General features: G+C 33.8%; 51 protein-coding genes and 1 riboswitch (2 of these 52 running past the window's edge). Of the genes, 23 read left to right on the top strand and 28 right to left on the bottom strand.

Translation table 11 applies throughout. The annotated features are described in order from the left end of the window. The 4 genes from GAPWK_RS12610 to GAPWK_RS12595 form a co-directional block, all read right to left on the bottom strand. Positions 1–18, bottom strand: partial view of a hypothetical protein gene (locus tag GAPWK_RS12610; protein ID WP_025316580.1) — the start only. The gene continues 396 nt to the left of window position 1, outside the view; 18 of the gene's 414 nt are visible here — the first part of the coding sequence; it begins with the start codon at positions 16–18; its stop codon lies off the left edge, out of view. Positions 19–125: 107 nt separating this feature from the next. Continuing rightward, the gene (locus tag GAPWK_RS12605; protein WP_025316579.1) at positions 126–779 is read right to left on the bottom strand and encodes a hypothetical protein; all 654 of its coding nucleotides are present in this window, start codon (positions 777–779) and stop codon (positions 126–128) included. A 413-nt stretch (positions 780–1192) separates the two neighbouring features. Then, the gene (locus tag GAPWK_RS12600; protein WP_146206953.1) at positions 1193–2212 is read right to left on the bottom strand and encodes a hypothetical protein; all 1020 of its coding nucleotides are present in this window, start codon (positions 2210–2212) and stop codon (positions 1193–1195) included. A gap of 10 nt (positions 2213–2222) precedes the next feature. Further along, entirely contained in the window at positions 2223–5591 is a 3369-nt protein-coding gene (locus GAPWK_RS12595) for a M23 family metallopeptidase (protein ID WP_025316577.1), read from the bottom strand. A gap of 756 nt (positions 5592–6347) precedes the next feature. Here GAPWK_RS12595 and serB point away from each other — a divergent pair. Next, positions 6348–7322, top strand: coding sequence for a phosphoserine phosphatase (gene serB / locus GAPWK_RS12590; protein ID WP_025316576.1), 975 nt, complete (start codon positions 6348–6350; stop codon positions 7320–7322). Between the two features lie 9 nt (positions 7323–7331). Next, a complete protein-coding gene (radA, locus tag GAPWK_RS12585; RefSeq protein WP_025316575.1) occupies positions 7332–8708 on the top strand; it encodes a DNA repair protein RadA in 1377 nt (458 codons plus the stop codon). 76 nt (positions 8709–8784) lie between these two features. On the opposite strand, the gene ppnN is transcribed toward radA, so the two are convergent. Beyond that, positions 8785–10161, bottom strand: a complete 1377-nt coding sequence (gene ppnN / locus GAPWK_RS12580) for a nucleotide 5'-monophosphate nucleosidase PpnN (RefSeq protein WP_025316574.1) — start codon at positions 10159–10161, stop codon at positions 8785–8787. Between the two features lie 740 nt (positions 10162–10901). Between ppnN and GAPWK_RS12575 the strand changes: the two genes are divergently transcribed. The 3 genes from GAPWK_RS12575 (at position 10902) to moaA (ending at position 13323) form a co-directional block, all read left to right on the top strand. Then, positions 10902–11132, top strand: coding sequence for a hypothetical protein (locus tag GAPWK_RS12575; protein WP_025316573.1), 231 nt, complete (start codon positions 10902–10904; stop codon positions 11130–11132). A 29-nt stretch (positions 11133–11161) separates the two neighbouring features. Further along, positions 11162–12151, top strand: a complete 990-nt coding sequence (locus GAPWK_RS12570; protein WP_025316572.1) for a hypothetical protein — start codon at positions 11162–11164, stop codon at positions 12149–12151. Between the two features lie 73 nt (positions 12152–12224). Continuing rightward, positions 12225–12350, top strand: a riboswitch (molybdenum cofactor riboswitch). Beyond that, positions 12349–13323, top strand: a complete 975-nt coding sequence (moaA, locus tag GAPWK_RS12565; protein ID WP_025316571.1) for a GTP 3',8-cyclase MoaA — start codon at positions 12349–12351, stop codon at positions 13321–13323. Its footprint overlaps the riboswitch before it by 2 nt. Here moaA and gluQRS read toward each other — a convergent pair. The 3 genes from gluQRS to folK form a co-directional block, all read right to left on the bottom strand. After that, the gene (gene gluQRS / locus GAPWK_RS12560; protein WP_025316570.1) at positions 13303–14193 is read right to left on the bottom strand and encodes a tRNA glutamyl-Q(34) synthetase GluQRS; all 891 of its coding nucleotides are present in this window, start codon (positions 14191–14193) and stop codon (positions 13303–13305) included. The genes moaA and gluQRS overlap by 21 nt on opposite strands. A gap of 34 nt (positions 14194–14227) precedes the next feature. After that, the gene (dksA, locus tag GAPWK_RS12555) at positions 14228–14683 is read right to left on the bottom strand and encodes an RNA polymerase-binding protein DksA (RefSeq protein WP_025316569.1); all 456 of its coding nucleotides are present in this window, start codon (positions 14681–14683) and stop codon (positions 14228–14230) included. Positions 14684–14819: 136 nt separating this feature from the next. Beyond that, the gene (gene folK, locus GAPWK_RS12550) at positions 14820–15305 is read right to left on the bottom strand and encodes a 2-amino-4-hydroxy-6-hydroxymethyldihydropteridine diphosphokinase (protein ID WP_025316568.1); all 486 of its coding nucleotides are present in this window, start codon (positions 15303–15305) and stop codon (positions 14820–14822) included. A 209-nt stretch (positions 15306–15514) separates the two neighbouring features. Here folK and GAPWK_RS12545 point away from each other — a divergent pair, with 209 nt between their 5' ends. Further along, the gene (locus tag GAPWK_RS12545) at positions 15515–16873 is read left to right on the top strand and encodes an MmgE/PrpD family protein (protein WP_025316567.1); all 1359 of its coding nucleotides are present in this window, start codon (positions 15515–15517) and stop codon (positions 16871–16873) included. A gap of 43 nt (positions 16874–16916) precedes the next feature. On the opposite strand, the gene GAPWK_RS12540 is transcribed toward GAPWK_RS12545, so the two are convergent. The 7 genes from GAPWK_RS12540 to syd form a co-directional block, all read right to left on the bottom strand. Further along, a complete protein-coding gene (locus GAPWK_RS12540) occupies positions 16917–17669 on the bottom strand; it encodes an amino acid ABC transporter ATP-binding protein (protein WP_025316566.1) in 753 nt (250 codons plus the stop codon). A gap of 11 nt (positions 17670–17680) precedes the next feature. Beyond that, a complete protein-coding gene (locus GAPWK_RS12535; RefSeq protein WP_025316565.1) occupies positions 17681–18352 on the bottom strand; it encodes an amino acid ABC transporter permease in 672 nt (223 codons plus the stop codon). Beyond that, a complete protein-coding gene (locus GAPWK_RS12530) occupies positions 18349–19131 on the bottom strand; it encodes an amino acid ABC transporter substrate-binding protein (protein WP_025316564.1) in 783 nt (260 codons plus the stop codon). The genes GAPWK_RS12535 and GAPWK_RS12530 overlap by 4 nt, the downstream gene beginning before the upstream one ends. Beyond that, positions 19128–19652 carry a GNAT family N-acetyltransferase gene (locus tag GAPWK_RS12525; protein WP_025316563.1) on the bottom strand — a complete coding sequence of 175 codons (525 nt, stop codon included), beginning with the start codon at positions 19650–19652 and terminating at the stop codon, positions 19128–19130. Before GAPWK_RS12525 ends, GAPWK_RS12530 begins: the two co-directional genes overlap by 4 nt. Next, positions 19649–21010 (bottom strand): adenylosuccinate lyase, encoded by a 1362-nt coding sequence (gene purB / locus GAPWK_RS12520; RefSeq protein WP_025316562.1) that lies wholly within the window; start codon positions 21008–21010, stop codon positions 19649–19651. Before purB ends, GAPWK_RS12525 begins: the two co-directional genes overlap by 4 nt. A 288-nt stretch (positions 21011–21298) precedes the next feature. After that, positions 21299–22474, bottom strand: a complete 1176-nt coding sequence (locus tag GAPWK_RS12515; RefSeq protein WP_025316561.1) for an amino acid aminotransferase — start codon at positions 22472–22474, stop codon at positions 21299–21301. 138 nt (positions 22475–22612) lie between these two features. After that, positions 22613–23146 (bottom strand): SecY-interacting protein, encoded by a 534-nt coding sequence (gene syd, locus GAPWK_RS12510; RefSeq protein WP_025316560.1) that lies wholly within the window; start codon positions 23144–23146, stop codon positions 22613–22615. Between the two features lie 748 nt (positions 23147–23894). Between syd and rne the strand changes: the two genes are divergently transcribed. The 6 genes from rne (at position 23895) to metA (ending at position 31413) form a co-directional block, all read left to right on the top strand. Then, positions 23895–26573, top strand: a complete 2679-nt coding sequence (gene rne / locus GAPWK_RS12505; RefSeq protein ID WP_025316559.1) for a ribonuclease E — start codon at positions 23895–23897, stop codon at positions 26571–26573. 78 nt (positions 26574–26651) lie between these two features. Next, a complete protein-coding gene (locus tag GAPWK_RS12500; protein WP_025316558.1) occupies positions 26652–27587 on the top strand; it encodes an ABC transporter permease subunit in 936 nt (311 codons plus the stop codon). Further along, positions 27580–28440: an ABC transporter permease subunit gene (locus GAPWK_RS12495; RefSeq protein WP_025316557.1), complete on the top strand. Its 861-nt coding sequence runs from the start codon at positions 27580–27582 to the stop codon at positions 28438–28440. Before GAPWK_RS12500 ends, GAPWK_RS12495 begins: the two co-directional genes overlap by 8 nt. A 2-nt stretch (positions 28441–28442) precedes the next feature. Then, positions 28443–29432, top strand: a complete 990-nt coding sequence (locus GAPWK_RS12490; RefSeq protein ID WP_025316556.1) for a peptide ABC transporter ATP-binding protein — start codon at positions 28443–28445, stop codon at positions 29430–29432. A 16-nt stretch (positions 29433–29448) separates the two neighbouring features. Next, positions 29449–30264, top strand: coding sequence for a peptide ABC transporter ATP-binding protein (locus GAPWK_RS12485; RefSeq protein ID WP_025316555.1), 816 nt, complete (start codon positions 29449–29451; stop codon positions 30262–30264). Between the two features lie 216 nt (positions 30265–30480). Further along, positions 30481–31413 (top strand): homoserine O-acetyltransferase MetA, encoded by a 933-nt coding sequence (gene metA / locus GAPWK_RS12480; RefSeq protein WP_025316554.1) that lies wholly within the window; start codon positions 30481–30483, stop codon positions 31411–31413. A gap of 787 nt (positions 31414–32200) precedes the next feature. On the opposite strand, the gene GAPWK_RS12475 is transcribed toward metA, so the two are convergent. The 3 genes from GAPWK_RS12475 to GAPWK_RS12465 form a co-directional block, all read right to left on the bottom strand. Beyond that, positions 32201–33517 carry an MFS transporter gene (locus tag GAPWK_RS12475; RefSeq protein WP_025316553.1) on the bottom strand — a complete coding sequence of 439 codons (1317 nt, stop codon included), beginning with the start codon at positions 33515–33517 and terminating at the stop codon, positions 32201–32203. Positions 33518–33584: 67 nt separating this feature from the next. Continuing rightward, positions 33585–35105: a UxaA family hydrolase gene (locus tag GAPWK_RS12470; RefSeq protein ID WP_025316552.1), complete on the bottom strand. Its 1521-nt coding sequence runs from the start codon at positions 35103–35105 to the stop codon at positions 33585–33587. Next, complete coding sequence (locus tag GAPWK_RS12465; RefSeq protein ID WP_025316551.1) at positions 35102–36043, bottom strand: dihydrodipicolinate synthase family protein; 942 nt, start codon at positions 36041–36043, stop codon at positions 35102–35104. Before GAPWK_RS12465 ends, GAPWK_RS12470 begins: the two co-directional genes overlap by 4 nt. 223 nt (positions 36044–36266) lie before the next feature. On the opposite strand from GAPWK_RS12465, the gene GAPWK_RS12460 reads away from it, so the two are divergent. Further along, a complete protein-coding gene (locus GAPWK_RS12460; protein ID WP_025316550.1) occupies positions 36267–37409 on the top strand; it encodes an iron-containing alcohol dehydrogenase in 1143 nt (380 codons plus the stop codon). 55 nt (positions 37410–37464) lie between these two features. On the opposite strand, the gene GAPWK_RS12455 is transcribed toward GAPWK_RS12460, so the two are convergent. Continuing rightward, complete coding sequence (locus GAPWK_RS12455; protein ID WP_025316549.1) at positions 37465–38214, bottom strand: IclR family transcriptional regulator; 750 nt, start codon at positions 38212–38214, stop codon at positions 37465–37467. A gap of 253 nt (positions 38215–38467) precedes the next feature. Here GAPWK_RS12455 and pgi point away from each other — a divergent pair, with 253 nt between their 5' ends. Continuing rightward, positions 38468–40117 (top strand): glucose-6-phosphate isomerase, encoded by a 1650-nt coding sequence (gene pgi / locus GAPWK_RS12450; RefSeq protein WP_025316548.1) that lies wholly within the window; start codon positions 38468–38470, stop codon positions 40115–40117. Between the two features lie 88 nt (positions 40118–40205). Here pgi and crr read toward each other — a convergent pair whose 3' ends face one another. From crr to GAPWK_RS12430, 4 genes are all read right to left on the bottom strand, one after another. Beyond that, positions 40206–40709 carry a PTS glucose transporter subunit IIA gene (gene crr, locus GAPWK_RS12445; protein ID WP_025316547.1) on the bottom strand — a complete coding sequence of 168 codons (504 nt, stop codon included), beginning with the start codon at positions 40707–40709 and terminating at the stop codon, positions 40206–40208. Positions 40710–40718: 9 nt separating this feature from the next. Further along, positions 40719–42446, bottom strand: a complete 1728-nt coding sequence (gene ptsI, locus GAPWK_RS12440) for a phosphoenolpyruvate-protein phosphotransferase PtsI (RefSeq protein ID WP_025316546.1) — start codon at positions 42444–42446, stop codon at positions 40719–40721. 51 nt (positions 42447–42497) lie between these two features. Next, complete coding sequence (gene ptsH, locus GAPWK_RS12435) at positions 42498–42755, bottom strand: phosphocarrier protein Hpr (protein WP_025316545.1); 258 nt, start codon at positions 42753–42755, stop codon at positions 42498–42500. 139 nt (positions 42756–42894) lie between these two features. Further along, positions 42895–43248, bottom strand: coding sequence for a hypothetical protein (locus GAPWK_RS12430; RefSeq protein ID WP_025316544.1), 354 nt, complete (start codon positions 43246–43248; stop codon positions 42895–42897). Between the two features lie 123 nt (positions 43249–43371). Between GAPWK_RS12430 and GAPWK_RS12425 the strand changes: the two genes are divergently transcribed. Then, a complete protein-coding gene (locus tag GAPWK_RS12425; protein ID WP_025316543.1) occupies positions 43372–43914 on the top strand; it encodes a UPF0149 family protein in 543 nt (180 codons plus the stop codon). Positions 43915–43953: 39 nt separating this feature from the next. After that, positions 43954–45264, top strand: a complete 1311-nt coding sequence (gene pepP, locus GAPWK_RS12420) for a Xaa-Pro aminopeptidase (protein WP_025316542.1) — start codon at positions 43954–43956, stop codon at positions 45262–45264. 91 nt (positions 45265–45355) lie between these two features. Here pepP and GAPWK_RS14345 read toward each other — a convergent pair whose 3' ends face one another. After that, positions 45356–46147, bottom strand: coding sequence for a TonB family protein (locus GAPWK_RS14345; protein WP_025316541.1), 792 nt, complete (start codon positions 46145–46147; stop codon positions 45356–45358). A 154-nt stretch (positions 46148–46301) separates the two neighbouring features. On the opposite strand from GAPWK_RS14345, the gene ispB reads away from it, so the two are divergent. Together ispB and GAPWK_RS12405 are read left to right on the top strand one after the other, a co-directional pair. Further along, the gene (ispB, locus tag GAPWK_RS12410) at positions 46302–47288 is read left to right on the top strand and encodes an octaprenyl diphosphate synthase (RefSeq protein ID WP_025316540.1); all 987 of its coding nucleotides are present in this window, start codon (positions 46302–46304) and stop codon (positions 47286–47288) included. A gap of 120 nt (positions 47289–47408) precedes the next feature. Further along, complete coding sequence (locus GAPWK_RS12405) at positions 47409–48281, top strand: EamA family transporter (RefSeq protein ID WP_038517561.1); 873 nt, start codon at positions 47409–47411, stop codon at positions 48279–48281. Positions 48282–48367: 86 nt separating this feature from the next. Here the strand turns inward: GAPWK_RS12405 and ffh are convergent, their stop codons facing one another. Further along, positions 48368–49735, bottom strand: a complete 1368-nt coding sequence (ffh, locus tag GAPWK_RS12400; RefSeq protein ID WP_025316538.1) for a signal recognition particle protein — start codon at positions 49733–49735, stop codon at positions 48368–48370. Between the two features lie 190 nt (positions 49736–49925). On the opposite strand from ffh, the gene GAPWK_RS12395 reads away from it, so the two are divergent. The 5 genes from GAPWK_RS12395 to galU all read left to right on the top strand — a co-directional run bounded on the left by GAPWK_RS12395 (position 49926) and on the right by galU (position 53774). Next, entirely contained in the window at positions 49926–50309 is a 384-nt protein-coding gene (locus GAPWK_RS12395; protein ID WP_025316537.1) for a RidA family protein, read from the top strand. A 266-nt stretch (positions 50310–50575) separates the two neighbouring features. After that, a complete protein-coding gene (locus GAPWK_RS12390; protein WP_025316536.1) occupies positions 50576–51769 on the top strand; it encodes an amino acid aminotransferase in 1194 nt (397 codons plus the stop codon). Positions 51770–51794: 25 nt separating this feature from the next. Next, on the top strand, positions 51795–51944 hold the full coding sequence (locus tag GAPWK_RS14655) for an entericidin A/B family lipoprotein (RefSeq protein ID WP_080692505.1): 150 nt from the start codon (positions 51795–51797) through the stop codon (positions 51942–51944). Positions 51945–51983: 39 nt separating this feature from the next. Next, positions 51984–52484, top strand: coding sequence for a hypothetical protein (locus GAPWK_RS12385; RefSeq protein ID WP_025316535.1), 501 nt, complete (start codon positions 51984–51986; stop codon positions 52482–52484). Positions 52485–52859: 375 nt separating this feature from the next. After that, a complete protein-coding gene (gene galU, locus GAPWK_RS12380) occupies positions 52860–53774 on the top strand; it encodes a UTP--glucose-1-phosphate uridylyltransferase GalU (protein WP_025316534.1) in 915 nt (304 codons plus the stop codon). Positions 53775–53845: 71 nt separating this feature from the next. Here galU and GAPWK_RS12375 read toward each other — a convergent pair whose 3' ends face one another. The 3 genes from GAPWK_RS12375 to hemH form a co-directional block, all read right to left on the bottom strand. Then, the gene (locus GAPWK_RS12375) at positions 53846–55267 is read right to left on the bottom strand and encodes a cation:dicarboxylate symporter family transporter (protein WP_038517558.1); all 1422 of its coding nucleotides are present in this window, start codon (positions 55265–55267) and stop codon (positions 53846–53848) included. Positions 55268–55409: 142 nt separating this feature from the next. Next, positions 55410–56741: a CoA-disulfide reductase gene (locus tag GAPWK_RS12370; RefSeq protein ID WP_025316532.1), complete on the bottom strand. Its 1332-nt coding sequence runs from the start codon at positions 56739–56741 to the stop codon at positions 55410–55412. Positions 56742–56918: 177 nt separating this feature from the next. Continuing rightward, positions 56919–57671: the 3' portion of a ferrochelatase gene (gene hemH, locus GAPWK_RS12365; RefSeq protein WP_025316531.1), read on the bottom strand. Its footprint extends 219 nt past the window's final position; only the last 753 of its 972 coding nucleotides appear in the window; the start codon falls outside the window, past its right edge — the gene reads right to left on this strand; it ends in the stop codon at positions 56919–56921.

Here is a 57671-nt window from a genome sequence, read left to right as displayed (position 1 = left end):
TATACAATTAATTTTCATTCAATCTTTACCTTTAAACAACCATCAACTCTATTTAATCAACTCAGGATTGGCAACAAGGTCAATTTTAGTTTCAAATGTTTTTTCGTGCCGTGTATGTTGTTTTATTAATTAGAAACACAAGCATCAATAGCAGAACAGTGAAGCCATTTTTTAATTATCTTATTTTTTTTTGTTGTATAATTAATCTCATAAAAATTATTTTGTGATCGTACTAAATCAACGATATCTCCCTTGATCAAATACATATTTGTCATATTATTTTTATCGGGTTTATCAAATAGGTGGGATTTCATAATAATATTGTAAGAATTTTCGTAATCAACTACTTTATTGCTTACAATACAATTCCCTTTTACTGTACCATCTTCCCATCCATAATAGGTAGGCCGTATTTTATGAAACCAATCATCATCATTTATTAACTCATTTAGCTCTTGATTGATTTGATGGTAACAATAAATAGTGGTAACATCTGTATCCGATGACCACACTTGTGATTCGAAACTTACTTTATTTAGCGTAAATAAATTTCTATTTTTATTAAATCCTATATCATAATATATTTTAAAATGACCTCGATCAGGGAAACGAGTAATTACCCTAAGGATATTATTCTCATCATAGCGGGTTAATATATTCTTGACACGATTTCCACCATCCTCATCAAAACTTGGAATTTTTGTGATTAATTTATTATTTTGATAAAGTTCAATAATATCTCTTTTGTTTTCAGTATCAAATTTTGCGCGGTTAACCACATTATGATCGATATTAAATGTTACTTTTTCAGCATATGAATTTCCAAAAAAATCATCAAAAAGGTAGTTAATATTAATTTAAATTTCATTATTGTATTTGCCTTGATTAAGGTATTTACTAATCCTTTTTTAGTTAAATAGTTATCTAGCTTATTTATTTTAAAAAAATACTTTATACGAATTATTTTCAATTTCTACCATTTAAACAATTCCATATAAGATTATTTTTATCAACAGAACAAAGTTTATTAACTGATTTCAGTTTAGAATGTTTTTTATTACTCCAATGCTATGCAGTTCGTTCATATCTTTCTTTTATCTCTTAAGTATTTACTTAGCTAATAAAGTGAACAATCACAATTTTAATGAAGTTCTTAATAATTTAATTACCTTAAACAAGTTAAATATTTTGTTTAAGGCTCATCTCCAACCTCTACTACAGCTTTTTCACAATCCAGTCTTTCTTTTTTGGTGCATTGCCTTAAATAATAATTAACACCATCTGGAATTGATTCACAATACTTATCTATATAAGTATATTTTTTTTCTTTATTATTAAAATAATATAATTTTTTTAATAAAACATTAGATGAATAAATAACTACATCGCCACATGTTTTTGTACTGGTTGCTATTTTATTTTCTGAATCAAACTGAATCGAATATCCTTCTAAATTCGCTTCAATATATTTATTTTGTGAATCATCATAGATGTAATATATTTGTGGGACATTGACGGCATAAGATTCACTATTATTAAGAGAAAAATCATTTTTATTACCATCAAAATCAAAATCACCGATTCGTATAGCCTGAAATGTATAAAAAATATACCCTTTTGAATTCTTTATGGTTTGTAATAGCTCCCCACTTTTTTTACTGTAAACATTGATACCAGTAATTTTAATATCTTCTTTTTTCTTTTTGGATAATACGACTTTAAAATAAAAATCTTTGGTTGAGCTTCTTTGTAAAAATTCGATATTTTTAAATTCAATATTATCAAATAATTGTTTAGAGTCTTTCCAATTTCTATCATCACCATTTTCCCACTTTACATTATATTCGAATTTTTTTTCTAACTTGAAATCACCAAATATTTGCGATGAGCCTACTAAGTGGTTATCCTCATGATTGTTCTTATTTTCATTAAAATTAAAATTTTTAATAATTATTGAATCTTTTGTATCCAAATTATCATTTATATTGTATCTAAAATGGTAACCATCATCTCTTTTTCTACCTAAACCTAAATAACTAATTGTTTTTGTTTTATTATCAAGATAAATTATATCAAAGTCATTTTTCGATATAGCACTGATATAAAACTCAACTTTTCTGTCCTCTATATTTCCAGCGTAGACTTGATAGATTGCTTCAGTCGCCTGTGGGAGAAGAAAAATAATTATAAATATAGATTTTATAATATTCATATCATTACCTTTAATTTTGTTTATAATATTTATTACCATTTTTTACAGCGTCTTCTTGATCTGTTTCATCTATTGGATTTAGGTTGACAAAGAAAGCTGGATTTATTTTATAACCTAATTTTCTTATTTCTGTATTTGTTTCATTCTCAGTTTTGTTATTGTTAATTTTCATGGCGATTTCTAAATGCAAATGTGTATTTGGAAGGTTTTTTGCATTACCTGTGTCAGATGTATATCCAATATGATCACCTGCTTTAACCTTGCAACCAACTTTTATTCCTGATACTTTTTTAGTATCATGCACATGGCAATATCTAATATAAAAATAATCACTATCAATATCAAAATTATCGGCTTGAACTATTTCATTTTGCTCGTCACCCGAAAACTCTAATGTATAATTATTTTTTGATGCACGTAAATCATCACCTTTGACTTTTAATACAATGACATTGCCATAAGTACCTTCGCTCGCATCTTGAACAATTTCACCATCTAAACAAGCAAAACATGGTGTACCAATACGGGCAAATATATCTAAACCTGCATGGGCCTTTTTACCATTATTTCTAACATATCCAAATGCCCCATTACAAGGTTTGTCATTACTACCAGAATTATAATGAGTCCGTTGTGGATTTTCTAAAGGTTCATGCCAAGGGCTGGTTTTAATTTTAAAATAGTTAATTAACATCATCGGGTGCATAAACCATGCCTGACCATCAAGATTTAAAGTAGCTGGTAGCGTGACATTAGTAGAGGTGGATGTGTTATCTTTTGAAGTATCACTTTCAGTGTTCGTTTTGGATTGTTCTGATTGGTTCTGTTGGTTTTGTTTCGCTAAACCTTTTGCAACATCATCCCACCATAACATTTTCTTTATTTTCTCTTTTTCTTTATCCCATTTTTTAACTATGTTTTCTAACATTTTTAGTTGAATATAAGCATTATGTTCTCTTTGGCTTAAGTTATTTAATATCGGATCAGGAATGGTTTTGAGAGTATTTCTCAAACTGATTAGTCCATTTTTAACATTTTTTTGTTCGCTTTCCTTTAATGTGTTTATGTAAGCATCAAGATTTGCTTTATATCCTTCTTTCAAATAATCAAAGACATTTTTTGCATCTTCATTAAATTCATTGTCTAAGGCATCCCATTTGGGCATTTTGCCTTGTGCATCCATTTCACTATACCATTCACTTTCGCTCTGAATCAGTAAACGTGAAAGTGCCGATGATAATTGTGGTTTATCTTTGATTCCATTGAAACTTTTTGCATCTATCTTAGCATATTTTTTTTGGTCTAAATGATATTGCCTATCTAAAATTGTTAATGTCTCTTTTAGTGTTGGTTTATAGGCCTCAAGAGATGCATTGTCTCTAGATGAGGACTTTTTGACATCTAAATAAAATTCTTTTGTGGTCGCCTTTTCTTCGATCAGCTTAAAATCAAACCAATCCCAACAACTCACTTTTTTTACGCCTTCACTATTTATGGCTAACCAGCCGCGGATAGGAACATTATTTTTATCAAGAGCATGCTCTATAAAAATCCATAATGTTTCATCTTTATCAACAGCCCGATGACTCAAAGTTTTAAATACTCCATTATTAATATTAAGTAATAATGGGGTATCAATAATAGAACTATTATTCGCTACTTCGCTTGCCTGTAATGGATATTCACTCCAGGCTTTTTTATCAGTCGCTAAAGTGATATTACCCTCTGCATTTATGTTTTTTGATATCTCTTCACTATTTTCAATCCATACCGTTTTTTTGTTAGTTGTCGATACAGTGATTTCGACTTGTAACCATTTGACATTGATATCTTCACTGATTACTTTAATCTCAGTATGTTGCCCCACGTCTGTGTCTGCATCTTTCGGTGATTTAAGTAGTTTAGCTTGTTTAGAAATACCTAATAAGGTCTTATCTTTTTCTGGTAGTTGACTGGCTTCTGCACGAGTTTGTGCAATAAAATTAGGCAGGTCATCACAGGTAAAGCATTCCACATGCAAGTTAGTATCGCATTTTATTTCAGTACTGTTCTGGGAAAGTGATATCTTAGGGGTATGGTCATGCCCAATATGCCCAATCAAATCACCTGCTTTTATTGGAAAAGGTGTATCTAATACCACCACTTCATTGTAATTTTTACCTCGGGAAATTCTTTCAAGGCAGTCAAACCAAATTTTTGTCTTTTCATTTGGTAAAGGAATGGTGGGTTTACCATCCCGAATCACTTCAATTAACTCAACAAAATGTTTTGCTTTTTTATTCCCCGATATTTTAACTTGCGTTCCTTCAGGTAGCATTGATAAGATTTTTTTATCATTTCGGACTCTTAACCCTTTAGATTTAACCCAATTAGTCTTAAATTCTTTTTTTAGTATGCTAATTTTTTCAGACTGACCAGAAAGAAGCTTTTCGTGCGCCTTTAGTTCTAAAATCTCAAATTCTAGCGAGGCCATCTCTTTACCAATAAAAATCCAACCTAAAATGTCTGTTTGAGTCACACCTTGAGTGTGTTTGATTGATTTTAACTCCGGAATCGAGGAATAACCTTCCGCTAAGCTTGTAACAGCATACCAGTTATGATTTTCGTCATGTAAATTGAGATTTAAATTCACTTTAGTGCCGACTTGTAAGACCGCTAATATACTGTCATTTTTTGAATTGTCCGCTTTATCGCGAATACATAAACCTTCTACCGTATTCAATTCCTTATGATCAGCTAGAACACGATAAATATCTTGTTCCCAAAATGCAGGTGTTGGAGTTTTAGAATTTTTATCATAAAAAGCAGTATCGGCTAGATGCATATAAAGGCTATAAAAATAGAGTTGATGCGGTGGTAGTTTTTCTTCTTCAGCTTCGTCGGGGGTGTTTTCTGATGTAGTATCAGTTTTATCTGTCGTTGAATTAGTAGAAGTTGCAGTGTCATTTGCCTTAGATGCAGGAGAATTATCTTCAGCAGTTTTTTCTGTTGTCGAACTATTTTCTGTATCAGGCTCTGTTGATTCTGGTTTTTCTTCAACTCGCTCCATTTCGAGTAAGTGACGTACCAAAACAAAACTCGTTGAGTAGAAGGCAATACTATCCCCATAGTTAGTTTTTTGATAGTAATCATTAATTCGATAAGCAACTACTTCACCATCAGCAATACAATGAACCTGTCGTTCGTTTTCATCACCTAATTTTTTAAGTACTGTTTTATCAAAGTGAATACCCATATGCATAAGATTAGTAACAGTAACTGGATAAAATCCTGTTGAAGTTGACATTAATGCTGCATAATAGTTATTGGTAGTGAGAGGTTCTTTTTTACTATTAATGATAACTGGAAATTTCCATTCTTTTACTGCTGACAATGTCATTGCTCATTCCTTAAATTATAGAATTCTTATGATAATTATTTATTAAACGGACTCGGCAATATTAAGAACATTTTTAAATGTTATAGCTATTATTTTCTGATGTCTTAAATGCCATTTTTAAGATTGTTTTTTATTTAAACAAAACATAAATATCACAAAGATAGTTGATAGGTTATAACTCTGTGAAATTAATTTGATATAAAAACGATCTAAATAAGCTCATAAAAATACCTTGTTTAGTGTAATTTGTAATCTTTTTTTGGAAAAAATTTTAATTTGGATTAGATAGATAACTTATTAATATCAGTAATAAATTAAAGAAATACTAGTGAAAAATTGATTTGAGCGATAGCAAAAAAAGTTTGAGTTGAATTTATACTTTATGGATTTTGTATTAATTAATATTTAGTCATTATGTTTGAAAATTAATTTTTTACTGAAACGTATGCATAATCTGAAACTTTTTGACAAAAATAATCATCTATTCGTGATAAAAATAAGGATATGTAAAAAATTATTGAAAGGACGGTTAAAATTTAGATGTGATTGAATCGTCAGGTTTAGATTGCCTCAAAATATAATTATAATAGTTTTTGTAAAAAATATTCAGGAGTCTATATTATTTCAAATTTTTTGTATATTGATATTTGAATTTAATTAAACATTAAATGCAAGATAAGCTAAATCCCAATTTGGACAATCTTTTATAGATATGTTAAATTTTGTCATCGTTTTACGTTATAATGATTTTCTAATATGGCTTATACACTCACCTATAATGATTTACCTGAGAATATTCAAAATTGGCAAGGATTACCACTTTCTTTGAATGGTTGTGAGGTTGTTCCACTTGATTACAATGCAGGTAAAACCGGTTGGATTATTTATGGAAAGAAATTAAATAAAACAATATTATCAACATTCCAAAATAAACTGGCTATGCCAATGGTGATTGTGTCATCTTGGAAAATTAAAACCTATCAAATTGTTCGTATTGCTGGGGTGATGCCTAAAAAAGCTAAACCTATTTCACTTACTTTAGGTATTGATGTTGCACCCATTGATAATTTACCTACGTTGCATTCTCCTGGTTTACTTGTCATGGATATGGACTCAACTGCAATCGGTATTGAATGCATTGATGAATTAGCCAAACTGCATGGGGTTGGGGAGCAAGTTGCCGCCGTTACTGAACAAGCTATGCGCGGAGAGCTTGACTTTTCAACGAGTTTACGTAAAAGAGTTGCGACATTAAAAGGTGCTCATCAAAGCATCTTACAAGAAGTGAAAGATAAGCTACCACTTACGCCAGGTCTAACTTATTTAGTTCGCGAGTTGTACAAAAAAAATTGGCATGTTGCCATTGCCTCTGGGGGCTTTACCTATTTTGCTGATCATCTCAAACAAAAACTAAAATTAGTTGATGTTTATGCAAATCAATTAGAAATTAAAAATGAAAAATTAACCGGTAAAGTGATTGGTGATATTGTTGATGCTAAATACAAAGCAAGAACACTGCAGCAATTAGCTGCCTCGCTTGATATTCCAATCGAGCAAACCGTAGCAATTGGTGATGGGGCAAATGATTTAATGATGATTCGTATTGCAGGTCTTGGTGTGGCTTATCATGGTAAACCCAAAGTTGTTGAAAAGGCGAGAATTAGTATTAATTATGCAGATTTGACTGGTCTATGGTGTATTTTATCCACCAGTTTATTAAGTGAAGGTTAGGAGAATAATTTGGCAAAATCCGTTAAACGTGCTTATGTGTGCAATGATTGTGGTGCAGATTATCCGCGTTGGCAGGGGCAATGTAGTGCGTGTCACGCTTGGAACACGATTACTGAAGTTAGGTTAGCCAGTACTTCATCACGTAATGATAGATTAACAGGTTATGCGGGTGGGGCAGGTCAAGCTAAAATTCAAAAACTATCGGAAATCAGTTTAGAAGCCTTACCAAGATTTTCAACTGGATTTTCTGAATTCGATCGCGTATTAGGTGGCGGAGTTGTACCGGGTAGTGCCATATTAATTGGTGGTAACCCAGGTGCCGGTAAAAGTACTTTATTGCTACAAACCATGAGTAAACTATCAGCCCAAATGAATACCTTGTATGTAACAGGTGAAGAATCACTGCAACAAGTTGCTATGCGAGCACATCGTTTAGGTTTACCAACCGATAATATTAATATGTTATCTGAAACCAGTATTGAACAAATTTGTCTGCTGGCTGAACAGTCACAACCTAAACTTATGGTCATCGACTCTATTCAAGTGATGCACCTTGCCGATATACAATCTTCACCAGGTAGTGTTGCACAAGTGCGAGAAACCGCAGCCTATTTGACACGCTTTGCCAAAACGAAAGGGATTGCCATTATTATGGTTGGACATGTGACTAAAGATGGCTCACTAGCAGGTCCAAAAGTTCTTGAGCACTGTATTGACTGTTCTATTTTATTAGATGGCGATGCCGATTCTCGTTTTAGAACACTACGTAGCCATAAAAACCGTTTTGGTGCAGTAAATGAACTGGGTGTATTTGCCATGACAGAACAAGGTTTAAAAGAGGTCAGTAATCCATCGGCGATATTCTTAAGTCGCGGTGATGAGATGTTGCCTGGCAGTTCTGTTATGGTACTTTGGGAAGGCACGCGCCCACTGTTGGTTGAGATTCAAGCTTTAGTTGATCACTCTATATATGGTAATCCTAGACGTGTTACCGTTGGACTTGACCAAAATAGATTAGCGTTATTATTGGCTGTCTTGCACCGTCATGGTGGGTTACAAATGGCCGATCAAGATATCTTTGTTAATGTTGTCGGAGGTGTAAAAGTTACCGAAACTAGTGCTGATTTAGCCTTGATTGCTGCATTAGTATCAAGTTTTCGTAATCGTCCTTTACCGCAAGATGTCGTGATTTTTGGTGAAATTGGCTTAGGTGGTGAAATTCGCCCAGTACCAAGTGGGCAAGAGAGAATTTCTGAGGCCGCTAAACATGGTTTTAAAAAAGCGATTGTGCCAATTGCCAATATGCCGAAAAAGAAACCTGACAATATGCAGATTTTTGCAGTGAAGAAAGTGTCAGAAGCTTTAGATATCTTGAGTGACTTTTAAAAATACGTTTAATAAAGATTTTTCCGCCGATTCGATTTTCGGCGGAATATTATAAAAGATGTGTTTGGACTTTCTGTTAATAACAAATCTCATAACATGGTTGGTAAGCGGTTCCTCCCGGTAATTTCATACGATCTTGTTTTACAAAGCTTCTTAATAAATTATCGAGTTGTTTCATAATTTCAGGATCACCTTGTAATTTATATCGACCATGTTCGGCAATTTGTTTCATCCCAAATTCTTTTACATTACCAGCAACAATACCCGAGAACGCTCGGCGTAAATCGGCTGCCAGTAATTCGACAGGTTGATTTCTATGCAGATTTAATGCTGCCATGTTTTCATGCAGTGGTTCAAAAGGGCGTTGAAGGGATTCATCAATTTTTAATAGCCAGTTAAAACCATAGGCATCACCCGTTTTTAAGCGCGAAGATTTTACATGTTTTACGCCATCTTTCATAATACGAGCAACTTTTTCAGGTGAGTCGATTACAATTTGATAAAGCTTGGTTGCTTCTTCACCTAATGTATTACGTATAAAATCATCAATGGCAGCAAAATAGCTTTCACACTCTTTAGGGCCAGTTAAAATCAGTGGAAGAGTTTGGTTTTTATTAGCTGGATTCAACATAATACCAAGAATATAGAGTAACTCTTCAGCCGTTCCCGGCCCACCCGGAAATATAATAATACCGTGTGCCATTCTTACAAAAGCTTCAAGACGTTTTTCAATATCCGGCATAATAATTAGTTCATTTACTAAAGCATTTGGTGGCTCAGCGGCAATAATAGAAGGTTCGGTCATACCAATAAATCGACTATCTTTATAACGCTGTTGTGCATGACCAACAGCCGCACCTTTCATTGGTGCTTCCATAATACCAGGACCACAGCCAGTACAAATATTGAGTTCACGTAGCCCAAGTTGCATACCAACTTGGCGAGCGTAATAATATTCACTTTCATTAATTGAATGTCCACCCCAACAAACAATAAGATTCGGTTCTTCACCAACATGGAGTGCATTAGCATTACGTAAAATAGAAAAAACAAGGTTGGTGATGTAATAGGAATGTTCTTTTTCGAGTTTGTCATTTGGAACCAAATGTTTTATTGCAACTATTTGGCTATTTAAAAAAAGAATATCACGTAAAACCGCAAATAGATTAGCTTGAATTGAGCGAATGATTCGTTTATCAACAAATGCACTTTCAGGCGCATCAATAAGCTCTAACTTAACCCCTCGTTCTTTGCTGATAACATTAATTTCAAAAGATTGGAATCTATCTAATAGATCTTTAGTATTATCGGTTTTACTGCCTGCATTGAGTGTTGCTAAAGAACAGTTTCTAAACAACTGATACAGATCACTATTGGCTGATTTTTTTAAAATATCAACTTCTGCTTGAGCAAGTAAGTCCATTGATCCTAATGGGCTAATATGGGTAATCATTACAACCTCCATTTGACGGTTTTATCGGCAAAAAATCATTATATATTCAAACAGAATAAAGAATAAGTAAAGATAATAATAGATTAATTTATAAATAAGTTAATTAATATAACCTGAAAAAACACAGTAGGTCTTTTTTTATCTATATTTTTATATGTTATGTTTAACAATGACTTAAAGGTAAACGTAGTATAAAATTATTTCAATTTTAATTATTAAGTCATTATGTTACCAATGAAAACTGATTTTTGATTATTTAGGTGGATGATCAGTCAGCTAAGAAAGGTAGAAATTGATGAAAAACAACTTTTATTGTTGTCCCTCAATTTTTGCTTTTGTTCTGTTATTTTTTTTGTAAAAGACCTTGTTTAAAAGAGAAATACTTTTGCTGTTTTATCGGTAATCATTTAGTAGACGGACTGTTTAGACAAATTATCTTTAAAAAAGGTGATCATGTTGATAAGAAGTAAAAAACTCTCTAAAAAACGAGATTTATGAGTGTTATGTGGTTCGTATTTTGCAACAACATGCTTTAATAGTTCTTTTATTATTGAAATATCGACGATAATAACTCTCAAACTTAATTTTATTATGACTGTAATATTTATTGTTGCCAGCGTTATCCTATTTTTTATCAGTTGTTTTTTATGATACTTAATTGAATGATTATCTTAATGTCGTTAAATATAGCTGTTGGAGCTGGGTAATTGCGTTTATTTATATATTTTGAGTAATGGGCGGTGAATATTTCTTTTTGGCAATCAGGTTTTAGCTGTTTAGGTTATTGTACCTTGCAACATGATATCGAAAAAGAAGCCAGATGGTTTAAGACATTACATCATATTAATGCTCCTAAAAAGATTAGTGAGCCAAAAGCACCAGATTTTAAAAAATTGAAATTATTTAAAAGTGGGTTTTATTATTATTGCCAAACTCCAATTTTACCTGATCGGCTGAATGTTATTGATTAAATAATAGAAAAATATAAGGAATGTATATAATGCAATCTAACTTAACATCAAATAGTAGATACTATCAAGTCATTACCGGTTATATCACTGATCTTGAACTATATGATAGCTATCAAAATTTTATTCAAGCTCGCACTTTGGCTAATCGCCCAGATTTTAATGTATCTTCAATCGGTCATTTAGATAAGGTTTTTAATGAAAATAGTTATATGAAAGCTATCTTAGCGAGGAGAGATGACAATTCTCCTATTCTAAACATTGAACAATATTTTTGTTTTAAATTGGGTGATAAAGTGATTGAGGGAGTTTTTTGTCGCGCATTTTTCAATATAGGTGACTATGTAGAAGTTGTTGTTGATCAAATTGAAGGAGAAAGCTATTTTGCCTATGCATTACGTCGGCCAGTTGATCATTATTTATGGCTACATCCTTACGCAACGATGGGGACTGAATTGGCTAAAAGAAAAAAGAAAAAATATCTATCGTTAATACCAATTATTATCTTTTCTAGTTTCGGCATAACTGGTGCGTTTATTTTCGTATATATGTTAATTTTAGCATATTCTTACAAGAACGTTGCTCTTCTCTTTGGCGCAGCTGTGGGATTGTTATTTTTTTTACCAGTACATTTTTATTATTCTTCATTTAAACAATTGGAATCAGGATCGCCTGTAGCTGATAAGATTTTTGCAACTTTAGGCTATGTTAATCCTAAAAATTTTGCAATCGAAAGAGAATGTGATTTTTTTATTGATAAATTCAATTTTTTATATGAACAATATAAAGCTAACTATAGTGGTTCATTAACAGATGAAGAAGAATTGTATGAAGAGTTTACCGATTATTATAGAAATCAACAATCGGATAATGATACTGAAGATGATATTTTACTAAAACGATTTTTAAGTGACGAGCCACCAGGAAAAAAATGGGTTTATATTTATCGAACAGCAACTGTTATTCCTAGCTACATAACGGTTATTCATACCGAGGATAATAATGACAAAGTCGAATCTTAGGTAAAAAACAAATTGATTTTTATTATGATGATATTAAATAATTGCTCATAGTCAATAAATTAAGACTGTGCTAGACTTAACCAAACTCTGAAGCTATTTTACCTAAGTGATAATGTTACTCATATGGTCAATTAGCCGCGGTATAGCGCAGAAATGGCTATGCTTCCCGACTTGGATAAGGTGTTTAAAGTATATATATGCAATTAGTTGATAATTATCAACGGCGATTTCAATATTTGCGTTTATCGATTACTGAGCTGTGTAATTTTCAGTGTCAGTATTGTTTACCAAATGGTTATCGACCTAATAAAACTCATACGTTTCTTTCGCTTAATGAAATTGATAATGTTGTATCTACTTTCACTGAACTTGGTGTGCATAAAATTCGTTTAACTGGTGGAGAACCCACATTACGACGTGATTTTGTTGATATTTTGTCAATTATTTCTTCTTATTCTCGTGTTAAAGAGCTGGCAATTACCACCAACGGATCGCGTTTATTAAAAAATATTGCACATTGGCAACAAGCTGGACTGAATGCGATTAATATCAGTATTGATAGCCTATCTCCACACTTATTCAAATTAATTACCGGTCAAGATAAACTCAAAGAGCTAATGCAATGTGTTGAAAAATCATTGGAAGTTGGTATAAAAAAGGTCAAAATTAATACCGTTTTGATGAAAAATATGAATGATAATCTTGATGATTACTTGTTGTGGATTAAACATCGTCCAGTAGAGTTGCGCTTTATTGAGTTGATGGAAACAGGCGATAGTAATGATGTGTTTAAACGATATCATACAGCAGGTAGCATAATTGAATCACAACTCATTGCTCAAGGTTGGCAGTTACAGCCCAAAATGCCATTGTCAGGACCTGCCAAAGTATATGTACATAACGATTACCAAGGTAAAATTGGGCTAATTATGCCGTATTCCAAAGATTTTTGTAAAAGTTGTAATCGATTGCGAGTTTCATCGGTTGGTAAATTACACTATTGCCTGTTTGGTGATGCAGCTGTTGATTTACGTGATTTGTTGGTAAGCCCTGAGCAAAAAACACAATTAAAAACCAGAATTTTTGCTTCATTAATGGTCAAACCAGAAAAGCATTTGCTACATGAGCATCATGTTGGTATCACACCAAATTTATCCTATATTGGTGGCTAATTGGATATTTTGTTTAGGAACATTTGTGAGTTGCCAATGTTGTATTGCCCAATCTAAAAGTTGTTGTTGGGTTGCATCTTGCCAATCTTTTGGCACTTTTTGCCCTAAAAATTGCAAAGCTTGAACCGTTAACGCTTTAAGATTGTTTAAATCGATAGGGCAGGCATGATTTTGTTTTGAAAGCTTATTACCATTCTTATCTAAGACTAATGGTAAATGACAATACGTCGGTGTGCAAAAACCTAATAGCTGATAAAGTGAAATTTGTTTGACTGTGACGGTTAAAAGATCTGCACCGCGTACTATTTCTGTAATGCCTTGCTCATGATCATCAAGTACGACTACTAGATTATAAGCAAATAAACCATTTTTGCGATGAATAATAAAATCTTCTAAGGCATCTGCTAGTTGGGCAGTTTGTTCGCCTCGAATTTTGTCAGTAAAAGTTAAAACTGGATGATTTTGTTTTATACGAATAGCCAATTGATCTTTGTCTTTAACTGACAATAGTCGATTACGGCAAAAACCGTCATAAATTTTATTTGCTAAATTGTGAATTCGTTGCCTTGTGCAATTACAATAATATGCTTGTTGTTTATTGAGTAGCGATTGCAGGACAGCTTGATAACGCTCACTACAGTTTGATTGATATAAAATCTCATCATCCCAATATAAATGAAGAGCTTCGAGCGTTTTTAGAATGAGAGATGATGCCCCTTTAACCTCTCTAGGTGGGTCAATATCTTCAATGCGAACAAGCCACTTACCAAAACATGATTTTGCCTGTAAGTAGCTGCCCAAAGCCGTCACCAACGAACCAAAATGTAATGGTCCTGAAGGTGAGGGGGCAAAACGACCAATATATTGCATGGGCGTATTAAGTAAACCTGTAGATTAAATGGAACTATATACCCATTTGTTTTTCACGAAGTTCAGCTAATGTTTTACAATCGATGCATAAATCAGCCGTTGGTCGTGCTTCTAAACGGCGAATACCAATTTCAACGCCACAAGATTCACAAAAACCAAAATCATCTATTTCGATTTTCTTCAATGTTTTTTCAATTTTCTTAATGAGTCGACGTTCTCTATCGCGAGCACGTAATTCAAGACTGAACTCCTCTTCTTGAGTTGCTCGGTCAGCTGGATCTGGAAAATTTGCAGCCTCATCTTGCATGTGAGAAACAGTTTTACCCATTTCACCTTGTAATTGTGAAAGCCATGCTTCTAAGATAAGTTTAAAATGTTTCAATTGGTTAGGATTCATATACTCCTCACCTTTGACCTCTTTATAAGGCTCAAGTCCTGCAATTGAAAGCAGGCTAAGCGAAGAGGTATTTACTTTTTGTTCCTTTTTCAAAACAATCCCCTTATGTACAGATTATTTGCAGGCGGTAAACTATAGCAATAATTTAGGCTTTGGCAAATTTTTTTTAATTATTTTTTGCGTTAAATAAGGGTAAAATAAAACAACTCCATGTTATTAAACAAAATAATTAATCATTCCATTTTATTAAACCATTGAGTGGACATTTAACCAGTAATTCTTGCAGCTTATCGTTGTCAGGTAAAATTAAATCCGGCGCAATATCAAACAGAGGATAAAGAACAAATTCTCTTTTTTTCATATGATAATGAGGAATTGTTAATCGTTCATTATCAATTATTAAATTATCATACAGTAAAATATCTAAATCTAAGGTTCTTGCTCCCCAGCGATTGTCTTTGCGAACACGCCCTTGCGATTTCTCGATTGCTTGCAGTTCGTCAAGTAAAGCGATTGGTGGCAAATTTGTGGACAGTTTAATAACTGCATTGAGATAGTCATTTTGGTCTTTGGGGCCTAATGGTTTGCTACGGTAAAATGGTGAAACAGCTAAAATATGAGTATCAGGTAACTGTTTTAATGCGCTAATAGCTCGATTGGCTTGTGCAAATGGATCGTCCAAGTTGCTACCTAAAGCGATATAACAAATTGACATAATGGATTTAATTTTTGTGGTGTTAGATGTAATGTTGTGCTCATATTTTAACATATAAATTAAAAGTAAAAAAAGGGATATACAAAGTCTAAAAGTTATGACTAAAAGTTATTAAAATATAACCATATAGTCTTTAACTTATTACTTTTTATACGTTATGGTAATTAAAATCATTTTTTTATATAACGATATATTTTTTGAGATGGAAAATGAATTTAGGTCAGCAATTGAGTTTTTTAATAGCGAATACCCCCATAATTAATGATCCTAAGACCATTGAATGTGCAATCAATGGTGTGATTGATTATTTTGCTAGTAGTTTACAAGCTCGCCATGAAGTTGATGTCCATCGATTGCTCAATTGGATTGATAATGAAGGTGGCACAGCTAAAGCTTGGTTGGTGGGGCAAAAAAAATTAGTGACAGCTCGGCAAGCAGCATTATTTAATGGTTTTCAAGCGCATTGCTTAGATTATGATGATGTACATTCTGATGTTCGTGGACATCCATCTGCCGTTATTTTATCAGCACTATTTGCCAGTGTTCAATTAGATGAGGTTCAATCCCATATTGATGGTAAGCGTTTTTTAACCGCTTATGTTATAGGAATTGAAGTTATGGCACGATTAGGCAAAAGTGTTAATCCTAAACATTATGAGAAAGGATGGCATACTACCCTTACCTTAGGAGGCATCGCTGCCACAGCCGCTATTTGTTATCTTTATAATGAACCTTTTTTGTCACAAGCTTTGACATTGGCGGCTACTCAGGCATCAGGTATGCGTTTGGTTATGGGTACACCCATTAAGTTTTTACATGCAGGGTTAGCCGCTCAGCATGCGATTCAATCGGTTGAATGGTTGCGCGTTGGAATGACTGCTGAGAACGATTTTTTAGATGACAAGTTAGGTTTTTTAGCTGTTTATGGGCAGGGTAATAATAATTTCGATTTAAGTCAGTGGGGCGTTGTTTGGAAAATTGTTGAGCCTGGATTATGGTTTAAAACTTATTGCTTTTGTTCTGCTGCAGCCTATGTTGCTGATGCTGGGCAGTTACTTTATCAACATCTAAAATTAAATGTTGACAGTATTAGCCATATTACTCTATTTTTTTTCCCAGCAAACAGCGATGCCGCATTAATCTATAATCGTCCTTTATTGGCTGAGCATGGTCGTTTTTCAGCCGAATATATTTTAGCGTTAACTCTATTAGGCATCCCTCTTAATTTTGAGCAATTCAGTCCAAATCCTATTCCTGTGCAGATTCAAGTACTGATGCAAAAAATGCAGCGCAGTTATCAAATCAATCTAGCTCCCCATGCTGACGCTTATAATGGTCGTTATGTTGTGATTGAAATTGAACTAGACACAGGGGAAAAAATAAGACAACGCATTGATATTCCAAAAGGATCACCTAAAAATCCTTATAAACAAACAGAGATGTTATTAAAACTAACTGATGCAATTAAAGACCAACAAAAAGCGATGGGTTTATTAAATGATATTAAAGAGTTAGCCTCAGGTTTAACCGTTAACCAATTTCTAGAACGACATGTTTTAACATTGTAAAATAATACAAGCTAAATGAGTTTTATTGATTTACTTGTGCTAACTAAATTTCAAAATCAATTTCATCGGTAATTTGGCGTAAAAAGCGTTGTGTCAGTTCATGTTGTGGATTGTCGATAATTGATTTTGCTGGACCTTCTTCAACAATGACGCCATTTGCCATAAAGATAATACGATCGGCAACGTATTTAGCAAACTCCATTTCGTGCGTCACAATGATCATCGTAATATGTTCTTTAGCTAGCTGTAACATCACTTGCAGCACTTCGTGGACCCGTTCGGGATCGAGAGCCGATGTGGGTTCATCAAATAATAGTACTTTAGGCCTAACTGCGAGTGCTCGAGCAATGGCGATGCGTTGTTGCTGACCGCCTGATAAGGTAATTGGAAATTGATTCGCATAAGGCAACATACCAACTCGCTCAAGTAAAGATAGCCCTTGCTGTTTGGCTTTGTCTTTACCTATTTTTTGTCCAACTATTAGTGGGTAGGTAATATTTTCTAATGCAGTTTTATTTTTAAATAAATTATAGTGTTGAAAAACCATTGCTGATTGTTTGCGCAAATTTATCTCGTCTTTATTATGGTAATGTTCACTATTTAGTGCAACAGAGCCTATTTTAATTGTCCCTGTATTTGGTTTTTCCAGTAAATTTAAACAACGCAACAAGGTCGACTTACCTGAACCCGATGGACCAATAATGGCTACCACTTCGCCTTGTTTAATATTTAAATTAATGTCTTTTAATACTTCATTATCAGCAAAGCGTTTAGATAAATGTGAAACAGAAATCATCACCTTTCTCCTCAACGGTGATAGGGCTTACTGAGCTTGTTCTCAATCTTTTTTTGTATCCAAGAATAGATAACAACAGTAAGCCAATAAACAATACCGACAGCCAAATATGTTTCAAAATAGAGGAACGAATTGGCCGTTAACATTTTCCCTGCGGCCAATAATTCTTGTACGCCAACAAAAAAAGCCACTGATGAATCTTTAAGCAATGAAATAAACATATTGCCTGTATTGGGTAAAGCATTAACCAGTGCTTGTGGCAGGATAATACCACGGTAAACTTGATAGATACTAAGGCCGGAGGTTAAGCCAGCTTCTTTTTGCCCATGATCAACTGATGCCAAACCAGCACGAAAGATTTCGGCTAAATAAGCTGAATATTTTAAACTAAAGCAAATAATGGCTGCTGTCGTTGCGCCCATCTGCTTTAATATCGGAAAAATTTGTGGTAACCCATAGTAAATAATAAACAATAACACGACCGAAGGAATACCACGAAATAATGAAATAAAGAGCGCAAAGGTAGCATCAATAATGATAATTTTATGATTACGTAATAATGCAATCGCTAACCCAAAAACAATGGCAAATAGAATCGACACAATAGCAATAAAGAGTGTGACTGGCAGATAAGGTAAGATCTGCGGGAACACACTAAAGAAATAAGTTACATTAAAATTCATGAGGTAATATCTTCACCAAAATATTTAATTGCAATGTTTTTCAATGTGCCATTAGTGCGTAATTTTTCTAGAGCCTGATTGAATTTTTCACGCAGTGCTTGACCTTTTTCTCCTTTACTAAATGGAAACCCTACCTGCTCAACAGTTATAGGGTCTCCAATCAATTTAAACGGTAAGTTTTTTCGTTTAATTTCAGCAAGTAAGATAGGTTTTGAGTTGATATAACCATCAACACGTTGATATTCAGTATCATACATAGCACCATCTCGCGTTTCATAGGTTTTGATTGTAATATCATTATTTGGAAAAGCGTTTTTTAGATTATTAATATGATTTGATCCAAGCACACCAGCAATAATTTTACCCTTAAAATCAGAAAGTTGAGTGATATTTTTATTGTCTTTATGAGTGACAATTTGACTACCATAAAAGCTATAAGTATTGGAAAAATCATATTTAGCTTCACGTGCTGGGGTAATTGCAACTGCATTGGCAATGGTATCTAAACGTCCTGAATCAAATTGTCCCATTAAACCGCCAAATTCAGCAATGACCCACTCAACTTTATAACCGAGCTCATTGGCAATAGCTTCAGTTATTTCAACATCAAACCCTACTAATTTATCGTTTTGTTTATAACCGTTAGGATAGCTTTGCCCAGTGGAGCCTACTTTTAGAATATTTTGTTCGGTTGCTTGATTGCTGGATTGATTATCACAACCGACTAACGCAAAACCGGTTAATATTGCAGCAGATAATAATGTTATTATTTTATTCATTGTCTATGGCTCCTATTTTTCCATTCGGTATAGCTTTTTTGATTGAAGATTTTTTCAAAATAAACAGTAGTATGATCCGAAGTTAAATTGGCATGACCAATTTTACTAAACCCTTTTTTGGTATACATTTGTGCCAACCAAGGGTGGTTTTGTGCTGTACCTAAAGTGACGGCAGGCAATTTTAATTGATTAATCAGGATTTGTTGTTCTACCCAATCCCATAATTGATTGCCATATCCTTGTCCTTTATATTTGGAATCAGTAGCAAACCAACCTAAATGCGGTAATCCGTAAGGTCCTGGGTTATTTCCCCATGGAAAACGAATGCTTAAGGTGGAAACTAATTGTCCTTCTTTTTCAAATAGATAAACTGCATTAGATTCTATATGATGAGTGATTTGTTCTGTATTTACTGTGGCTGCAGCAAAGTGAATCCCCAAATTTGTTGTCATTTGATAAGCATTGTGCAATAAAGTCTGATATGCGGGAATATCGGACTTTGTAATTAAGCGAAAGCTCATGCTAGCACTCCACTTTGCTCAGCATAATTGATAACTTGCTGCACTTTTTCAGGTGCTGTGCCCAGATAGTTCATTGGTTCAAGCCAGCTATCAAGTTCTGCTATAGTAAACTCTTTATTCAGTAATGGATCATCTAACAATATATCTTTAAAAGCTCTATTTTGTTCGAAGGCATGCATAGCACAGTTATACACCAGATGATGTGCCGTTTGTTTGCCTAAACGCTTACCGATTTCAAACATGACTTTTTCTGATAGCAATAGTCCATTTTGCATTAATAAATTTTCTAGCATGCGATCGCTATTGACCTTCAAACCTTTTAGAATAGTGAGCGCGGTTTGCAATTGAGCAGAGATATATAAATTAATTTCGGGTAAGGCAATCCATTCTGCACGCCAACTCATGGCATCACGCTCGTGTTCTACTTTCATTGATTCGTGGATTAATGCAACACTTTTTAACAGAGGCGCGGTTAAGCTTGCTAAACCTTCTAAAGCTGCTGGATTACGTTTGTGAGGCATAGTAGTTGAACCGATTTTTCCTTCCGAAAACGGCTCTTCGACTTCATTAATTTCAGTACGCATTAGATTATAAAATTCGTTGCCAATTTTGCCTAGTGTGCCACTGATTAAGGCGATGACTGAAGCATATTCCGAAAAACGGTCACGGGCTGCTTGCCAACCGATATTTGGAGTATTAAGACCAAGACTCGATAATGCACGAGCTTCAATTAAAGGACCCAATTTCCCTATTGATGCATAAGTGCAAACAGCACCACTGATGTTTCCAACTAAAACACGTTGTTTTATTTCAGTTAAACGCTGTAAATGACGTACAAACTCATCTAACCAAACCGCTAATTTAAAACCAAAAGTAGTCGGTAGTGCTTGCATACCGTGAGTACGTCCAACCATAGGTAGGTATTGATATTGCTTAGCTAAGCGTTTAAGTTCAATCGCAATAAGTTTGGTATCACGTTCAACAATAGCAAAAGACTGTTTTAATTGTAAGACCGTTGCCGTATCGACTATATCTTGAGTGGTTGCACCGTAATGAATAAATTGTCCAGCTTCGCCTACCTGTTTTTGTAGTGCGTTAATGGTCGACATTAACGAGTGTTTCGCTTTTGCTGCTTCGTCAGCAATTTGTTGTAAAGATAATTTCGATGCATCTGCTTTTTTTACAATTTCATCAGCCACATCAGCTGGGATCACACCTAATTCACCTTCGGCTTTTGCCAAGGCGACTTCTACATCGACTTGCTTTTCTAAACGATTTTGTTCTGACCAAACCGCTCGCATTTCGCTGGTGCTAAAGTTATTCCCTAAAATTAAAAAATCTAAAACATGCGATGCCACAATTGCCCTCAATCAGTTTCTATATTTGATTGTTCAATTATTAATAATTAATGGATTAGCGTCTAATAATCTGTTTGTATATTGATATAACTAAAAGGAATAAAAATAGGGAATTAAAGAAATAGTGGATTATCCAACATCAGTTAAAAATGAAATTGTTTTTTTATGGTGGATGGTGATTTTAGTAGACTAGGATTTTTATTGTTACTCGCAATAACTAAGGAAATTTTATTATTTCCCTAGTTTTTATTCGATATATTAAATTATTATTCAATTAGTTAATATGTTTTATAATACTTCAACAATTGATTCACAAAGTCTGGACATATTATCAATAGTCATTCCTGCGACATTGATTCGTCCTGAATTAACAATGTAGATGCCATAATCACTGCGTAACTTTAGTACTTGCTCTTCACTTAAGCCACTAAATGAGAACATACCATTTTGTTTAGCAATAAAGCTAAAGTCTTGATTTGCGCCTTTATCTTGTAACGTTTTAACAAATAATTGTCGCATACGATGAATGCGTTGACGCATGTTGGTTAATTCATCAATCCACTCTTCTTTTAACTCTTCATTATTTAGAATATAAGAGACAATTTTAGCACCATGAGCAGGAGGATTAGAATAATTCGCGCGAATAATGGTTTTAACTTGACTAAAAGCTCGATTGGCAATTTCGGCATTCGCAGCAATTATTGTAAATGCTCCTACTCGCTCGTTATATAACCCAAAGTTTTTTGAATAGGAGCTTGCAATAAGCAATTCAGGTTGCTGATTAGCAAATAATCTTAATCCATAAACGTCCTCTTCAATACCCTGTCCAAAACCTTGATAAGCTAAATCAAATAGCGGCAACCAACCATTTTTTAAAGCTAAATCAGAAATAGCTTGCCATTGTTCAGGTGTTGGATCGATACCTGTTGGGTTATGACAACAACCATGGAATAGTACTGCTTCACCAGCTGCGACTTGACTTAAACTGCTCATCATGGCATCAAAATCAAGACCATGTGTCTGCGGGTTATAATAGTTGTATTCTCGTACTTCAAGACCAGCGGTTTGAAATACACTACGATGATTAGGCCAAGATGGATTACTTATCCAAATACGTTTTACTTTGGTTCGGCGAGATAAGAAATCAGCCATTATGCGTAGAGCACCCGTTCCTCCTGGTGCTTGGGCTGTTCTTGCACGCTCATTTTTATTACCAAAAAGTAACGTTTGTGTCACATCATTAAATGTACTGGAACCATCAATCGGTAAATAACTTTTAGTGGTTTCGTCCGTTAATAAAAATTGTTCCGCCTTTTTTACACTTTCTAAAATAGGTGTTTTGGTGGTTTCGTCCTTGTAAACACCAACACTTAAATTAATCTTATTGGTGCGTTCATCTTTATTATAAAGATCTGCTAGCCCTAAAATGGGATCGGCTGGCGCTGCTGTTAAATATTCAAACATAATTCACCTATCTAATCTAATGACTTTTAACGCATTATATACACATTATTTTATAAGTTACAATTTAGAAAATATTTACTTTTATGGATTGACATCAGTATTGAGTTATTGCTTGAATTATAGCTTACTAATTGTTATTTAATTAATAACAATTAATTTATTAAAAAAAGACGTTAAATCTTGGGTCAGTGTGGTTAACTCGCCTGTAATCAAATCTTCTTTTACGATTTCGCCAGTTAAATTGTTTAAAGAAATTATTTCAGTACTTTCATCTGTTGTTGCTATAAAAATGGTTGGAATACGTTTTAATTTTTTTTGTTGGGATAAATGAGCAATTAAATTTTGTTCTAAGTTTGAAAAATCATCATCATTCCAAGCTTGGATTAAAGTTAATTTGATATCAGCTAATTTAGCTGTCATATTGCCAGCATATTGTGTGCCGTAAAAAATGTGTGAGGAGGGATGTAAAATAATACCCACAACTTCCTCAACTATGGATAAATCTCTTGGTGGTTGTAAGGTAAACGGTTGCCAAAATACGGTAAGTTGTTCGGTTTTTAAAATACAAGGTGAAGGGATAGCATGCAGTTCTTCGCTTTGTGGTGCGTAATCAAATTGATTCAACCAACGAGTGGTAAATTTAATGAGTGCTGTTTTTTCAGATATGTCCATAAATTGTTTTTGTCTCTTGTTAACAGTTTTCCTTGGTAATTATTATACTGATTAAGATTAGCGTTGCACCATGTAATTCATTGCTTATTTTTAATTATGTGAAATAAGCTCCAAGACAAAATTTTGTAAAGAAGTTTCAGATTAACATGATGTTTTAGTATAAAGTACTCATACCAGAAAGTGAGATTTTCTTTTTTGGTTAAACAAGATTTATGATAAATACAAAATATCTTGATAACTATTTATAAAATAGCAATTTTAATTTACTTGCTATCCTTTGCTGAAACGTTAAAATAAGAAAGGATTTTTTTATCCTTGTAATGCAGCAATGGCGTTAGACATTACAATTTTTTTAGAAAGTAAAATAGCGTAAGTAGGATTATTATAATTAAATAATATGTTTATTTTGAACAATCATATAACGATTTAATTTGGTAACCAAAGTCAAAAAAAACTTTAGTTTATAAGTTAACCATAGAAATAATATCGACAAGTTATATGTTTAGGGATGGTTTATAAAGTGTGTAAAACTTTTGAACATTGATAATGCCTTAAATTTTAAAGAGATATTGTATAAATAATATCGGTTTCACATAATATAATAACAAAAATAACACAAATAAAATAATGAATACCATATTTGAATATTTAGTTAACAACCATTATTTATCATTGTTAAAATAAACGCGTATTATTGATAATAATATTCTACCTATAATTAATTAAGATTAATAAAGAGTGTAGAATAATGAAAAGAATGCTAATCAACGCAACCCAGCAAGAGGAGTTGCGCGTTGCGCTCGTTGATGGACAACGCTTGTATGATTTAGATATTGAAAGTCTTGGGCATGAACAAAAAAAAGCCAATATTTATAAAGGCAAGATCACTAAAATAAACCCAAGTTTAGAAGCTGCTTTTGTCTCTTATGGTGGTGAACGAGATGGATTTTTACCATTAAAAGAGATTGCTGAAAGTTATTTCCCCGCCAATATTTCAGGGCGTCGTAGTATTAAACATCTACAAGAAGGACAAGAAGTTCTAATCCAAATTGAAAAAGAGATCCGTGGTAAAAAAGGCGCAGCATTAACGACTTATATTAGCCTAGCGGGTAGCTATTTGGTATTGATGCCTAACGATCCACGAGCCGGTGGTGTTTCGCGCCGTATTGAAGGTGAAGATCGAGCTGATTTAAGACGGATTATTGATGCGATAGAAAAACCAAGAGGAATGGGCGTTATTGCTCGAACCGCTGGTGTCGGTAAAAGTCAGGAAGAATTACAACAAGATTTAGATGCGTTAGTAAATTATTGGACAGCGATTCAAAATGAGGCCAAAAACTATCCGGCTCCAAGCTTAATTCATAAAGAAAGTGATATTATTACCCGCGCATTTCGTGACTATTTGCGTGATGATGTGGGCGATATTTTAATTGATAACCCTAAAGTAATGGAAGTGGCTAAAAAGCGCCTAGTTGATTTAGGTCGTGTTGAATATGTTAACCGTTTAAAACTTTATGAAGGTGATGTTCCATTATTTAATCATTTCCAGATTGAAGGGCAAATTGAGTCAGCGTTCCAACGTGAAGTCCGCTTACCATCTGGTGGTTCAATCGTGATTGATACCACCGAAGCGTTAACTGCTATTGATATAAACTCTGCTAAGTCAATTCGTGGCAGTGATATTGAAGAAACAGCGTTTAACACGAACCTTGAAGCCGCAGAAGAAATCGCTCGTCAATTACGTTTACGTGATTTAGGTGGTTTGATCGTCATTGATTTTATTGATATGACACCAATTCGCAATCAACGTGAAGTTGAAAACCGCTTAAAAGAAGCGATGAAAACTGACCGTGCACGTATTCAAACCACGCGAATATCGCGTTTTGGTTTGCTTGAAATGTCTCGTCAACGCTTAAGTCCTTCATTGCGTGAAGCGACGCATCATATTTGTCCTCGTTGTCAAGGAACAGGTACCGTCCGTGATAACAATTCATTGTCTCTTTCTATTCTCCGTTTGATTCAAGAAGAAGCCATGAAAGATAATACGGTTCAAATTGATGTGATTGTCCCTGTGCCAATCGCCAGTTATTTACTCAATGAAAAACGTCGAGCAATTACAAATATTGAAAAAATGTATCCTGATGTAAAAATTGTAATTGCGGGCGACGAAGAGATGGAAACCCCTCTTTATAAAGTTATTCGTAAACGTACTGGTGAAGAGACAGATGTATTAAGTTACAATCTTCCTAAACTGATTCGTGAACTAGAAGAAGAGGAAGAAGATCAAACAGCAGACATTATTGTAGAACAAGCTATATTATCAGGGCCTAAAGTTGAAGCTTATGCAATACCAAAAGTTAAAGCTGAATCAAAAATTAAGAAATTAACTACCTTGTGTAATACTATTTTAGGAAAAGTAAATAAATTATTTGCTGCTGAAAAACCTAAACCAGAGCCAGAAGTTAAACAACCATCACAAAAACGACGTGATAATCAACGTTCTAATAATCGACGTCAGCGTAATAATCGTAACAACAATGCTGTTAACAATATTATTGCTATGGTGACACCGGCAACGGAAAACGGTACAAAAGAGACGCCTAATAGAAGCAGCGGACGTCGTACAAGACAAAGCAACAATGCAAATGCATCAACAACAAATACGGTAAATGCTACTCCTAAGGTAGATAAAACGGTTAATGAAGCTACAACGATTAAGCCAAAAGAGCCTAAACCACGACGTCAACAACGCACATTAACCAAAAGTGTTCGGGTTAAAAATAGCGAAATGATCGATCAAATTGTCGATGAAAAAGTTATTGTTCCAACTTTATTGTTACCAATTATTGTTACTGAATCAATGGGTAATAATGTTGCTGATACTCAACCAAAACGTCAACGCCGTACATCTAGACATTTGCGTATGAATGGTCAACGCAATAAGCGACGTGTGAAAAATATTGAACAAAAACAGTCACCAATGCCATTGCTATTTGCTGCTGCATCATTAGAACTAGCTTTAGGTCGAGTATCTATTGATTATAGTCAATTTAAGCAGGAAGAACCAAAAGTGACGAAACGAGTGATTCCATCGTTATTGGTACCAATTGTTATTAAAGATAATATCGATATGACGTTCAGTGATACTTCAGCAAATCAAGTAGATGCTAATATGCAACGTGATTTTGAAGAAGTTAAACAAAGTAGTGACAGTGAGAAATCAGTTAGTGAAACTGAACAGACAACTGGTCATTCTTCGGCGGTGATGACGAAAGCTTCAGCACCAGAATACGAAGTATCGAATGAAAGTATAAAGTCGCGTGAAGAGTCAGACTATCATTTTGATGGTAAAGGTAATGCTGGTGGTTTAAGTGCACAAAATCATGCTTATGCGGCCGCTAGCAAACCAGTAATATCAGAAGATTAATCCTTTAAATAGCTTAAAGCACGGTAATAGATATTTGTTACCGTGTTTTATTTAATTACAACAGCGATAAAGATAAATATGATTATCTATATTTTCAAAAAAATAGTAACGTTTTTATTTATTATCTGCGTATTGACTCAGATTTGTTTCTGTTTAGTCTATTTTGCTCCACACTCATTGCTTAACTTTAATAATCTCAGTTTTGTTGATGCGTATAGTGCTTTTTTTAAGCAATTACTACAAGGTCAATTCAGATTATTATCAGGTGAAACCGTTCCATTTTTTCATACTTTGTTAGCAACTTTTGAGCTTTGTATACTAGCTTTAGTGGTTGCTTTAGTGATTGGATTACCGTTAGGAATTTTTCTTGGTCTGAGTAATATTAATTGGCTAAATAGTACAATTCGTTTAGGCTCTTTATTTTTGTATTCTTGCCCTATAGTAATGCTTGTTGTTATTGTTATGCATTGGTTATCGCCTACTTGGACGATATCAATGAATTTTGATGTGTCGCCGTCAGTAACAGGTACATCATTGCTTGATATTTTAGTTGCATCAAAAACATTTAAATTACAAGCACTACTTGATCAACTTCATCATCTGCTTTTACCTATTATTATTTTAGCCATTCAACCAAGTATTATGACAATACAATTAGTGAGTCAATCAGTAAAAAGTACCTCACGTCAAAACTATATTAAAATGGCGATTATTCGTGAACGATCTCCATTTAAAATTTTACGCCGTCATTTGTTACCTAATTCTATTCCGGCAACAATTCCACAGTTAACATACAATACGACAACGCTACTGTTTTCGACTATGGTAATTGAAATTTTATTTAATCGTGTTGGTCTCGGACAATGGGTGATGATAGCTTATCACCATCATAATTATTCTATTATTGCTATTGCTATTTTGGCATGTGGTACGGTTATCAGTCTATTAACATTATTGGGTGAGATTTCCGCAGTTGCTATTTATCCATTACGCCATAAGGTAAATTATGTCTAGGGTAACTAAGTTAGTTAATGCTATTGTATCTTGCTTTAATAAGCTACATAGTAATGTTTATTTAATTATTAGCTTTTATGGCATATTAGTAATTGCATTTGTAGCATTATCAACTAAATGGTTTTTTCATGCTCATTTAAACCCTATTTATCCAGCTTTGTTACCACCAGCTTGGTGGGCAAATGGTGATTTGAATCATATTTTAGGAACTAATGCTAAAGGACAAGATATCTTTGATTATTTATTGATTGGGTATCGTTCAAGCATATCCATGACATTAAAAGCTGTATTTTATGTCATTGTTATTGGTGGGCTAATTAATTATTTAATGTTTTTTATATCTTTTTTACGCCCGATAATTTTATTTATTTTTAAGTTTTGTATGGTTGTACCACCGCTATTAGGTGTCATTGCAATTAGCATGGTATTAGAAGATGATATTACTAATATGTTATTAGTAATTGGGTTATCTTATACGCCGCGCTTTATCTATAATATTCATCAACGAGCGATTGATGAATGGCATAAAACTTATATTACCGCTTATCGATTGGATGGTTTGTCACCATTTTCAATTTTTAATCACTACATTTTACCTAATATTTTACCTGTATATTTGACCGAAATTGTCTCGTTATTTGGTTCTATCATTTTGGCCATTACTACTATAACTTTTTTAGGTTTTGCTAATGATGTTTCTCGCCCCGATTTGGGTATGATGATGTTCAAAATGAAAGATATTATTGGTACTAATTATTTAGCCTTTCTAGCTCCAGGATTGGCTGTGGTCGTTACCATTACTTTGGTCTATTTATTCAATTTTGGATTATATGGCCGACGAGCAGGGCATTAATTATGGCTTTGTTAGATATTCGAAATTTAACCATAGAATTTATTACGCCTGATGGTTTGTTACGTGCAATTGATCGTGTAAGTTTAAAGCTATCTGAAGGTGAAATTCGAGGCTTAGTTGGGGAGTCAGGTTCGGGAAAAAGTCTTATTGCTAAAGCTATTTTAGGCGTAACTAATCATAACTGGAAGATTTCGGCTGATCGTTTTCATTTTAATAATATTGATCTATTAAAACTTACCCCTAAGCAACGTCGAAGAGTGATTAGTGATAATGTATCTATGATATTTCAAGAACCACAATCATGTTTAGATCCCTCAATGAAAATTGGTCAACAATTAATAAATGCAATTCCAAGAAGAACATTTAAAGGGCATTGGTGGCAAAGATTATTCTGGCGCAAACATCGTGCCATTGAGTTATTGCATCGAGTAGGAATTAAAGATCATAAAGAGATATTGAAATCATATCCTTTTGAGTTGACCGAAGGAGAGTGCCAGAAAGTAATGATCGCTATTGCGCTGGCTAATCGACCTAAATTATTAATTGCTGATGAGCCTACTAATTCAATGGAAGCAACAACTGAGGCACAAATATTTAGGCTTCTTGCGAGTATGAATCAAAATATTGGTACTACAATTCTTCTTATCAGTCATGATTTACAAATGGTGACACGATGGACTGATCGCATTAGTGTGTTGTATTGTGGGCAAACAGTAGAAGTTGCTGATAGTGAAGATTTAATTAAATCACCTTATCATCCTTATACCCAAGCTTTAATTTATGCTATTCCTGATTTTGGTAAAGCGATGCCCCATAAAAGCCCTCTAAATACTTTACCGGGAGTGATTCCATCTCTTGAACATTTGCCTATAGGTTGCCGGTTAGGACCGCGTTGTCCTTATGCTCAAAAAAAATGTATTCAAGCACCTGAGTTAATACCGATAAAGGATCATTCGGTAGCTTGCCATTTTCCGTTAAATACTGATGAGTAGTAAATAATAGGAATATATTATGAGTCCAATATTAAAAGTGCGTAACTTATCTAAACAATTTAAAATTCCTAAAGGCCTTTTAGGACATTTACGGATTGATGCGGTTAAACCATTGTCGTTTTCTCTTAGTGAAGGTAAGACATTGGCCATTATTGGACAAAATGGCTCAGGAAAATCAACCTTAGCGAAAATGTTAGTTGGTATGTTAAAACCTAAGAGTGGTGATATTTGGATTGATGGTAATAAAGTTGAATATGGTGATTATAGTTACCGTTGCCAACTTATTCGCATGATATTTCAACATGTAGAAAGCTCATTTGATCCAAGATTACGCATTGGTCAATTGTTAGAAATCCCATTAAAACACAATACTAAATATAATGCCCAAGAACGTGAAAAGTTGATTAGTGAAGTCTTAAAACAAGTTGGATTATTACCTGAACATGCCTCTTACTATCCTTCGGTAATGGCGGCAGGACAAAAGCAACGAGTGGCATTAGCTCGAGCATTAATTCTAAAACCTAAAGTGATAATTTTAGATGAAGCTTTAGCTGCACTTGATATTTCAATGCGTTCACAAATTGTGAACTTAATGTTATCACTGCAAGCAGAACAAAATATTTCTTATGTTTTTGTTACACAAGATATAGGAATGATGAAACATATCAGCGATGAAATTTTAGTGATGCATAATGGTGAGTTAGTTGAATATGGTAATACAGCAGAAGTATTAGCTTCACCGCTAAGTGATATTACTCAAAAACTAATTAACAGCTATTTTGGCGAAGCATTAACCGCTGATACTTGGCGTACTGACACTCGTGCTTTCTAAGGTTTAATACCTCAATCATCCTTTTCACGTGGATAACCATTCGAGCATTATGTACTATTGACGTCGCTACCATACTGATTTTTTGTATCTTATTGCTCTTATTGTTTAATAAAAATCTCGACAAATACTATAAAACCCACTATATTTAGCTATACAGATATCTAGACGTCTATTTTAAGTGTTCAAAAATAACTAATTATTTTAGGAGCTGTTGTTATGCCTATTTGTATTCCAGACTCATTACCAGCTGTTGATGTACTTCGCAATGAGAATGTTTTTATTATGACTTCATCGCGAGCTAAAACCCAAGAAATTCGACCACTTAAACTTCTTTTCCTCAACTTAATGCCTAAAAAAATAGAGACCGAAAATCAATTTTTTCGGCTTTTATCGAATTCACCTTTACAAGTAAATGTTCAATTATTGCGGATTGATCAGCGCGAATCAAAAAACACACCAATGGAACATTTAAATAGCTTTTATTGTGATTTTGATGATATTCGACATCAGAATTTTGATGGACTTATTATAACGGGAGCTCCACTAGGAAAAGTACCTTTCTCTGATGTGGTTTATTGGCCTAAATTAGCAGAAATTATTACTTGGGCAAAAGAACATGTAACTTCAACAATGTTTGTTTGTTGGGCTGTGCAAGCAGCTTTAAACGTCTTGTATGATTTACCAAAATTTACTCGTAGCCAGAAATTATCAGGTGTTTATCAACATCACATTATTCAGCCGAATGCGATTTTATCACGAGGATTTGATGATACTTTCTTAGCTCCTCATTCACGTAACGCTGATTTCCCCAAAGATAAAATTATAAATTACACTGATTTAACGATTTTAGCCGAATCAGATATTACAGGACCTTATCTAATGACCACGGCAGATAAACGCATGGCATTCGTAACCGGGCATCCAGAATATGACTCTTTCACGTTAGCCAATGAATATTTTCGTGATATTAAAGCCGGTATTGAACCAAATATTCCAGAAAATTATTTTCCTGATAATAATCCAAATTTGTCTCCTAAAGCTACATGGCGCAGTCATGCCTATTTATTATTTAGTAATTGGCTCAACTATTACGTCTATCAATTAACACCATTTGATTTAACAACGCGTAATATGACGGTTGATGATTAAAGAAAGCAAATCTACAAAGAGTGCTTGTATATGGATATGGAGAATGTCGATTATAAAAAAAGTAAAAACTTCTAAATAAAACATGCGTATTCAAATGGTTAATATAAAAATAAGAAAGAAAACTATATAAATATAACAGATGAATATAGTTATAAGTAGTTGATATTAATTTATTGTTGATTTGGTAATATAGAAAATAAGAATAAGATCAATGAAATGTTGTAATGTCATTACACAAAAGATGGTAATATTTGTAACAATCGGTTTTCGAAAATCTATTAGTTAAATATAACATTATTAATTTACCTAAAACACAATTATAAGAATCTGATTTTAAAAAACGCTTGTTTTAATTATAGTACATCTCAAGATTAAACAATTGAATATTGCAGTAATTATCCAGATCAATATCAACAGATCTATTAACGCTATATAAGCAAGGTTTATATTATAGTTATAGTCAATATAGTCACGATAATTTCAAAGTTATCTAACTTTTAAAAAAGCGCTCATCATAGATAGAGCGCTATTATTTCTAACTTATGAAACAAACTTGGCAACATAACTAGAAAATAAAATCTGACGCGAATTAATATCAAGTAAATATGTGAACAAAAACTTTTTTATTGATGAAGAAGATAAGCTAGAATTTCGCTTGGAAAATTTATTTTTTGCTAGTTGATGTTAAATAGTTGCGATTTTATTTATTAAACCAGATAACTACTGGTAAAAAAGCCGACTTAATTACCAGTATGTTAAAATTATTTCTGTATATTATGAAAAATAGTTATTCATAAATATCCATCTGTTTATCAAAATTAATTAATAATGAGCAAATTAAATAGCCTATAGCCGAAGCAGCAAAGAACATCATCGCAGCAAAATAATTTCCTGTAGCTTGTACAATGAAACCAATAACAATAGGTAATATTGCAGCAAATAAATTACTTGTAAAATTCATTGTTCCACAAATTGTACCTGCTACTTTCTGAGCTCCTAATAATGATGGAATTGACCAATAGATACTAGCCCAACGTAATGGAAAAAGTGCAATAGTTAATAAAATTATTGCCATAGTCGGATTATCACTACGTGCACAGAGGAAAATACCTACACCAGCTGTAATTGCTGAAATTGCTAACATTGTGTGTAGCACTGTACTTGTTTTACCACCAGCATTGCGCCATTTATCCATAATATATCCCCCAGTTAATTGCCCTATAAAACAAACTAGGAATATAATTGCCATCGCACTACCCATTGATTTAATATTAAATCCATATGTAGCTTGGAAATAAAGCGGTAGCCATGTCATTAAACCATAGAATACAAAACTATAACAAACCCATCCGAAAATTAAAGCTAGTACATTTCGTTGTTTTAAATATGGTTTAATATCAGATAATTTATATTTTTTATCTGTTTTTTTCGAATCTAAATTATATTTTTCAATATGCTCCAGTTCTGCTTTATTAATTTTAGGATGTTCATTTGGGTATGTTCGGATATACCACCAAGCAAGTAAACCAGCTAAAATAGTTCCTATTCCTGCAATGACAAATGCCATGCGCCAATTACCAAAAAATCCGATTAATCCAGCAATAATGACAGCACCGAAGGCAGTTCCTAATGGTGCTCCGCCGTCTAATAACATTGAACCACGACCACGTTCAGTTGGTGTTAACCAAGTTCCCATTAATTTAGCTCCCGCAGGCATAATTGGCGCTTCAGATACACCTAAACCTAAGCGAGATAATGATAATGTAAATATGCCATGACATAATGCTGCCACAGCTTGAAAAGCACCCCAAGCGATTGTCGCTATTGCGATAATATTTCTTGTTTTAAATTTATCTGCCAATACACCACTTGGAATTTGCATTAAGGCATAAGCCCAAAAAAATGCACTGTGAATTGCACCAACAACGCGTGTATCTTCAATACCAAACTCTTCTGTTATATAAGGCATTGCAATGGAAAGTGAAGTTCGATCAATATAGTTAATTGCTCCAAGTAATAACATTATAATAAAGATACGCCATCGAACATTGGTCGCTTTTAGTTTCTCCTCGGGATTTTGATATAATTCATTTATTTTAGGCATAACAGACTCCCTACTTCTCCTAAGAGAAGCATTTTTTATTAACTGACAATACAAAATTATTGATTAATTACATAATTGCACCAGGTTGCCATGGGACAAATTCAAGTGATCCATATCCAAATTTTTCACTTTTTGTTTTTTCACCAGAGGCAACAGCTAAGATTTTTTCAAAAATGCGTTTACCTGCTTGCTCTAAGGTTTCTTGTCCATCGGCTACATCTCCACAATTAATATCCATATCTTCTTCTTGACGGCGCCATAAAAAATTATTAGATGCGATTTTGATGCATGGTGTCGGTTTTGAGCCATAAGCCGAACCTCTTCCTGTTGTAAAACACATAATGTTTGCACCACCCGCAATTTGACCTGTACATGCAAATGCGTCATATCCTGGAGTATCCATAAATACCAAACCTTTTGCGGTTACTGGCTCTGCATATTCATATACATCAATAAGATTAGTACTTCCTGCTTTACAAATAGCCCCTAGAGATTTTTCAAGAATAGTTGTTAGTCCACCTTCTTTATTACCTGCAGATGGATTATTATTCAATTCCGCATGACATCTTTTGGCATAATCCTCCCACCATAAAATTCGATTAATAAGTTTTTCACCAACTTCTTTCGTATTTGCTCGGCGAGTAAGAATATATTCAGCACCATAAATTTCAGGCGTTTCAGCGAGTATTGCTGTTCCTCCTTGTTGTACAAGTAAATCAACAGCTACGCCAAGGGCTGGATTAGCAGAAATGCCTGAGTAACTGTCAGAACCACCACATTCAAGCGCTAAAACTAATTCTGATGCAGGCACTTCTTCTCTGGTGTATTGGTTGGCTTCATTTAACATACTTTCAATAATAGTAACGCCCTTATCGAAAGTTTTTTGTGACCCACCAGTTTCTTGAATAGTCATATGTTGTAACATAGGACCTTCATTTAAACCTTTTACTTGAATAAGATCTTTGATTTGATTAGATTCACAGCCCAGACCAATAATTAGAATACCGGCGAAATTAGGATGATTTGCATAGCCACTCATTGTGCGTTGCATCATTTTCATCAAATCACCTTTCATATCCATAGCACAACCAAAACTTTGTGGAAGGGCTACGATGCCATCTATATTTGGATAATCATCTAATCCTTTTGCTTTAAAATGATCTTCAAGGCGTCGTGCAACTGTTGCGCTGCAGTTAACAGATGTTAATATGCCTATATAATTACGAGTTGCTATTTGTCCGTTTTTGCGTTTGTAGCCCATAAAAGTCCTTTTTTCACGGGCTATTGGGGTTTCATGTTTATCTGCACAAAAATCATATTCATGTCCATAATCACCCATTTTTAAATTATGTAGATGAATATGTTCTCCCGCTTGTATTTGACAAATTGCATAACCTATAATTTGGTTATAGCGTTTGATAGGTTGATTTTTTTCGATATTGTGAAGAGCTATTTTATGTCCTTCTTTAATATCTGATAGTACAGAAACATTCTTTTCTTGAATTACATATCCTTTGGATATTGGAAATCGAGCTATGGCTACATCATCATTAGGATGAAGTATAATTACTTTAGATACTTCGCTCATAATTTGCTCCTAAAACTAATTAATAATAAATTTTTATAAAATTTTGAATCAGATAATAATTTTTTTAATATTTTCTTTTTATCGGAAGTTAATGGCATTACTGGAGCTAAAACTTCAGTTGAAATATCTACACCAGTCAATTTTATTGCTTGTTTAATGACTCCAAAGAATGGTGATTCAATAGCATAAATAGGCATTAATTTTGCTAATTGACGTTGTAATTTAAATGCTTTTTCATAATCTTTTTTTATAAAAGCTTTATAAATTCCCTTTGTAATTTTAGGTGCAAAATTGAATGTTGCAGGAATACCTCCATGGCCACCTAAAATCAGGGTGTCTAACATATATTCGTCGAAGCCACTAAAGATAATGAAATCTGGGCGGAAAGCATGAACTTGATTGATTACTTCTCGTGTGTGGCTAATATTATCAATAGTATCTTTTAACCCGATAATATTTGGCAGCTCTTTTGCCAATCGAGTAATAACATCAATACCTATATCTTGACCAGTTAGTGCGGGAAAATTGTAAAGTAGAATAGGTATATCAATATTTTCAGCGACAGTTTTATAATGGTGATAAATTGCATCACTATTTAATAAAGCATAATATGGATTAACCACTAAAACAGCATCAGCACCTATTTGTGATGCATGTTGACCATATTCAATAGTTTCTTTAGTACTTGGACTTGATATTCCAATCATAACTGGAATGCGTTTATTGATATGCTTTACAGCAAATTCAGCAACTTCTAGCCGTAATTTAGGTTGCATATGACAAAATTCACCACCACTTCCTAAAATCAAAACGCCATCGGCTTCATTGTCAATAAGATGATCTAAAAGATTAGCCATTCCTTTTTTATCGAGATTTCCTTCTTTATCTACAATTGTTGGAACAGGTGGAAATATTCCTTTAAATTTTTCTAAATTCATTTTTTCTCCTTTTGTTCATAATATGGAACTATATTTCTATCTCATGAACAAATTATTTGTGAAAAAATTTTTAATTGCAATGTATTAATTCAATAGAAAATTAATTTTGTGATCCCCCTCTCATTGTAAAAAATATTTTTTTTACAATTTTGTTTTTTCCTTATAATGAAATAAAGTTCTTTTGTAAGAATTATTTAAAATATTATTAATTTAAGAGGTAAATATGATTTATTACATTCCACCCGTTAATTTATTAGGTAAGGGTTGCTTATCTGAGTTAGGCGTACCAATTAAAAAATTAAATTGTAAAAAAGCGTTGATTGTTAGCGATAAATTTTTAGTTGGTAATGGTACAGTAGATAGAGTCGTTGATATTTTAAAAAAAGAAGGTATTGAATCTGTTATTTTTTACGATGTTAAACCAAATCCAACCGTTGCTAATGTTGAAAATGCTCTAAAATTATGTCAAGAATCTAAATGCGATTTTATTGTTTCAATTGGTGGAGGCTCCCCTCAGGATTGTGGCAAAGCGGTTGCTGTTTTAGCAACTAATGGTGGAAAAATTACAGATTATGAAGGCATGCATAAAAGTAAACATAAATGTTTACCAATAGTGGCAATAGCAACCACAGCAGGTACTTCTGCAGAAGTAACCATCAATTATGTTATTACTGATGAAAGTAGACATGTAAAAATGATTATGGTTGATCCAAATACTCTTGCATCAATAACCGTTAGTGACCCTGATTTAATGATTTCCAAACCAGCAAATTTAACTGCAGCAACTGGTATGGATGCGTTAACTCATGCAATTGAAGCGGTAGTTGCTAAAGGTGCAATGGACGTTACTGATTCGACAGCATTATATGCAATAGCCCAAACATTTAAATATTTAGCTAGAGCAGTTAAAAATGGTAACGATATTGAAGCAAGAGAACAAATGAGTTATGCATGCTTTTTAAATGGTATTGCTTTTAGTAATGCGGGTCTGGGTAATGTTCATGCTATGGCACATCAATTAGGTGGTCTTTATGATTTACCACATGGAGTATGTAATGCCATGCTACTATCAGTAGTAGAAGAGGAAAATGCTAAACATGCACCACAAAAATTTAGAGTTATTGCTGAAACAATCGGTTTTGATACTAAAAATAGAAGTGATCAAGAATGTGTTGATTATGTCATAAAAAGAATTCAAGAATTAGCTCAAGAAGTCGGAATTCCTAAATCATTAAAGGAATTAGGTGTTGATAATCCAGATTTTGAGTTATTGGCCGAAAATTCAATGAAAGATGCTTGTGCAGGTGCAAATCCAGTCTTTTTTGATAAACAAAAACTTATTGAGCTATTTAAAAAGATAGCTTAATAAGTAATTGATTAAATATAGTAAAATAATATTGAATCATTATGATTCAATATTATTAAAACTTACTGGTAAGTTGTTGGCATGCTTTACGTACTAGCTCAGAGTATTTTCCGATTTTATCTACAGGTAGCTGAAAAAGAACACCAGAAATACTAATAGCAGCAATTGGTTCATTATTTTTGTTAAATATTGGTGCTGCAATACAATGTACACCTTTTACGTCTTCCTGATTATCATAAGCCCAGCCCTGAGCCCGAATTTTCGCAAGTTCTTTTTTTAATTGTTTCTTACTTGTTATTGTGGCGTCAGTATATTTGACCAATTTTTCTTCTGGTATAAGTTGATCTATTTTCTCATCTGGTAACCAAGCAATCAATGCTTTACCAATACCTGAACTATGTAATGGTAATTTTTTGCCAATCCAAGTGCGAATGCCAATTGCTTGGTCATTTTCAATTTTAGCAATATAAACAGAATAAAGGCCATCAAGAACACCTAAATGACAGGTTAAGTTGGTTTGCTCTCTTAATTTTGTCATCAATGGTTTTGCGATTTTAGTGATATCGAACTGTTCCAGTGATTTATCACCCCATTCATGTAATTTTAACCCAAGATAATACTGGTTTTGGTCTTGACGTAAAATACCATGCATAACTAACGCATTAAGTAGTGTTGATGTACTGCTTTTAGGTAAATTAAGATTCTGAAATATTTGGCTAAAAGTTGCACCTTTATGATCATCTAAATAATCACAAATGCGTACTATTTTATCTAATGCTGGTACTAGAGTTTGAATATTTGGCATGAAGTATCCTAATATAATAATGTAAGAAATTTATTTTATTGGTACTAATTAGTTAGAAAGTCATTTTTTGAACAGTTATATGTATCGAATATTTTATCTTTAACATTATATTCAAGTTATTTGATTAGGAAAAGAAAATAACTTTTATTATTTTTTCCTCCAATTTAGTTTAAAAGAATAAATCCTTATCTTGCATCATGTTAGGCATAGTTATATTATGGATAACAGTGCTATATTAATTAAGGAATTAGATATGTTAAAGTCAATTGATCCAACTACCACTTCTTCTTGGAAATCCCTTCAATCTAATTATGAAAAACATCATGAAAAGACAATTGCCCAAATCTTAAAAGATGAACCAAAGCGTGTTGAAAAACTGAGTATACCTTTTGAGGATGAGTTTTTGGTTGATTTGTCAAAAAATAGAGTGACACAAGAAACTTTAGAGGTACTTTATAAACTTGCTGATGAATGTGATTTAAATGGTGCCATTAACGCCATGTATAGCGGTGAGAAAATTAATCGTACGGAAAATCGTGCTGTATTACATGTTGCGCTACGTAATGTTTCAAATACGCCGATTTATGTCGATGGTAAGAATGTTATGGATGATGTCAATGCGGTGTTGGCTAAGATGGAATCGTTTAGTAAAAAGATTATTAGCGGAGAATGGAAAGGTTATACGGGTAAAGCCATTACCGATGTAGTTAATATTGGTATTGGCGGTTCAGATCTTGGTCCTCATATGATTACCGAAGCATTACGTCCTTATAAAAATCATTTAACAATGCATTTTGTTTCGAATGTCGATGGTACTCATATTGTTGAAGCGCTTAAGGGTTTAAATCCTGAAACTACTTTATTCTTAGTGGCATCTAAAACGTTTACCACACAGGAAACCATGACAAATGCGCAGACTGCTCGTAAATGGTTACTTGATGCAGCCAAAGATGATAAAGCCGTTGCTTTGCATTTTGTTGCACTTTCAACCAATGCTAAAGAGGTTGAAAAATTTGGTATTGATACCACCAATATGTTTGAATTTTGGGATTGGGTTGGCGGTCGTTATTCATCTTGGTCTGCAATTGGCTTATCAATTGTTTTATCGATTGGTTTTGACAACTTCAAAGAGTTTTTAGCTGGAGGTCATGCTATGGATAAACACTTCCAAAGCGCGCCAATCGAGAAAAATATTCCAGCATTACTAGCGTTAATTGGTATCTGGTACAACAATTTCTGTGGAGCAGAAACTGAAGCAATTTTACCGTATGATCAGTATATGCATCGCTTTGCAGCTTATTTTCAACAAGGAAATATGGAATCAAACGGTAAGAGTGTTGATCGTAATGGGCATAAAACGTCTTATACAACAGGCCCAATTATTTGGGGTGAACCTGGAACTAATGGTCAACACGCATTTTATCAATTAATTCACCAAGGTACTAAATTAATCCCATGTGATTTTATTGCACCAGCAATCAGTCATAATCCAGTGGGTGATCACCATCCGAAATTACTGTCAAACTTTTTTGCACAAACCGAAGCTTTAGCGTTTGGTAAAACTACTGAGCAAGTTGAACAAGAATTCCTTGCAGCAGGTAAAACACTTGATGAAGTTAAATCAATTGTACCGTTTAAAGTTTTTGAGGGTAATAAACCAACAAATTCAATCCTTGTGAAAAAAATAACACCTTATACTCTTGGTGCATTAGTTGCTATGTATGAACATAAGATCTTTACACAAGGTATTATTCTTAATATCTTTAGTTTTGATCAATGGGGTGTAGAGCTTGGTAAGCAATTAGCTGGTCGTATTTTACCTGAATTGACAGATGATAAACCTGTTGATTCTCATGATGATTCTACCAATAATCTAATTAATCAATATAAGAAATGGCGTTAAGAATTTTAAGAGATTAAATTTGCTTAGCTACAATAAAAACCTTCAGTTTAGACTGAAGGTTTTTTTATGATTAACTTAAGTGAAAAAATTATTTTTTCACACGCATTATTGGTGTTTTACCAGCTTCGACAGAACCAGAAAGTTTAGTTAATTCTACAACTGTTTCCATATTAGAAATAACTACTGGTGTTAACACTGATTTAGCTTTACTTTCAAGTAATGGCAGATCGATTTCAATAATAGTATCACCTACTTTTACTTGTTGACCTTCTTCGGCAATTCGCTTAAAGCCTTCACCTTTTAACTCTACTGTGTCGATCCCAAAGTGAACAAAAAGCTCAATACCTTCATCTGACTCAATCGCAAAAGCGTGATTGGTTTCGAAGATTTTGCCAATTTTACCATTTAAAGGTGCAACAATTTTGTTACCAGAAGGCTTAATTGCAACACCATCACCAACGATTTTTTCGGCAAAAACCACATCTGGTACATCTTCGATTTTGACTATTTCGCCACTTAAAGGTGCAATAATTTCGATGCTATTTTTATTATCATCGGATACTAATTGCTTGATTTTATCGAATAGACCCATCATTGTCTCCTAACAAATTTGCTTTTCAGCGGTATAATTTTCAATTAAATCAATAATTTCTTTGGCTGTTGCTTTTTGTAATACTGTATCAGCAAACTTTTTCGCCTCTTCAAAATTGGTATTGCGAATCAATTTCTTAATTTTTGGAATTGATACTGCACTCATACTAAATTCATCAAGACCCATACCTAATAATAAAATTGTTGCGCGTTCATCACCAGCAAGTTCACCACACATTCCAGTCCATTTACCTTCTTTATGCGATGCATCAATAACATTTTTAATCAATGTTAATACAGAAGGTGATAACGGGTTGTAGAGATGAGAAATCAATTCATTACCACGGTCAACAGCAAGCGTATATTGTGTTAAGTCATTAGTCCCGATACTAAAGAAATCTACTTCTTTAGCTAAATGATGTGCAATCACTGCTGCTGCAGGGGTTTCAATCATCACACCAATTTCGATATTTTTATCGAAAGCTTTGCCTTCAGTCGTTAATTGTTCTTTAAGAATATTGATTTCAGATTTTAATATACGAATTTCTTCCACTGAAATAATCATTGGGAACATAATACGTAATTTACCAAATGCAGATGCACGTAAGATTGCACGTAATTGGGCATGAAGTATTTCTTTACGATCTAAACAAATACGAATTGCACGCCAACCCAAAAATGGATTCTCTTCTTTTGGTAAATGCATATAAGGCACATCTTTATCGCCACCAATATCCATTGTGCGTACAATTACTGATAAACCATTAGTTGATTCAGCTACTTCTTTGTATGCTTTAAATTGTTCTTCTTCATTAGGATAAGCATCGCGATCCATGAACAAGAATTCGGTACGGTATAAACCAACACCTTCATAACCGTTGCGTTCTGCACCAGCAATATCTCGTACAGTACCTATGTTGCCACAAATTTCGACTTGGTGCCCGTCAAGCGTTACAGCTGGTAAGTCTTTTAATTTTGCAAGTTCTTCTTTATCGCTAATAAATTTTGCTTGAACTTGTTTTAATTTTTCTTGGGTGGTGTGATCTGGATTGATATAGATAGCATTGTTAATTGCATCTAAAATAACAAAATCACCTTGTTTGATTTCTTGAGTTGCATTAGACGTGCCCACAATGGCTGGAATTTCTAATGAACGAGCCATAATTGATGTATGTGATGTTCTTCCACCTGCGTCAGTAATAAAACCTAATACCATGTCTAAATTTAACTGAGCGGTTTCAGATGGCGTTAAATCTGTAGCGACTAAAATGCATGGTTGGTTAATAGCACTTAAATCAACAATTTCAATACCTAAAATATTTTTAAGTAAGCGTTTGCCGATGTCGCGAATATCGGCTGCACGTTCTTTTAAATATTCATCATCTAAATTTTCCAGTTCCTTAGCTTGAGTTTCAAAAACGGATTGAACTGCGGCATCAGCGGTAGAATGTTTAGTTTGAATACGTGAAATAACTTCTTGTTCAAGATCTTCATCTTCAAGAAGCATGATATGACCTTCAAAAATTGCTGCTTTATCTTCGCCTAATGTAGATTTTGCTCGCTCCATGATTGCATGTAATTGCTCACTTGATTTTTCTCGAGCTTCTTTGAAACGTTCAATTTCAGCGTCAATTTTGTTATCAAGAATTTGTCTATTACTAATAACAATAGGCTCTTCTTTTAATAATAGCGCTTTTGCAAAAGCGATACCCGGGGAAACAAGTATACCTGATACCATAAATTTAATCCTTATTCAATTTTAAAACTGTTCATAGCTAATTTGGAGTTATTATTCTAATTCTGGAATTAGTTTTACAAGATGTTGTACTGCTTCTTTTTCATCTTCGCCTTCAGCTGAAATAGTAATCGTTGTTCCTTGTGTTAAACCTAAGGTTTGTAATTTAAATAAGCTTTTGGCACTAGCACTTTTACCATTTGAAGTAACGGTAATTTCAGCATTAAAATTTTTGGCTTCTTTGACAAATTGCGCCGCAGGACGAGTATGAAGACCATTTGATGCCGTAATTGTTACATCTTGTTTATACATATTATTTTTACTCCTAAAAATATTTTCTTTTCAGCGACCAATATAAATAAAAACTGCATGAAAGGCTAGTAAGATTTCATAGATCTTTGACATTCATTCAATATTATTAGCCATAATTTATAGAGATAGCTAGATTTTATCAGTATCGGTAAATTCGAGTGATTTTATCACTACATTTTCTAAATTCTACCTGTCCATGAATACCATGTTTGATATTCTCAAAAACAGTTTCTTCACTACCATCAAGTTGGGAAGCTCTAATTTCTTGACGACAGAATGTTTCAAAACGTTGCAGTTCTTGCTCGCCATTACCTAATTTATATGTTTTAGGTAAATTTTGGCCAGTTACATAAGTGTGTATATTATCTTGCACATTAAGAATAATCACGCCATTATTTGAAACTAATGTACCGCAAGCGGTTAATGATATAGCTAAAACTGCATAAAAAGATAGTAGCAGAGGCAATTTCACGATTAATCTTAATAACTTCAAAATAATTCCTTTATAAAGCTCAGTAACCTGTTTATTATTTATAGCAAGTTTAGAATTATATACTAAAATTGAGAAAAGTGCAGAGATGCATTTTTTGTGATATGACAACATCAAGGTGGCGTAATGACAGAAACTATTAATTATGACGAACTTAATCGTCAATTAGTCCAATATAAAGTAGGGATTACAGCAGCTGAGTTGCATGGTTTTATCGTTGGTATTTTAGCCGGAGGCAATCATGATGAGAGCTGGCGTCCTTTAGTTGAAGATATGTTAAATAATGGTCAAACTGTTGTTGCACCTCTAAATGAGCAAATTACTAAGCTTTATCAGTTAACTAAGCAACAACTTTTGGATGAAAATTTTGAATTTCAATTGTTCCTTCGTGACAAAGATTTGTATGCACAAATTGATGATTTAGTTGGTTGGGTAAATCATTTTTTACTTGGTATAGGGCTAGTACAACCCAAAATTAATCGAATTAAGGGTGATGTGGGAGAAGCTATTTATGATTTACGCCAAATTGTTAATTTGGGCTATGATGAACAAGAAGATCAACAAGAACTTGAGTTTGCGTTTGAAGAAATCAAAGAATACGTACGCATAACATCCATGTTATGTTTTGATGAATTTAACGAAACTGAAATAACTCCAACAATTCATTAAGATTAACTATAGTAACTAATCTTAATTAAGGTCGTCATGATGAAAGCAAATATTAAAACAGAAATTATTTTGCGCCGTGAAAAATTACTTGCGCAAATGGTGCCCAATAGTGTTGCCCTTTTTTTTGCTGCTCCTGAAGTAACACGAAGTAACGATACTCATTATCCATATCGACAAAATAGTGATTTTTGGTATTTTACCCTTTTTGCTGAGCCAGAGTCAGTGTTGGCTGTGATTAAACAACAAGATAATAGTGCGCGGTATGTTTTATTCAATCGAAAAAAGGAGCCTTTGGCAGAGACATGGACAGGGTATCGTTTAGGTCAGCAAGCAGCATTGGCATCAGTTTTCGTTGATGAAGCTTATCTTTTTGATGAAATTGATACCATATTGCCCGATTTATTAAATGGTAAAACTGCAATTTATCATGCTGATCAGCTTTATCAATATGCCGATAAAATTGTTAACCAAGTACAGGCGACTTTAAGACAAGGAGGTAGATTAAATTTAGTGGCACCAAGCTCTATCATTGATTGGCGACCAATAGTGCATGAGATGCGGATGTTTAAGTCCGATTTTGAGATGCAACTATTACGTAAGGCATGTAAAATTAGTGCAGTGGCACATGTTAGAGCGATGCAAAAATGTGCGCCTTCAATGTATGAATATCAATTAGAAGCCGAAATTTTACACGAATTTGCTTGGCACGGTGCACGCTTTCCATCTTATAACACCATTGTTGGTAGTGGCAATAATGGTTGTATTTTGCATTACGAAAATAACAGTGAGCAATTGAAAGATGGAGATTTGGTTTTGATTGATGCGGGGTGTGAGTATCAATACTACGCAGGAGATATTACTCGAACATTTCCAATTAATGGCAAATTTAACCAAGCACAACGTGAGATTTATGATATCGTTTTGGCTTCTCAATATCAGGCAATTCATCTTCTCAAACCTGGTACATCCATTAAAGACGTTAATGACCAAGTTGTACGAACGATGGTGATAGGTTTAGTTAAATTAGGTATTATGCAAGGTGATGTAGACAACTTAATTACTAATAAAGCCTATTTGGAATTTTACATGCATGGTTTAGGGCACTGGCTGGGCATTGATGTACATGATGTTGGTAGTGGACGAGATCGAATTTTAGAGCCAGGAATGGTGTTAACTGTTGAGCCTGGATTATATATTAATAAAGATGCCAATGTGCCAGAACGCTATAAAGGTATTGGTATTCGTATTGAAGATAATATTTTAATTACCGAATCTGGTAATGAAGTTTTGACCGCCGATGTTCCCAAAGAGCCTGAACAAATTGAAAAATTGATGGTCAATCACTTATAGAGTGTAAACAACTATTGCCATAACTTTCTAGCTTTAGCTCAAGATATAGGTTATGGCTTTATTGTTGTAACTTAAACGGTTACGCGATTAATTAGTCCAAACTGATGGATTTATCCCGATTAAATATAATTTTTATTTTCTGATCTTTCGCTGGAATAGGTTGATATTTCCACGTTTTCATTGCACTAATTACTGAACGATTAAAGATATTATTGGGTTTGGCTTCTATAATCCGAATATTTTCAATACGCCCATTACTGTTTATATCAAAAAGTGCTATCACATAACCTTCTAATCGCATATCAAGTGCTCGTCGAGGATACTCAGGTTGATTGCGACTAATCGGTGAAGGGTTACCTGAATATTGACGGCTGTCAGATATTTGTGGGGCAACAGAAGTATTAGAGATGTTTTCAGCAATGACTTCTTGTCTTACTTGTTGACGTGATGCTTTTTGCGGGGTGCGATGCTTTTTTTTAGGTTTATCTTTCTGTTTTACAACAATCTCTTTTTCCGTTATTACAACCGGTTTATCAGGTATTTTTTCTTCAATAGGTTCAGGTTCAACAATTGGTGTCTCTTCAATTGGTGTATTATCAATAATTTCATTATTTTGGGTGCCTTGAATATCAGGCGTATTTTCAACTAATGATTGTTCGGGAGCAGCAAGAGAAAGATCAACCATGATGGCTTTAATTGAATTATCACCTTCATTCACAACGATATTTTTTGCAAGTAGCGTAGGACAGAACAATAAAGCAAATAAACACAAATGTGACATCACAGCATAAAATATATATAAACACTCACCTCTTTGCTTTTTTTTAGCAATGGATTGAGAGATCTTTTCATCACTGATATCTATATCAAAGTTAATCTTCATACTAATAAACATTTCTAATTTAAGCTGGGTATTTTAAATGAAAATGCTTATCATTTGTAGTTTTTTTTAAAATATGATCCGCAACCCTTGTTGCAAAAAAATATTTATCAGATAATAGTAAGATTAATATCTATTATTTTTAGCGGTCAAACTGATGAATAATCCATCAATGAATCAAATAGTCGATCTGGTAAAAGATGATTTAGTTAAAGTGAACCAAGCCATACAAGCCGAACTAAGTTCAGATGTGGCTTTGATTAATCAGTTGGGTAATTATATTATTAGTAGTGGCGGAAAACGCATTCGCCCTGTTATTGCTTTATTAATTGCTAAAGCACTTAATTATCAAGGTGACAAACATATTATTACTGCCGCTTTTATTGAATTTATTCATACCGCCACCTTATTACATGATGATGTAGTAGACGAATCTGATTTAAGGCGTGGTAAATCGACCGCGAATGCTTTATTTGGTAATGCTGCTAGTGTATTAGTCGGTGATTACATTTATACACGTTCTTTTCAAATGATGGTGCGTACAGAATCGTTTAAGGTTTTGACTATCATGTCGGCAGCAACCAATGTTATTGCTGAAGGAGAAGTACAGCAATTAATTAATTGTAATGATCCTGATATTACCAAAGAACAATATTTAGAAGTTATTTATCGCAAAACAGCACGTTTATTTGAGGCAACTTCGCATTCTGCTGCAGTGTTAGCTGGTGCAAATGAACAGCAAGAGTTTGCCTTACAAGAGTACGGTAAATATTTAGGTACTGCCTTTCAAATTATTGATGACCTATTGGATTATAGTGCCGATAATAATCAAAAATTAGGAAAAAATTTAGGAGATGATCTTAATGAAGGCAAGCCAACCTTACCACTCCTACACGCCATGCATCACACTAAAAATTCTGAGGATGCTGCATTAATTCGTCGGGCTATAGAACAAGGTAATGGTCGACATTTATTAAATCGCATTTTACACATTATGGATGAATGTGGTTCACTTGAGTTTACCTTGCAAACCGCTCAGGCTGAAGCCCGTAAAGCATCTGATGTTATTGCTATTTTACCTGACTCACCTTATAAACAAGCATTACAAGATCTAGCCTTATTGTCAGTAAAAAGAGAAAATTAATTAATCGTTAAGTAAGTTATTTAAGCGTCTATTTTATACTTAAACGTATTGTTTATCTCAAACTTTTTGACATTAATAAAATAGACAGTAAGTTCAGTATTTTAATATAAGGTATTTTTTATGTTTAAAAGATCTTGGCCGGTTTTTTTGATTTTTGTTTCGATGATCTCCGTTCAAGGCAGTGCTTCAATCGCCAAATATCTTTTCCCCGTGTTAGGGCCTGAAGGCATGACCGCTTGGCGATTGTGTTTTTCGGCTATCATTTTAATCATCATTTTTAAACCTTGGCGAAAACCAATACCTAAACAGGCATTAAAATTTATATTTCTATATGGTATTTCAATTGGTTTTATGAATTTAGCTTTTTATAGCGCTATTGCTAGAATTCCTTTAGGTATTGCTGTGGCTATCGAATTGACTGGACCAATAATGGTAGCTATGTGTTCATCACGTCAATTGTTTGATTTTATTTGGTTAGGTATAGCTGTAATCGGATTAGCTATGTTATTGCCAATTCATCAAGCGTCAGGGAATTTAGATCCTGCCGGTATTTTATTTGCTCTATTAGCAGGCAGTTGTTGGGCATGTTATATTTTATTTGGGCGTAAAGCTGGTGCTATTTATGGATCTTCAAGTGTCGCTATTGGGTCGGTAATTGCTTCGTGCTTTTTATTTCCTATTGGTGTATGGCAAAGTGGTAGTGCTATGTTTTCGTTAGAACTGCTACCTTTGGTGTTTGTTGTTTCGTTATTGGCCTCTGCTATTCCTTATGGATTAGATATGATTGCTCTACCAAAATTGCCAGCTCAAACATTTAGTACTTTAATGAGCTTATCACCTGTTTTTGCTGCGCTTTCTGGTTTAATTGTATTGCACGAACAATTATCGAGTTATCAGTGGTTAGCAATTGTGTTTATTATTGTTTCATCAATAGGTACCGTGCTCACCATGAATCGCCCAACAAAGATTGAATCAGTTAAATCAGGTAATTAAAAAAATCGCGCTGTTGAAAGCGCGATTTTTTTGATAGTCTAATGTTCAATTATGACCATTTTAAAAGGAAGAAATTAAGCGTAGATTTAACGTGGAGGGAATCCCATTCCGCCACCCATTAAACCTTTCATTTGGCGCATCATCTTCATCATGCCACCACCTTTCATTTTTTTCATCATTTTTTGCATATCGTCAAACTGCTTTAAGAGTTTATTCACATCTTGCACTTGAGTTCCTGAGCCCATTGCAATTCGACGCTTACGTGAACCTTTAATGATTTCAGGGTTTGCACGCTCTTTGAGCGTCATTGAGCCAATAATTGCTTCCATTTTAATCGTGATTTTATCATCCATTTGTGCTTTGATATGATCGGGTAGTTGACCAACACCGGGTAATTTTGCCAGCATTGCACCCATACCACCCATATTGCGCATCTGTTTTAGCTGATCTTGAAAATCATTAAAATCGAATTTATCGCCTTTTTTCAATTTTTTGGCGATTTTTTCTGCTTTCTCGCGATCGACATTACTTTGTAACTCTTCGATTAACGAAATAACATCACCCATACCCAAAATACGAGAAGCAATACGATCAGGATAGAATGGTTCTAAAGCATCAGTCTTTTCGCCCATCCCTAAAAATTTAATTGGTTTACCAGTAATATTGCGAATAGAAAGCGCAGCACCACCACGAGCATCCCCATCAACTTTAGTTAAAATCACACCAGTAAGTGGTAATGCATCATTAAATGCTTTTGCAGTATTGGCCGCATCTTGTCCGGTCATGGCATCTACAACAAACAGGGTTTCAATTGGGTTTATTGCTTGATGAAGAGCCTTGATTTCGTCCATCATATCGTTATCGACATGTAAACGACCTGCGGTATCGACAATAAGTACGTCAAAAAATTGTAGTTTAGCGTGTGAAATAGCTTTATTTACAATATTAACTGGTTTTTCATTAATATCGGATGGAAAAAATTCGACATCAATGGCTTTAGCGAGTGTTTCTAACTGTTTAATTGCTGCTGGTCGATAAACATCGGCTGATACAACCAGTACTTTTTTCTTCTGTTTTTCTTTTAAAAATTTGGCCAGTTTTGCAACACTGGTGGTTTTACCCGCACCTTGTAAACCAGCCATTAAGATTACAGCTGGTGGCTGTGTTGCTAGGTTGAGCGAACTGTTAATTTCTCCCATTGCAGCCGTCAGCTCGGCTTGAACTATTTTAATGAATTCTTGACCAGGCGTTAGGCTTTTATTAACATCTAAACCTACGGCCTTTTCTTTGACTTGATTAATAAATTCACGTACAACTGGTAGTGCAACATCGGCTTCAAGTAGAGCCATTCGGACATCGCGCAGTGCTTCTTTAATATTATCTTCAGATAGTCGCCCACGACCACTGATATTGCGAAATGTCTGTGATAAACGGTCGGTTAAATTCTCAAACATATTAACTCTCAATAAATAAAAAAATTTTCATTATCATATCAGAAAATTTTAAGAAGTCCCATGATCATCATTGTGTATTGACTTGACACCAAATTATCTTCCTGTTCAAATGAAGATAGATTAACAAAGATGTATTACTTATTTAAAGATAGTAAAGAGATAGAATAAATACAGAAGGAGAAAATTTAATATGGCAAAAGTGATTCAAACGGAAAAAGCACCTGCAGCAATCGGACCTTATGTTCAGGCTGTTGATTTAGGTAATATGCTATTTGCATCAGGACAGATTCCTTTAGTTCCTGAAACGGGTGAAATGCCAACTTGCGTTAAAGAACAAGCAAAACAAAGTTTAGCCAATGTTAAAGCAATAATTACATCGGCAGGTTATCAAGTGAATAATATTGTTAAAACAACTATTTTTTTAGCTGATATGAATGATTTTGCTGCGGTTAATGCGGTATATGAAGCATTTTTTATCGAAAACAATGCTGGATTCCCTGCTCGTTCTTGTGTACAAGTTGCTCGTATTCCTAAAGATGCTAAAGTTGAAATTGAAGTCATTGCTGCTAAATAATTTTAACTAGTTTGATTAGCACTAAAAAGTGCTAATCTTTGTCAAAAAATTTCAGACAAACTATACAGGTTTGTATAAAATTCAACTTAAATTGAATAATTTTTTAATCTGTTATATCGTTGATTATTCTTATCAAAAATAATTGCAATCCATAGTGAAAATTCAATTGAATTATTTACAGTGGAACTTGTATTTAGTGATTGATTGCCAATTGAGATGATGCAATAATCTACAGATAATAGTCATTGTGCCAATTAGGTTATAATATGTTTGAAAAAGTAGAATCCTATGCAGGGGATCCGATTTTATCGCTAGTCTCTGAATTTAATAATGATCATCGTGAAAGTAAAACTAATTTAAGTATTGGTTATTATTATGATGAAAATAGTATTGTACCTCAATTGGAGTGTATTAAAATTGCTCGTGATTACGTTTACCATAATCAACAAGGCGCACAACTTTATTTACCAATGAGTGGTTTGCCTTCTTATTGTCAAGCAATTCAGTCATTGCTATTTGGTGAAGAACATTCAGCCTATAAAGATAAACGTATTGCAACTATACAAACATTAGGTGGATCAGGTGCACTAAAAATCGGTGCCGATTTTTTACATCGATATTTTCCTAATTCTCAAGTTTGGGTTAGCGATCCAACATGGGAAAATCATATAGCCATTTTTAGTGGTGCAGGTTTTAAAGTAAATACCTATCCTTATTTTGATTCACAAACGTGTGGGGTCAAATTTGATGCAATGCTTGAAACATTGGAACTATTGCCTCCCAAAAGCATTGTATTACTGCATCCTTGTTGTCATAATCCAACGGGTGCTGATTTAACTCAGGCACAGTGGGATAAAGTAATTACTATACTACAAACACGTGATCTCATTCCATTTATGGATATTGCTTATCAAGGATTTGGTGAAAGTATTGAAAGTGACAGCTACGCAATTAAAAAAGCAGCTGAAGTTGGTCTTTGTGGTTTTATAAGTAATTCGTTTTCGAAGACATTCTCACTTTATGGCGAACGTGTTGGAGGACTATCTGTGTTGTGTGAGAATGAGGAAGCAGCTCGTCGAGTATTAGGACAACTTCAGGCAACAGTTCGTCGAAACTATTCTAGCCCAGCGGCTTATGGTGCTCAGTTAGTCAGTTATGTGTTAAATAATCCTGATTTGAAAATGAGTTGGTTTAAAGAAGTTGAAACAATGCGAAATCGTATTGTTTCGATGCGTTCTGAGTTAGTTAATTTGTTGAAAAAGCAATCTCCAGAACGTAATTTTGATTATTTAGTTAAGCAGCGAGGTATGTTTAGTTATACTGGTTTTAGTAAACAACAAGTCACACAATTAAAAGATAATTTTGCTGTTTATTTGGTGGGCAGTGGAAGAATGTGTGTGGCAGGCTTAAATCACCATAATATTCATCGTGTGGCGCAAGCATTTGCTACATTAAAATAATCAAGTCACAAAAAGGAGAATATTCATGTTACGTAAGATGTTAGTGCTAGTATTCGGTATTGCAATGACAACCCTTATTGTTGGATGTAATACAGTTAATGGTGTAGGTAAAGATGTTCAATCTGGTGGTAAAGCTATTTCGAAAACAGCTGAAAAAGTTAGCGATAAATTATAATAAGGATGGTAAATGTCTTTATAAATTATAAAAAGTAAAATGCGACATATTGTAGTAGTTATACTTTTTTTACTTACTGGGTGCAGTTCATTAAATTTTCGAACTGCACCTTTAACTTTTGAAAACTGTCATTATTCAAGTATGATTAATACAGAATTTGTATTAAATCCTTTGCCATCAAATATATTAAGTTATCCGCATATTTATATTGCTCAAAGTCGACAAAGTAAACATCTACCAGCAAGTTATGCTGGCATGAAAGGAAAATTGACAAGTAAAATTGAGGTTCGTGATTATCCAAAACAAACATTTTGGCGAGCACAATCTTTACTCGATAGGGCAATATTGTATGACGATGGTTATGACGATCTTTATATAAGCCCCGCGCAAAAAGAAGCGCGAGATCGTAAAGCGAAATTTGCAGTAAGACAAGCGATTTTGCAAAACTGCCAGATTATTTATATTGCTATTGATTCTTTGGCTAAAGATAGGGATAATCCTGCATTAATTGAATCTAACGATTTATCAATATATAAATAGATAAAATATTATAAAAAATAACTAATAGGATTATTGGTTGGATTGGTATTTGTAGTGTCTAACTTATTAACAAAATTTACTTCACTTTTTTATTTAATTTTTGATAATCTAGCCCTTAAAATTGTTATTGTATTGAAAAAAATATTAATACTGAGTTTAATATGTTAGATTTAGCTTTTTTATCGTTTATTACAATTTGATATTGAATCAAGGTAATATATGAAATTTTTACAAGAGCAATTATTCATGCATGTATTTTCATTCCCTATATGTTCAATATATTATAGGCTGAAAATACATATTGTTAATATGTGATAGATATAATAGACACTATTACAATAGTTGTGTTATTTGCTAATTTTTTAAGGAAATAAAATGTCATCAAGTTCTGAATCAACATTGAATGGAAACATCAAAAAAGCCGTTATCCCAGTTGCCGGTCTAGGTACTCGAATGCTACCTGCTACTAAAGCCATTCCTAAGGAAATGTTACCGGTGGTTGATAAACCACTTATTCAATATGTAGTAAAAGAGTGTATTGCTGCTGGGATTACTGAAATCATTTTTGTGACCCATTCATCAAAAAATTCAATTGAAAACCACTTTGATACCAGCTTTGAATTAGAGGCGATGTTAGAGGCACGTGTTAAACGTCAACTGTTACAAGAAGTGCAAAGTATTTTACCTGAACATGTAACAATAACGAGTGTTCGTCAAGGTTTAGCTAAAGGACTTGGTCATGCCGTATTATGTGCTTATCCTTTGGTCGGTGATGAACCTTTCGCAGTTGTGTTACCAGATGTGATTATTGATGAGTATGAAAGCGATCTAACAAAAGATAATTTAGCTGCAATGATTAATAATTATCATGAGACCAAACATAGTCAAATTATGGTTGAGCCAGTACCGAAAGAGTTAGTTTCTTCTTATGGGATTGTTGATTGTCATGGTAAAGAGTTGTCTGCTGGTGCAGTTACACAAATGTATAGTGTTGTTGAAAAACCATCAATTGAAGATGCTCCATCTAATCAGTCCGTCGTTGGACGCTATGTTTTATCTGAAAAAATCTGGCCTTTACTAGCTAAAACACCTTTAGGTGCTGGTGGTGAAATTCAACTCACCGATGCAATTGCAATGTTACTTAAAGACAATCCTGTTGATGCATATTGTATTAAAGGCCGAAGTCATGATTGTGGTAATAAATTGGGTTATGTACAAACCTTTGTACAATACGCAATGCGTCACAAAAGCTTAGGTAATGATGTTACTGCATGGTTGAAAACAATTTAAACATTGATTTTTGAATACTAAAAAGGACGCTTTGAGCGTCCTTTTTAATTTTGTATATTTTGTTACTTAAATTAAACATCCGACTGTTCATTTTCAAGAGAAACATTTGGATCATAGAAAGTATTCATATCCATAAGCCCCACTTCTCGATCGGTAGCAACTGCTGCTGTCATTGCCCCTGATACGTTGGCTAGTGTTCGTGCCATATCAATGATTGGATCGACAGCTAGCACCATACCTATTAATGGGAAGTATTCAGCCATGCCCATACCAGATAAAACTACTGTTGCAGCAACTGTTGCTGTACCTGGAATGCCTGCAATGCCAATTGAACCAATCACGACCACAATGATCAACATAATATAAAACTGGAAATTAGTATCAATACCCACCATATTCGCCACCATAACGGCAAGTAATGCAGGAAAGAAACCAGCACAGCCATTCATCCCCATAGTGCTACCAAGTGATCCGACTAAATTTGCCGTACCTGTATTGACTCCCATACGTACTGTTAAAGTTGAGATAGTCATGGGTAATGTACCAACTGACGAGCGGCTGGTAAAGGCTAATAACCACGTTCCCATTGCTTTTTTAATAAACATGGCAGGTGATATGCCGTGAATCATAACAATTAAAACATGCACAATTAACATGATCAAAGTGGCAATGTAGATGGCTGCAACAAAACCTGATACTTCAATAATTGCAGGTATACCATTAGAAATAATGGTTCTAGCTAGAAGGGCGATGACTGCATATGGCATATACTTAATGATGGTCATGGCAATTGACATCACAATTTTATAAAGTGCTTCAATAAAGGTTTTAAACAGAGCAATAGGTTGTGGATTTTTCTTTTCCATTCGATTGGCAGCAATTCCCATAAGAGCAGAAAAGATAACTAATCCAACAATATTTTCTTTAACCATTGATGCAATGATATTACTTGGAATAAGGTTTACAAAAGTATCAATTATATTAGTGTATTGTTTAGCTTGAGCATGATGATCAGTTGTAGAGCTGATTTCTCCTAATGCAAATAAATTAGCCAAAGCAATACCAACAATACAAGCAATTGCCGTGGTAAACAGTAACCAGAATATCCCTCTAAATGCGATTTTTGGTAGGTTTTCTTTACCAGAAAAATCGATAATGACTTTAACAATAGAGACAAATATCAAAGGAATGACTAGCATGCGAATAAAGGCAATAAAAGCACGTCCAAAAAGACCATACCATGTAGCTGTCTCTTGCATCCAAACATTTGATGTATCAGGGAACCCAGCTGCAGCTTGTATACCTAAACCAAGCACAGCACCAAGTATTAACCCAACTAACATACGAAGAGAAAAATTAATTTTTTTATCTTGTAACGGTTTCATCACTCCAAAAAAACAAACTAGCAGTAGTCCAATACCAATTAAAGTTTGATAGTGTGTGATAGATAGGAACTTTTCAAAAAAAGTTCCTTGAAAAATGGGATCTGACATAATTGCCCCTTTATTGTAATAATTTAATCATCGAATAAAATCATATTAGTAATCTTACTTAAATTATGATGCACTGATTTTTGTATCAAGTAAGATAGTTTGTATTATTTAGTTGTTATTGCTAACAATAATGATTTATCTATTATTTAGCTATTGAACCTGCAATATTTAAAATGTCCCATGGTCTTGAAAATGGCGGCGCATAAAGAAAGTCCATCATTGCTAATTCATCAATTTTCATTTCTGCCCATATGGCAGTTGCTAACGTATTTACTCGTAAAACAGCGCCACTGCCACCTGCAATTTGTCCACCTAAAATGGTGCGGGTCTCGGCGTGATAAATTATTTTGGCTGTTACCTCAGTTTGCCCTGCAACATAGTTACTGTGATTTTTATCCTTAACAATAACTGTTTTATAAGCAATTCCCGCTTTTTGAGCCTCTTTTTCGGTTAAGCCTGTTCGTCCAGCCTCAATATCAAACGCTTTAAATGCTGATGTCCCGATGGTTCCAGGGAATTGACTCTGTCCTCCTCCTAGATTTTCACCAACTATCTTGCCCAGTTTGTTCGCACCTGTTGCAAGAGGAATGTAAACCATCGCTTTGCTGACTTTATGCTGCAATGCAGCGCAGTCACCTGCTGCATAAATATCCGGAAGGTTTGTCTGTCCATAGCTATCGGTAATAATAGCGTCATTTGGTAACATATTAAGACCAATATTTTGATAAATTTCACTGTTAGGTTTCACCCCAGTTGCGATAATAACCATGTCAGCAAGATAAGTATCTTTATTGGTAATTACGTGAGTGACATGCTGTTCTCCTATAAAACCTTGTACTTGTTCTTGTAAATGTAAATCACAATGTTGTTTAATGTTCTTTGCAATTATGTCGGTAATTTGTGCATCGAATGCATCGACCAGCACTCTATCATCTAACTGAATTAATTTGACTTGCTTATTTAAAGCAACAAATGACTCAGCAATTTCAAGCCCTATAAAGCCTGCACCAACTACAATGACATTTTTTACTGCTGGATCGGATAATGCTTGTTTAATGGCTAAACCGTCATTGAGATCGCGTAAAGTGAAAATATTTTTCAAGTGGTAATTTGTAAAATTTGGAATGATAGGGCTTGCACCAACGGCAATTAATAATTTGTCATAATTATCATCAAAGCATTCATCTGTATTGATATTTTTAATTTTTAATTTTTTTTGTATGCTATCAATAGCGACGACTTGGTGACATGTTTTTATTTCAATACCATCTTGTTGGAACTGTTGTGGTGTCCGGGATATCATTTCATTAGCATCAGTGAAATGGTCACCAATAAAATAGGGTAAACCGCAAGCACCAAACGATACAATGTCAGTTTTTTCATAAATACGAATAGTAGCATTTGGGTTCATTCTTTTGGCTTTAGCAGCAGCACTCGCCCCTGCAGCTTGAGCGCCAATGATGATTATTTTCATCTAATTTTCTCCTTAGGGCTTAGATTCTCAATAATGATAATCCTATCATAGGTTATAACATATATGTGCGATAGATAATGACTTATTATTAAGCAGTCATACATTTGAAAACAAATATTAAAGGTTTAAAGCGGTAATTAATTACTTTTTAACCTATTTTTGTCAAAAAGTTTCAGATTAACTATACGTTTGAGTATAGTTTATTAGATCTTTAATTAAATTAATTTGTAAATTAGAATCATTTAACGCTGGAATGTAATAAAATTTTTTGCCACCAGCCTGTAAAAATAGTTCTCGATTTTCTTCGTTGATTTCGTAAATAGTTTCAATACAATCCACAGAAAATCCAGGACAAACAACATGAACATATTTAACGCCATTATGTGCTAACTTTTCTAATGAATCACTGGTGTTTGGCGTAACCCACTTTCCTTTACCAAATTTAGATTGATAAGCCATTTCAATGGGAATATTAATACCATTAGCTTCACATTTCTCAATTAATAATAATGTGGTTAGTTGGCAACGCTCTATGTAATCATCTTTACGCTTGTGAATATAACGTTCAGGAATTCCGTGATAAGATAATACTAATACCTCAGGCTCTCCTTGTTCTTCAAATGCTTGTTTAATTTGCAAATATAGAGCATTAATATAACTTGGATGATCAGCATAATCGCGGATGTAATGAATATTATTGGTTATTGATTGAGAAGATTTAATTATCTTTAGTTTATCAAGCACCGCTAATGTTGTTGTTGTGGAATATTGTGGAAATAATGGTAATACCGTTATTTTTTTACACGATTTCAGATTATGTAATGCAAGTTGAAGATTCGGCTCGCCATAAGTCATGGCTAATTGACAATCAATATTAGGTAATACCTGTTGTAACTTGTCACGCAGTTGTTGGCTATAATGCATCAATGG

Origin of the sequence: Gilliamella apicola (assembly GCF_000599985.1) — a bacterium.
In the GTDB taxonomy this organism is placed as follows: domain Bacteria; phylum Pseudomonadota; class Gammaproteobacteria; order Enterobacterales; family Orbaceae; genus Gilliamella; species Gilliamella apicola.
Note: the sequence above shows the minus strand (reverse complement) of the source record. Positions and strands in the feature narration are given on the sequence as shown.

What these genes read in the sequence shown, in the direction of transcription:
- folK (WP_025316568.1), bottom strand. Translation starts at nt 15,305, where the DNA reads ATGTCAATTTGTTATATCGCTTTAGGTAGCAACTTGGACGATCCATTT.
- crr (WP_025316547.1), bottom strand. Translation starts at nt 40,709, where the DNA reads ATGGGTCTATTCGATAAAATCAAGCAATTAGTATCCGATGATAATAAA.
- GAPWK_RS12455 (WP_025316549.1), bottom strand. Translation starts at nt 38,214, where the DNA reads ATGCCAAATATTCAAACTCTAGTACCAGCATTAGATAAAATAGTACGC.
- galU (WP_025316534.1), top strand. Translation starts at nt 52,860, where the DNA reads ATGTCATCAAGTTCTGAATCAACATTGAATGGAAACATCAAAAAAGCC.
- ptsI (WP_025316546.1), bottom strand. Translation starts at nt 42,446, where the DNA reads ATGGTATCAGGTATACTTGTTTCCCCGGGTATCGCTTTTGCAAAAGCG.
- GAPWK_RS12405 (WP_038517561.1), top strand. Translation starts at nt 47,409, where the DNA reads ATGTTTAAAAGATCTTGGCCGGTTTTTTTGATTTTTGTTTCGATGATC.
- GAPWK_RS12595 (WP_025316577.1), bottom strand. Translation starts at nt 5,591, where the DNA reads ATGACATTGTCAGCAGTAAAAGAATGGAAATTTCCAGTTATCATTAAT.
- moaA (WP_025316571.1), top strand. Translation starts at nt 12,349, where the DNA reads ATGCAATTAGTTGATAATTATCAACGGCGATTTCAATATTTGCGTTTA.
- GAPWK_RS12470 (WP_025316552.1), bottom strand. Translation starts at nt 35,105, where the DNA reads ATGAGCGAAGTATCTAAAGTAATTATACTTCATCCTAATGATGATGTA.
- GAPWK_RS12495 (WP_025316557.1), top strand. Translation starts at nt 27,580, where the DNA reads ATGTCTAGGGTAACTAAGTTAGTTAATGCTATTGTATCTTGCTTTAAT.
- GAPWK_RS12490 (WP_025316556.1), top strand. Translation starts at nt 28,443, where the DNA reads ATGGCTTTGTTAGATATTCGAAATTTAACCATAGAATTTATTACGCCT.
- pepP (WP_025316542.1), top strand. Translation starts at nt 43,954, where the DNA reads ATGAAAGCAAATATTAAAACAGAAATTATTTTGCGCCGTGAAAAATTA.
- GAPWK_RS12515 (WP_025316561.1), bottom strand. Translation starts at nt 22,474, where the DNA reads ATGTTTGAATATTTAACAGCAGCGCCAGCCGATCCCATTTTAGGGCTA.
- ffh (WP_025316538.1), bottom strand. Translation starts at nt 49,735, where the DNA reads ATGTTTGAGAATTTAACCGACCGTTTATCACAGACATTTCGCAATATC.
- metA (WP_025316554.1), top strand. Translation starts at nt 30,481, where the DNA reads ATGCCTATTTGTATTCCAGACTCATTACCAGCTGTTGATGTACTTCGC.
- pgi (WP_025316548.1), top strand. Translation starts at nt 38,468, where the DNA reads ATGTTAAAGTCAATTGATCCAACTACCACTTCTTCTTGGAAATCCCTT.
- serB (WP_025316576.1), top strand. Translation starts at nt 6,348, where the DNA reads ATGGCTTATACACTCACCTATAATGATTTACCTGAGAATATTCAAAAT.
- GAPWK_RS12395 (WP_025316537.1), top strand. Translation starts at nt 49,926, where the DNA reads ATGGCAAAAGTGATTCAAACGGAAAAAGCACCTGCAGCAATCGGACCT.
- GAPWK_RS12535 (WP_025316565.1), bottom strand. Translation starts at nt 18,352, where the DNA reads ATGAATTTTAATGTAACTTATTTCTTTAGTGTGTTCCCGCAGATCTTA.
- GAPWK_RS12465 (WP_025316551.1), bottom strand. Translation starts at nt 36,043, where the DNA reads ATGAATTTAGAAAAATTTAAAGGAATATTTCCACCTGTTCCAACAATT.
- GAPWK_RS12600 (WP_146206953.1), bottom strand. Translation starts at nt 2,212, where the DNA reads ATGAATATTATAAAATCTATATTTATAATTATTTTTCTTCTCCCACAG.
- GAPWK_RS14655 (WP_080692505.1), top strand. Translation starts at nt 51,795, where the DNA reads ATGTTACGTAAGATGTTAGTGCTAGTATTCGGTATTGCAATGACAACC.
- GAPWK_RS12370 (WP_025316532.1), bottom strand. Translation starts at nt 56,741, where the DNA reads ATGAAAATAATCATCATTGGCGCTCAAGCTGCAGGGGCGAGTGCTGCT.
- GAPWK_RS12500 (WP_025316558.1), top strand. Translation starts at nt 26,652, where the DNA reads ATGATTATCTATATTTTCAAAAAAATAGTAACGTTTTTATTTATTATC.
- GAPWK_RS14345 (WP_025316541.1), bottom strand. Translation starts at nt 46,147, where the DNA reads ATGAAGATTAACTTTGATATAGATATCAGTGATGAAAAGATCTCTCAA.
- GAPWK_RS12475 (WP_025316553.1), bottom strand. Translation starts at nt 33,517, where the DNA reads ATGCCTAAAATAAATGAATTATATCAAAATCCCGAGGAGAAACTAAAA.
- rne (WP_025316559.1), top strand. Translation starts at nt 23,895, where the DNA reads ATGAAAAGAATGCTAATCAACGCAACCCAGCAAGAGGAGTTGCGCGTT.
- ispB (WP_025316540.1), top strand. Translation starts at nt 46,302, where the DNA reads ATGAATAATCCATCAATGAATCAAATAGTCGATCTGGTAAAAGATGAT.
- ppnN (WP_025316574.1), bottom strand. Translation starts at nt 10,161, where the DNA reads ATGATTACCCATATTAGCCCATTAGGATCAATGGACTTACTTGCTCAA.
- syd (WP_025316560.1), bottom strand. Translation starts at nt 23,146, where the DNA reads ATGGACATATCTGAAAAAACAGCACTCATTAAATTTACCACTCGTTGG.
- GAPWK_RS12545 (WP_025316567.1), top strand. Translation starts at nt 15,515, where the DNA reads ATGAATTTAGGTCAGCAATTGAGTTTTTTAATAGCGAATACCCCCATA.
- GAPWK_RS12385 (WP_025316535.1), top strand. Translation starts at nt 51,984, where the DNA reads ATGCGACATATTGTAGTAGTTATACTTTTTTTACTTACTGGGTGCAGT.
- GAPWK_RS12460 (WP_025316550.1), top strand. Translation starts at nt 36,267, where the DNA reads ATGATTTATTACATTCCACCCGTTAATTTATTAGGTAAGGGTTGCTTA.
- GAPWK_RS12540 (WP_025316566.1), bottom strand. Translation starts at nt 17,669, where the DNA reads ATGATTTCTGTTTCACATTTATCTAAACGCTTTGCTGATAATGAAGTA.
- ptsH (WP_025316545.1), bottom strand. Translation starts at nt 42,755, where the DNA reads ATGTATAAACAAGATGTAACAATTACGGCATCAAATGGTCTTCATACT.
- GAPWK_RS12530 (WP_025316564.1), bottom strand. Translation starts at nt 19,131, where the DNA reads ATGAATAAAATAATAACATTATTATCTGCTGCAATATTAACCGGTTTT.
- GAPWK_RS12570 (WP_025316572.1), top strand. Translation starts at nt 11,162, where the DNA reads ATGCAATCTAACTTAACATCAAATAGTAGATACTATCAAGTCATTACC.
- GAPWK_RS12425 (WP_025316543.1), top strand. Translation starts at nt 43,372, where the DNA reads ATGACAGAAACTATTAATTATGACGAACTTAATCGTCAATTAGTCCAA.
- GAPWK_RS12375 (WP_038517558.1), bottom strand. Translation starts at nt 55,267, where the DNA reads ATGTCAGATCCCATTTTTCAAGGAACTTTTTTTGAAAAGTTCCTATCT.
- gluQRS (WP_025316570.1), bottom strand. Translation starts at nt 14,193, where the DNA reads ATGCAATATATTGGTCGTTTTGCCCCCTCACCTTCAGGACCATTACAT.
- GAPWK_RS12525 (WP_025316563.1), bottom strand. Translation starts at nt 19,652, where the DNA reads ATGAGCTTTCGCTTAATTACAAAGTCCGATATTCCCGCATATCAGACT.
- GAPWK_RS12390 (WP_025316536.1), top strand. Translation starts at nt 50,576, where the DNA reads ATGTTTGAAAAAGTAGAATCCTATGCAGGGGATCCGATTTTATCGCTA.